51 protein-coding genes and 1 pseudogene (2 of these 52 only partly in view) are annotated in these 56,987 nt (G+C 70.7%); 15 read left to right on the top strand and 37 right to left on the bottom strand.

Annotated features, from left to right (window positions below):
* The 4 genes from AAFN86_RS05735 to AAFN86_RS05750 all read right to left on the bottom strand — a co-directional run.
* On the bottom strand, positions 1-474 hold the 5' portion of the coding sequence (locus AAFN86_RS05735) for an FkbM family methyltransferase (RefSeq protein ID WP_347542268.1). Its footprint begins 303 nt before the window's first position; the window shows 474 of its 777 coding nt (coding positions 1-474); the start codon lies at positions 472-474; the stop codon falls past the left edge of the window.
* A 121-nt stretch (positions 475-595) separates the two neighbouring features.
* Positions 596-1,480 carry a VOC family protein gene (locus tag AAFN86_RS05740; protein WP_347542269.1) on the bottom strand — a complete coding sequence of 295 codons (885 nt, stop codon included), beginning with the start codon at positions 1,478-1,480 and terminating at the stop codon, positions 596-598.
* The gene (locus AAFN86_RS05745) at positions 1,477-2,133 is read right to left on the bottom strand and encodes a glutathione S-transferase family protein (RefSeq protein ID WP_347542270.1); all 657 of its coding nucleotides are present in this window, start codon (positions 2,131-2,133) and stop codon (positions 1,477-1,479) included. Before AAFN86_RS05745 ends, AAFN86_RS05740 begins: the two co-directional genes overlap by 4 nt.
* A gap of 158 nt (positions 2,134-2,291) precedes the next feature.
* The gene (locus tag AAFN86_RS05750; RefSeq protein WP_347542271.1) at positions 2,292-3,491 is read right to left on the bottom strand and encodes a cation:proton antiporter; all 1,200 of its coding nucleotides are present in this window, start codon (positions 3,489-3,491) and stop codon (positions 2,292-2,294) included.
* A 96-nt stretch (positions 3,492-3,587) separates the two neighbouring features.
* Between AAFN86_RS05750 and AAFN86_RS05755 the strand changes: the two genes are divergently transcribed.
* The 8 genes from AAFN86_RS05755 to AAFN86_RS05790 all read left to right on the top strand — a co-directional run bounded on the left by AAFN86_RS05755 (position 3,588) and on the right by AAFN86_RS05790 (position 10,131).
* Entirely contained in the window at positions 3,588-4,922 is a 1,335-nt protein-coding gene (locus tag AAFN86_RS05755) for an aspartate aminotransferase family protein (protein WP_347542272.1), read from the top strand.
* 8 nt (positions 4,923-4,930) lie between these two features.
* A complete protein-coding gene (locus tag AAFN86_RS05760) occupies positions 4,931-5,707 on the top strand; it encodes a hypothetical protein (RefSeq protein WP_347542273.1) in 777 nt (258 codons plus the stop codon).
* On the top strand, positions 5,668-6,738 hold the full coding sequence (locus AAFN86_RS05765) for a CobW family GTP-binding protein (RefSeq protein ID WP_408906581.1): 1,071 nt from the start codon (positions 5,668-5,670) through the stop codon (positions 6,736-6,738). The genes AAFN86_RS05760 and AAFN86_RS05765 overlap by 40 nt, the downstream gene beginning before the upstream one ends.
* Positions 6,739-6,868: 130 nt before the next feature.
* Positions 6,869-7,873 carry a WD40 repeat domain-containing protein gene (locus AAFN86_RS05770; protein WP_347542276.1) on the top strand — a complete coding sequence of 335 codons (1,005 nt, stop codon included), beginning with the start codon at positions 6,869-6,871 and terminating at the stop codon, positions 7,871-7,873.
* Between the two features lie 6 nt (positions 7,874-7,879).
* Positions 7,880-8,704, top strand: a complete 825-nt coding sequence (locus tag AAFN86_RS05775; protein WP_347542277.1) for an aldo/keto reductase — start codon at positions 7,880-7,882, stop codon at positions 8,702-8,704.
* Between the two features lie 402 nt (positions 8,705-9,106).
* A complete protein-coding gene (locus AAFN86_RS05780) occupies positions 9,107-9,517 on the top strand; it encodes a DUF3775 domain-containing protein (protein ID WP_347542278.1) in 411 nt (136 codons plus the stop codon).
* A 21-nt stretch (positions 9,518-9,538) separates the two neighbouring features.
* Positions 9,539-9,712, top strand: a complete 174-nt coding sequence (locus AAFN86_RS05785) for a hypothetical protein (protein ID WP_347542280.1) — start codon at positions 9,539-9,541, stop codon at positions 9,710-9,712.
* On the top strand, positions 9,709-10,131 hold the full coding sequence (locus AAFN86_RS05790) for a hypothetical protein (protein WP_347542281.1): 423 nt from the start codon (positions 9,709-9,711) through the stop codon (positions 10,129-10,131). Before AAFN86_RS05785 ends, AAFN86_RS05790 begins: the two co-directional genes overlap by 4 nt.
* On the opposite strand, the gene AAFN86_RS05795 is transcribed toward AAFN86_RS05790, so the two are convergent.
* Together AAFN86_RS05795 and AAFN86_RS05800 are read right to left on the bottom strand one after the other, a co-directional pair.
* A complete protein-coding gene (locus AAFN86_RS05795) occupies positions 10,118-10,840 on the bottom strand; it encodes a DUF1194 domain-containing protein (protein ID WP_347542283.1) in 723 nt (240 codons plus the stop codon). The genes AAFN86_RS05790 and AAFN86_RS05795 overlap by 14 nt on opposite strands.
* Before the next feature lie 497 nt (positions 10,841-11,337).
* Positions 11,338-12,486, bottom strand: coding sequence for a DegT/DnrJ/EryC1/StrS family aminotransferase (locus tag AAFN86_RS05800; protein ID WP_347542284.1), 1,149 nt, complete (start codon positions 12,484-12,486; stop codon positions 11,338-11,340).
* A gap of 290 nt (positions 12,487-12,776) precedes the next feature.
* Between AAFN86_RS05800 and ppk2 the strand changes: the two genes are divergently transcribed.
* Positions 12,777-13,697 carry a polyphosphate kinase 2 gene (ppk2, locus tag AAFN86_RS05805; RefSeq protein ID WP_347542285.1) on the top strand — a complete coding sequence of 307 codons (921 nt, stop codon included), beginning with the start codon at positions 12,777-12,779 and terminating at the stop codon, positions 13,695-13,697.
* A gap of 412 nt (positions 13,698-14,109) precedes the next feature.
* Here ppk2 and AAFN86_RS05810 read toward each other — a convergent pair whose 3' ends face one another.
* Complete coding sequence (locus AAFN86_RS05810) at positions 14,110-16,101, bottom strand: nucleoside-diphosphate sugar epimerase/dehydratase (protein WP_347542286.1); 1,992 nt, start codon at positions 16,099-16,101, stop codon at positions 14,110-14,112.
* 295 nt (positions 16,102-16,396) lie between these two features.
* Here AAFN86_RS05810 and AAFN86_RS05815 point away from each other — a divergent pair, with 295 nt between their 5' ends.
* On the top strand, positions 16,397-17,347 hold the full coding sequence (locus AAFN86_RS05815) for a calcium-binding protein (RefSeq protein WP_347542287.1): 951 nt from the start codon (positions 16,397-16,399) through the stop codon (positions 17,345-17,347).
* Between the two features lie 53 nt (positions 17,348-17,400).
* On the opposite strand, the pseudogene AAFN86_RS05820 reads toward AAFN86_RS05815, so the two are convergent.
* From AAFN86_RS05820 to AAFN86_RS05855, 8 genes and pseudogenes are all read right to left on the bottom strand, one after another.
* Positions 17,401-18,540, bottom strand: a pseudogene (locus tag AAFN86_RS05820) (glycosyltransferase); the annotation flags it as partial.
* Positions 18,537-19,610, bottom strand: coding sequence for a non-hydrolyzing UDP-N-acetylglucosamine 2-epimerase (gene wecB, locus AAFN86_RS05825; protein ID WP_347542288.1), 1,074 nt, complete (start codon positions 19,608-19,610; stop codon positions 18,537-18,539). The pseudogene AAFN86_RS05820 and the gene wecB, both read right to left, overlap by 4 nt.
* A complete protein-coding gene (locus tag AAFN86_RS05830) occupies positions 19,607-20,875 on the bottom strand; it encodes a glycosyltransferase family 4 protein (RefSeq protein WP_347542400.1) in 1,269 nt (422 codons plus the stop codon). The genes wecB and AAFN86_RS05830 overlap by 4 nt, the downstream gene beginning before the upstream one ends.
* Positions 20,875-22,068: a DegT/DnrJ/EryC1/StrS family aminotransferase gene (locus tag AAFN86_RS05835; protein WP_347542290.1), complete on the bottom strand. Its 1,194-nt coding sequence runs from the start codon at positions 22,066-22,068 to the stop codon at positions 20,875-20,877. Before AAFN86_RS05835 ends, AAFN86_RS05830 begins: the two co-directional genes overlap by 1 nt.
* 39 nt (positions 22,069-22,107) lie before the next feature.
* Positions 22,108-22,704, bottom strand: coding sequence for a sugar transferase (locus AAFN86_RS05840; protein ID WP_347542291.1), 597 nt, complete (start codon positions 22,702-22,704; stop codon positions 22,108-22,110).
* Positions 22,673-23,899: an O-antigen ligase family protein gene (locus tag AAFN86_RS05845; protein ID WP_347542292.1), complete on the bottom strand. Its 1,227-nt coding sequence runs from the start codon at positions 23,897-23,899 to the stop codon at positions 22,673-22,675. Before AAFN86_RS05845 ends, AAFN86_RS05840 begins: the two co-directional genes overlap by 32 nt.
* 141 nt (positions 23,900-24,040) lie before the next feature.
* Positions 24,041-24,982, bottom strand: coding sequence for a hypothetical protein (locus AAFN86_RS05850; protein ID WP_347542293.1), 942 nt, complete (start codon positions 24,980-24,982; stop codon positions 24,041-24,043).
* Positions 24,982-26,937, bottom strand: a complete 1,956-nt coding sequence (locus AAFN86_RS05855) for a heparinase II/III family protein (RefSeq protein WP_347542294.1) — start codon at positions 26,935-26,937, stop codon at positions 24,982-24,984. Before AAFN86_RS05855 ends, AAFN86_RS05850 begins: the two co-directional genes overlap by 1 nt.
* 241 nt (positions 26,938-27,178) lie before the next feature.
* On the opposite strand from AAFN86_RS05855, the gene AAFN86_RS05860 reads away from it, so the two are divergent.
* The 3 genes from AAFN86_RS05860 (at position 27,179) to AAFN86_RS05870 (ending at position 33,672) form a co-directional block, all read left to right on the top strand.
* Positions 27,179-29,869: an SLBB domain-containing protein gene (locus AAFN86_RS05860; RefSeq protein WP_347542295.1), complete on the top strand. Its 2,691-nt coding sequence runs from the start codon at positions 27,179-27,181 to the stop codon at positions 29,867-29,869.
* A 404-nt stretch (positions 29,870-30,273) separates the two neighbouring features.
* The gene (locus tag AAFN86_RS05865; RefSeq protein WP_347542296.1) at positions 30,274-32,367 is read left to right on the top strand and encodes a YjbH domain-containing protein; all 2,094 of its coding nucleotides are present in this window, start codon (positions 30,274-30,276) and stop codon (positions 32,365-32,367) included.
* Between the two features lie 246 nt (positions 32,368-32,613).
* Positions 32,614-33,672 (top strand): undecaprenyl/decaprenyl-phosphate alpha-N-acetylglucosaminyl 1-phosphate transferase, encoded by a 1,059-nt coding sequence (locus AAFN86_RS05870; protein WP_347542297.1) that lies wholly within the window; start codon positions 32,614-32,616, stop codon positions 33,670-33,672.
* Here the strand turns inward: AAFN86_RS05870 and AAFN86_RS05875 are convergent.
* From AAFN86_RS05875 to AAFN86_RS05885, 3 genes are all read right to left on the bottom strand, one after another.
* Positions 33,653-34,336: a YjbF family lipoprotein gene (locus tag AAFN86_RS05875; protein WP_347542298.1), complete on the bottom strand. Its 684-nt coding sequence runs from the start codon at positions 34,334-34,336 to the stop codon at positions 33,653-33,655. The two genes, AAFN86_RS05870 and AAFN86_RS05875, sit on opposite strands and share 20 nt — an antisense overlap.
* Positions 34,337-34,393: 57 nt before the next feature.
* A complete protein-coding gene (locus AAFN86_RS05880; RefSeq protein ID WP_347542299.1) occupies positions 34,394-36,400 on the bottom strand; it encodes a TRAP transporter fused permease subunit in 2,007 nt (668 codons plus the stop codon).
* Positions 36,401-36,645: 245 nt separating this feature from the next.
* On the bottom strand, positions 36,646-37,620 hold the full coding sequence (locus AAFN86_RS05885; protein WP_347542300.1) for a TAXI family TRAP transporter solute-binding subunit: 975 nt from the start codon (positions 37,618-37,620) through the stop codon (positions 36,646-36,648).
* 145 nt (positions 37,621-37,765) lie between these two features.
* Here AAFN86_RS05885 and AAFN86_RS05890 point away from each other — a divergent pair, with 145 nt between their 5' ends.
* Complete coding sequence (locus tag AAFN86_RS05890) at positions 37,766-38,464, top strand: CBS domain-containing protein (RefSeq protein ID WP_347542301.1); 699 nt, start codon at positions 37,766-37,768, stop codon at positions 38,462-38,464.
* A gap of 105 nt (positions 38,465-38,569) precedes the next feature.
* Positions 38,570-39,517, top strand: coding sequence for a transglutaminase family protein (locus tag AAFN86_RS05895; protein ID WP_347542302.1), 948 nt, complete (start codon positions 38,570-38,572; stop codon positions 39,515-39,517).
* On the opposite strand, the gene AAFN86_RS05900 is transcribed toward AAFN86_RS05895, so the two are convergent.
* The 19 genes from AAFN86_RS05900 to AAFN86_RS05990 form a co-directional block, all read right to left on the bottom strand.
* A complete protein-coding gene (locus AAFN86_RS05900) occupies positions 39,518-40,102 on the bottom strand; it encodes a nitrile hydratase subunit alpha (RefSeq protein ID WP_347542303.1) in 585 nt (194 codons plus the stop codon). It abuts the gene before it with no gap.
* Positions 40,103-40,104: 2 nt separating this feature from the next.
* Entirely contained in the window at positions 40,105-40,398 is a 294-nt protein-coding gene (locus AAFN86_RS05905; protein ID WP_347542304.1) for an SH3-like domain-containing protein, read from the bottom strand.
* Positions 40,395-40,688 carry a nitrile hydratase gene (locus AAFN86_RS05910; RefSeq protein ID WP_347542306.1) on the bottom strand — a complete coding sequence of 98 codons (294 nt, stop codon included), beginning with the start codon at positions 40,686-40,688 and terminating at the stop codon, positions 40,395-40,397. Before AAFN86_RS05910 ends, AAFN86_RS05905 begins: the two co-directional genes overlap by 4 nt.
* 105 nt (positions 40,689-40,793) lie before the next feature.
* Positions 40,794-41,663 (bottom strand): SH3 domain-containing protein, encoded by an 870-nt coding sequence (locus tag AAFN86_RS05915; RefSeq protein WP_347542307.1) that lies wholly within the window; start codon positions 41,661-41,663, stop codon positions 40,794-40,796.
* Between the two features lie 45 nt (positions 41,664-41,708).
* Entirely contained in the window at positions 41,709-42,083 is a 375-nt protein-coding gene (locus tag AAFN86_RS05920) for a hypothetical protein (RefSeq protein ID WP_347542308.1), read from the bottom strand.
* Between the two features lie 345 nt (positions 42,084-42,428).
* Positions 42,429-42,857 (bottom strand): phosphotransferase, encoded by a 429-nt coding sequence (locus AAFN86_RS05925; protein ID WP_347542309.1) that lies wholly within the window; start codon positions 42,855-42,857, stop codon positions 42,429-42,431.
* Positions 42,854-43,645: a beta-ketoacyl synthase chain length factor gene (locus AAFN86_RS05930; RefSeq protein ID WP_347542310.1), complete on the bottom strand. Its 792-nt coding sequence runs from the start codon at positions 43,643-43,645 to the stop codon at positions 42,854-42,856. The genes AAFN86_RS05925 and AAFN86_RS05930 overlap by 4 nt, the downstream gene beginning before the upstream one ends.
* Entirely contained in the window at positions 43,642-44,826 is a 1,185-nt protein-coding gene (locus AAFN86_RS05935; protein WP_347542311.1) for a beta-ketoacyl-[acyl-carrier-protein] synthase family protein, read from the bottom strand. Before AAFN86_RS05935 ends, AAFN86_RS05930 begins: the two co-directional genes overlap by 4 nt.
* Complete coding sequence (locus AAFN86_RS05940; RefSeq protein WP_347542312.1) at positions 44,823-47,129, bottom strand: MMPL family transporter; 2,307 nt, start codon at positions 47,127-47,129, stop codon at positions 44,823-44,825. Before AAFN86_RS05940 ends, AAFN86_RS05935 begins: the two co-directional genes overlap by 4 nt.
* Complete coding sequence (locus AAFN86_RS05945) at positions 47,126-47,689, bottom strand: LolA-related protein (RefSeq protein WP_347542313.1); 564 nt, start codon at positions 47,687-47,689, stop codon at positions 47,126-47,128. The genes AAFN86_RS05940 and AAFN86_RS05945 overlap by 4 nt, the downstream gene beginning before the upstream one ends.
* Positions 47,686-48,591: a hypothetical protein gene (locus AAFN86_RS05950; protein WP_347542314.1), complete on the bottom strand. Its 906-nt coding sequence runs from the start codon at positions 48,589-48,591 to the stop codon at positions 47,686-47,688. Before AAFN86_RS05950 ends, AAFN86_RS05945 begins: the two co-directional genes overlap by 4 nt.
* Positions 48,588-48,890, bottom strand: a complete 303-nt coding sequence (locus AAFN86_RS05955; RefSeq protein ID WP_347542316.1) for a hypothetical protein — start codon at positions 48,888-48,890, stop codon at positions 48,588-48,590. Before AAFN86_RS05955 ends, AAFN86_RS05950 begins: the two co-directional genes overlap by 4 nt.
* A 40-nt stretch (positions 48,891-48,930) precedes the next feature.
* Entirely contained in the window at positions 48,931-49,953 is a 1,023-nt protein-coding gene (locus tag AAFN86_RS05960) for a succinylglutamate desuccinylase/aspartoacylase family protein (RefSeq protein WP_347542317.1), read from the bottom strand.
* 8 nt (positions 49,954-49,961) lie between these two features.
* A complete protein-coding gene (locus AAFN86_RS05965) occupies positions 49,962-50,945 on the bottom strand; it encodes a dipeptide ABC transporter ATP-binding protein (protein ID WP_347542318.1) in 984 nt (327 codons plus the stop codon).
* Positions 50,942-51,874: an ABC transporter ATP-binding protein gene (locus AAFN86_RS05970; RefSeq protein WP_408906588.1), complete on the bottom strand. Its 933-nt coding sequence runs from the start codon at positions 51,872-51,874 to the stop codon at positions 50,942-50,944. Before AAFN86_RS05970 ends, AAFN86_RS05965 begins: the two co-directional genes overlap by 4 nt.
* Positions 51,875-51,909: 35 nt before the next feature.
* A complete protein-coding gene (locus tag AAFN86_RS05975; protein ID WP_347542320.1) occupies positions 51,910-52,794 on the bottom strand; it encodes an ABC transporter permease in 885 nt (294 codons plus the stop codon).
* Positions 52,787-53,731, bottom strand: coding sequence for an ABC transporter permease (locus AAFN86_RS05980; RefSeq protein ID WP_347542322.1), 945 nt, complete (start codon positions 53,729-53,731; stop codon positions 52,787-52,789). Before AAFN86_RS05980 ends, AAFN86_RS05975 begins: the two co-directional genes overlap by 8 nt.
* Positions 53,732-53,735: 4 nt before the next feature.
* Complete coding sequence (locus AAFN86_RS05985) at positions 53,736-55,307, bottom strand: ABC transporter substrate-binding protein (protein WP_347542324.1); 1,572 nt, start codon at positions 55,305-55,307, stop codon at positions 53,736-53,738.
* An 85-nt stretch (positions 55,308-55,392) separates the two neighbouring features.
* On the bottom strand, positions 55,393-56,987 hold the 3' portion of the coding sequence (locus AAFN86_RS05990) for a N,N-dimethylformamidase beta subunit family domain-containing protein (protein WP_347542325.1). 601 nt of this gene lie beyond the right edge of the window; 1,595 of the gene's 2,196 nt are visible here — the last part of the coding sequence; its start codon lies off the right edge, out of view; the stop codon is at positions 55,393-55,395.

A 56,987-nucleotide genomic window follows, 5' to 3' on the forward strand; every position in this document is an offset into this window, starting at 1 on the left:
CAGGCCATGGCGCGTCGCCAGCGCGTCGAGCGTGGTGACCGGTTGCGTGATCTGCGCATCCCACCGCTGGCCTTCCCAGCCCTGCGCGCCATCCGCCGCCGCGATGAACGCCGTGCTGGCCGTGGCGACGGTCGGGTTGGCGGTGTTGAGCCGCAGCACCGCTTCCCCCGGTTCGGCACCGACCAGCGCCTGCACCAGTGTGATGCCGGGATCGCCGCGGAAGATCAGCCGCAGCGCGCGGGCCAGGCGCGGCTGCGGTTCCACCGCCACCACCCGCGCGCCCAGCCGGCGGAAAGACGCCGTTCGGTCGCCGACATGGGTGCCGATGTCGAAGGCGAGGTCGCCCGCCCCGAGGAAGCGCGCATGGAAGGTATCGAGCAGCGCGGCGCGACCGGGCGCGTAGTAGGTGCGCAGCGACGCACCGATCGCCCTGGCGAAGGGCGTCATGAGGAAGACAGAGCGGGGGAGGAACACCTCCCCCGAATCCCCCTCCGCTTTTTGACACCTGGGAACTGACTTCCGCGGTCAGTCTCCAACCGACAGAAAAAGGAGGGGGTTCGGGGGAGTTCTCTCCCCCGACCTTTCTGCCTTCCTGTCACGCGAAGACCACCGCCGCCCCGGCGGCGTATTCCGGCGGCACCATCACCCCGGCCGGTGCCTCGGTGGTGGGCATGCCCGCGAGCACGCGCCGCGCCGCCGTACCCGCGTCCGAGGTGCGGATCACCATCCCCGCCATGAAGGGCGAGGCCGGCGGAATGACGCCAGGCAGGACGGTGGACAGGGCGGCTTCGGTCAGGATGCGGACGCGGGTTTCCATCACCGGGGCGAAGGGGCCAGCCGCGGCCGCCGCGCCGGGCAGGCGCAGCAGGAAGCCGCCGGCCGGGTCGGGTTCCACCGGCAGGCCGCACAGGCGCGACAGCCGTGTCGCGGTCTCTGCCGGTTCCACGGCGGACAGGATCACCTCCTCCAGCGCGATCGCGTTGTTGGCGTGGTCCATCCATTTGGGGTTCCACACGAGTTCGGGCGTCAGGTGGCGGATCAGCTGGACGCGGCCCTCGGGTGGGTCAGGGAAGGGCAGGCGGGCGAATTTCGCGATCGGGCCGCCCTTTTCCACTGGCCGTTCCAGCCAGGCGATGCCGGGGATGTCGATTCCCGCCGCGCGCATCCGGGCGAGGTTCGCTTCCTCATCCGTGACGGCCAGCGCCAGGATGTGCATGCCCGCATAGCGGTCGAGGAACCGGTTGAGCGTGTTGTCGTACAGCGACGGGTCGAGGATCGCGATCAGCTCGATATAGCCATGCTTCAGGAAGGCGCATCGATTGCCCGACCCCCACGGCTCCACCGGCAGGTCGGGCCGCCGCCTGCCCGATTGCTGCGCGATGGGTGACAGCGCGAAGCCGAGCCGTTCATAGGCGGCGGTCAGCGGGCCGAGGTCGCGCGCGGCGACGCCGACATGATCGAGGGCGACGGCGGTGTTCATGCGGGCGGGTTCTCGTGCTTGTCGATCAGCCAGGCGGCGGGTTCGGCGGCGGCCTCGGCGTACCAGCGTTCCATCAGCGGATGGGCGCGGACAGCGGCGACATAGGCGAGGGAGGTTGCGGTCAGCGCCGGCTGCCAGGTCAGGAAGCGGGTGGCGACCGGGGCATACATCGCATCCGCCGCGCCGAAGGTCGCACCGAACAGGAAAGGACCGCCATGGGCTGCCAGCGCGGCGGCCCAGATCGCCTCGATCCGGGCGATATCGGCCAGGGCTTCGGGCGTGCGGCCGCGGCCGGCAAAGGTGCGGCCGATATTCATCGGCATGGACATGCGCAGGCCACGGAAGCCGGCATGCATTTCCGACGCGATGGCGCGGGCATGGGCGCGGGTTGCGCGGTCGGCGGGCCACAGTGCCGGGGCGATCTCCGCGCAATATTCGACGATGGCGAGGCTTTCCCAAACCTTGGCGCCGTCATGTTCCAGATAGGGCACGGTGCCGGACGGGGTTGCCTGCTGCACCGCGGGCGTGGTGCCGCCGGCCAGCGGGATCACCACTTCCTCGACGTCCAGCCCGGCCAGATGCACGGCCAGCCAGCCGCGCAGCGACCAGGACGAATATCGCTTGGTGCCGATGACGAGGCGACCCTTGGCCATGCGTGCGCCCTCCTCCTGGCGCCGGCGGACCATGGCATGCGGGCGGCAGTGCGCGAAGGCCGGTCCCGCGGCGTGATCCGGAATAGTGGATCATGCCGTGGGCCCGGTTTGAGCGATTGCTGTACCGCTTCGGCGGTTCCGCCTTCGTGGGTCAGGCGCTATCGCGCCAGCCGGTGCAGGCCGAGCGTCGGATAGACCAGCATGGTCAGCACGCCGCCGCCGACCAGGCTCGCCGCCTGCCAGCCCGGCATCACGCCGCCCTGCACCGCGATGGCGGCGATGGCGACCACCAGCGGCAGCTGCGTGCCGGCATGCAGCGCCAGGGCCTGGCGGCGCGGCCCGTCCAGGTCGCCGCGTGCCAGCAGCAGGACCGGCAGCCCGCGCACCGCCAGCATCAGGGCGGCGAAGACCGGCACCATGGCCAGCGCGCGCATGTCGGTGAACAGTGCCGCGACATCCAGCCTGACGCCGGATGCGATGAAGAAGATCGGGATCAGGAAGCCGTAGCCGAGGCCGTCGAGGCGCGTCAGCAGCGCCTCATGCTGGTGGTGCGGCAGGGCGGCGCGCACCACCGCGCCGGCGACGAAGGCACCGAGCACGAGGTCGATGCTCAATTCCTCCGACAGGGCGATCAGCAGCACCATCAGCAGCATGACCAGCCGCAGCGGGAACTGGCCGGAACTGCCCATGCTGCGCGCCACAACCCCGGCCAGGTGGCCATGGGTGGTCCGCGCCGCGACCATCACCGCCACGGCGGCACCCACGGCGAAGCCGATGAGGATCAAGGCCTGGACCGGCGCGCCGGCCGCACCCGCGAGGATGAGGGAGAGCGCGATCAGCGGCGCGGCCTCCCCGATCGCACCGGTGGCCAGCACGATCGGGCCATAGGGCGGAGCGAGCCGCCCGGCGTCGCGCAGGATCGGCAGCAAGGCGCCGACGGCCGTGGTGGTCAGCGCGAGCGCGGTGAACAGCGGCGCCTCGATGAGCCCGGCCGCGGCCAGGGCGAAGCCCGCGCCGCAGGCCAGCACTGCCGACAGCGCCCAGCCGCGCCAGGCGAGGCGCAGCGGACGGCCCTTCAGCACGTCGGGATCGACCTCGAAGCCGGCAAGCAGGAACAGCACGCAAAGCCCGAGTTGGGCGAGGGTGGTGACGATCGGCCCGGCATGCACCAGGTTCAGCACCTGCGGGCCGATCAGCACGCCACCCGCGATCTCCAGAACCACGCCGGGAATGCCCAGGCGGGGAAGCAGGGCGGGCAGGGCGGCCGCCGCGGTCATGGCGGCGAAGACGGCCAGGACGCTCACCAGATCGACATTGACCATACGCGCCGTCGTGCCCCGCCTGTCCGTGGGCCGCATCGGGCTATGTTTTCCGATGGCGGGCAAGACCTCGCCGCTTGCCCCCGGGGCCCGCAAGGTGTTGTTTGCCGGCCTGCCGAGCCCCCGGAGACCCCGATGAACGAGATCAACGTGCCGCGTCCGAATTCCCTGGACGCCTATTGGATGCCGTTTTCCGACAACAAGTACTTCAAGGGCGACACGTCCCGCATGCTCGCCCGCGCCGAGGGCATGTCCTACTACACGCCCGAGGGGAAGGAGATCCTGGACGGCACCGCGGGGCTGTGGTGCTGCAACGCCGGCCATGGCCGGGTCGAGATCAAGGAAGCCATCCAGAAGCAGGCCGCGATCCTGGACTACGCGCCGACCTTCCAGCTCGGCCACCCGATCGCCTTCGAGGCCGCGGCGCGCATCGCCGAGATGACGCCCGAGGGCATGGACCGCGTCTTCTTCACCAATTCCGGGTCCGAAAGTGCCGATACCGCGCTGAAGATCGCGCTGGCCTACCACCGCGCGCGCGGGGAGGCCGGCCGGGTGCGCATGATCGGGCGCGAGCGCGGCTATCACGGCGTGGGCTTTGGTGGGATGTCGGTGGGCGGCATCGGCGGCAACCGCAAGCAGTTCGGCGCGCTGCTGCCCTATGTGGACCACCTGCCGTCCACCCATCTGCCCGCGAAGAACGCCTTCAGCCGCGGCCTGCCGCAGCACGGCGTGGAACTGGCCGATGTGCTGGAGAACCTGGTCGCCCTGCACGGCGCCGAGACCATCGCCGCGGTGATGGTGGAACCGGTCGCCGGTTCGACCGGCGTGCTGGTGCCGCCGGTCGGCTACCTGAAGCGCCTGCGCGAGATCTGCGACAAGTACGGGATCCTGCTGATCTTCGACGAGGTCATCACCGGTTTCGGCCGCATCGGCACCAATTTCGGCGCCGAGCGGCTGGAAGTGACGCCCGACATCATGACCATGGCGAAGGGCCTGACGAATGCGGCCGTGCCGATGGGTGCGGTGGCGGTGAAGAACGGCGTCTATGACGCGGTGGTCGATGGCGTCGCCGGCGGGATCGAGTTCTTCCACGGCTACACCTATTCCGGCCACCCGCTGGCCGCGGCCGCGGCGATCGCGACGATGCAGTTGCATCAGTCCGAGGACCTGCCCGGCCGGGCGCGCGCCATCGAGCCGTATTGGCAGGACGCGATGCATTCGATGCGCGACGCGCCGAACGTCATCGATATCCGCGACTTCGGCCTGATCGGCGGCATCGAGCTGGCGTCGCGCCCCGGCAAGCCCGGCGCGCGTGCCATGGACGTGTTCCGCCGCTGCTTCGATGCCGGCGTGCTGGTGCGGGTGACGGCGGACATCGTCGCACTTTCCCCGCCGCTGATCGTCGAGAAGCCGCATATCGACCGGATCGTCGGCACGCTGGCCGACGCCATCCGCGCCGAAGCGGCCTGAGGTCGCCCGTGTCCGAGCCGGAAGCGCCCCGCGCGTTGCGCGTGCTGCTGGTCGATCCCATGGCCAGTTCCCGCGTGGTGACGCTGACCATGCTGGAGGAGCTGGGTCACGAGGTGTTGCCGGTCACCGACTGGGACATCGCCGAGGACGTGCTGCTGCGCGAGGATATGGAGGCCGTCGTCATGGCCTTCATCGGCGACGACTTCGACGGCCAGGACGCCGCGCAGCGGCTGCGCGACCGCCTGCCGCCCCAGGCCGACCTGCCGCTGGTGGGCACCAGCGACGGCATGCGGCGCGGGGAGGAGGACGACGCGATGGAGGCGGGTTTCGACGTCCTGCTGGTCCGTCCCTTCACGCCGGAGGAGTTGGAAGCCGCGCTGCGCCAGGCCCAGCGCGACCGCACCCCGCCCCCGCAGCTGGACCCGGAGCGCCGGGTCGCCCTGCGCAAGGACCACGGTCCCGCGGCGCTGGAAGCGCGGGAGGATGCGGCGATGATGGTCCCGGCCTCCCTGCTGGTGCCGTTGCTGCGTGATGGTGGCAAGGCGGCGGATTTCGCCGCCGCCGGCACCGCCGTCGCGGCCGCGATGGACGATGTCGGGGCGATCGCCGCCGCCACCGCCGCCCGCCGCATGGCCGAGAATGCCGATGAGGGGCGGCGGTTCCTCTTCCCCCTCATGTCCGCCATCATCGCGGCGCGGGTTGCCTTGCGGAAGGACCGGTTCACCGCGGCGGCCGAAGACCCCATATGGGCGGCAAGCGTTACACCTTCCGGAGAATCCCCGTGAGCGAAACAACCGCCCGCGACCCCGTGCCCGTCACGGTGCTGACCGGCTACCTCGGCGCCGGCAAGACCACCCTGCTCAACCGCATCCTGACCGAGAACCATGGCAAGAAATTCGCCGTGGTGATCAACGAGTTCGGCGAGCTGGGGGTGGACAACGATCTCGTCGTCGATGCCGACGAGGAAGTGTTCGAGATGAACAACGGCTGCATCTGCTGCACTGTGCGCGGCGACCTGATCCGCATCCTCGGCGGGCTGATGAAGCGGCGCGACAGGTTCGACGGCATCATTCTTGAGACGACCGGCCTCGCCGACCCCGCGCCGGTGGCGCAGACCTTCTTCGTCGACGAGGATGTCAAGCGCGCGACCAAGCTCGATGCCATCGTCACGGTGGTGGATGCGAAGCACCTGGCCGCGCGGCTGGCGGACAGTACCGAGGCGCAGGAGCAGATCGCCTTCGCCGATATCATCGTGCTGAACAAGATGGACCTGGTGACGCCCGCCGAGGCCGACGAGGTCGAGCGCCGCATCCGCGCCATCAACCCCTATGCCGAGATCCGCCGCGCGATCAAGTCCGATGTGCCGATCGATGCCGTGATCGGCCGCGATGCCTTCAACCTGGAACGCATCCTGGAACGCGAACCTGAGTTCCTGTCGGGCGACGACCACCATGAGCATGACGGCGAGGTGAACAGCGTCTCCTTCGAGGTCGACAAGCCGATCGATGCGGAACGCTTCAATGCCTGGATCACCCAGGTGTTGGCGTCGAAGGGCCAGGACCTGCTGCGCACCAAGGGCATCCTGTACTACGCCGACGAAAGCCGCCGCTTCGCTTTCCAGGCCGTGCACATGATCGCCGATGGCGACTTCATCGGCGAGGTGAAGGACGGCGATCCAAGGAAGTCCAAGATCGTCTTCATCGGCCGCGACCTGAACCGCCCGTGGCTGCGGCGTGGCTTCGAGGCCTGCCAGGCCGGCGAGGATGAATCGAAGATCCAGGCGGAGATCGCGCGTTGGACCCCGCCGCCGGCGTGAACCGGGGGGAGAGAACTCCCCCCGCCCCCCCTCCTTTTTCTGGCTCTTGGCGCCAGGCGACGAGGGCCAGCACCAATAGACAAGAAAAGGAGGGGGTTCGGGGGAGTTCACTCCCCCGACCTTTCTGCCCATGAGCGACACTGACTTCCTGCTGGAATCCCGCGGCGACGCCCAGGATCTCGGTGCCTGGGTCATCGGCATCGCCTTCGGTCGCGATGGCGGCTGCGCCTTCGCCCTCGGCGACGGCACGGTACGCCTGGTCGAAGGCTGGCAATCCGTCCCCGCCCATGACGGTGCCTGCCTGTCGATCTGCGCCGATGCCAAGGACGGCGTGCTGACCGGCGGCGATGACGGCCGCCTGATGCGCGTCGCGCCGGATGGCACGACCACCGAGGTCGCGAAGTACGGCAGCAAATGGGTGGATCAGGTCGCCGCCCATGAGTCCGGCCTGCGCGCGGCGGCCGTCGGCAAGGCGGTGCATATCCTGGACGGCAAGGGCGCGGCGCTGAAGTCGCTCGCGCATCCATCCACCGTCACCGGCATCGCCTTCGACGCGAAGGGCAAGCGCATCGCCGCATCGCACTACAACGGCGCGTCGCTGTGGTTCGTCGCGGCCAAGGAGAGCAACCCCCGCCTGCTGGAATGGAAGGGCAGCCACACAGGCGTCGCGATCAGCCCGGACGGGACGCATGTCGTGACGGCCATGCAGGAGAACACCCTGCATGGCTGGCGGCTGGCCGACGGACAGCACATGCGCATGGCCGGGTATCCGTCCAAGACCAAGTCCTTCGGCTTCACCGCCAAGGGGCGCTGGCTGGCGACCGCCGGGGCGGATTGCGTCGTGCTGTGGCCGTTCTTCGGTGGCGGCCCGATGGGCAAGGCGCCGACCGAACTCGCCGGCGGGGATGGCGTGCTGTGCACCACCGTCGCCTGCCACCCGAGCCAGGAAGTCGTTGCCGCCGGCTTCGACGACGGGCTGGTGCTGATCGCCGAGGTCGCTTCCGGCCGCGTCGTGCCGGTTGCCGCGCCGCGCGGTTCGGCGGTGTCGGCCCTGGCCTGGAATGGCGTCGGCTCGCACCTCGCCTTCGGCACCGAGGGCGGCTTCGCCGGTCTCATCGATCTTGCGAAGCGATAGGACGCCATGACCCGTCTCCTCGAGACGAACCTGCTGACGATCCCGCGCATCGGCCTGGGCACCTGGCAGTTGCGCGGGCCAGAGGCGACGGCGGCTGTCGAAAGCGCGATCGGCCTCGGCTATCGCCACATCGATACCGCCGCGATGTACGGTAATGAGGAAGCGGTCGGCGCCGGCATCGCCGGGTCCGGCGTGAAGCGGGAGGAGATCTTCCTCACCACGAAGATCTGGTGGACGGAACTCGCCCCCGATGCGCTGCGCGCCTCGGCCGAGGCCTCCCTGAAGAAGCTGGCGACGCCCTATGCGGACCTGATCCTGATCCATTGGCCCGCCAAGGGGATGGATCTCGCCGCCTCGCTGACGGCGCTGGCGAAGCTACGGACGGATGGGTTGGCGCGGGCGATCGGGGTGTCGAACTTCCCGCCCGGCCTGCTGAAGCAGGCGCTCGACCTGCGCATCGCGCCGATCGCCGCGCTGCAGGTCGAATGCCACGTCTATCTGTGGCAGGAGAAGCTGGCCGCCCTGTGCCGCGCCCATGACCTGGCGATGACGGCCTATTCGCCGATCGCCAAGGCGCAGGTGAATGACGACCCGGTGATGCAGACCATCGCGAAGCGCCACGGCGCAACGCCGGTGCAGGTGGCGATCGCCTGGCTGATGGCGCAGCCGAACCTGGTCGCCATCCCGAAATCGGGGCGCGCGCAGGGGCAGAAGGAGAATCTTGCCGCGGCATCGCTGGCGTTGACGGCGGAAGACCTCGCGGCCATCGCCGCGCTGCCCAAGGGCCGGCGGCTGGTGAACCCGGATTTCGCGCCCGATTGGGCGGCCTGATCGGCGCGGCGTATGGCGAACCGAAGGGGGCCTTGCCCCCCTCCGGGCCACCCCAACCAAAGGCCAACGGGCCTTTGGAATGCGATCTTCCGGCGCGTGGCACGCGTGTCGCCGGGAACGCCTCAGTGTGCTCCCGTGCCCGCCCGGTCCTGCGACAGAAGCGATGCCGGCCACCGCGCGGAATGCGCGCACCGTGCTGACTGCGGCGCTTGGCGCCAGGTGACGGTTTCCAACGGCCCACCGGCCTTTGGTGGGGAGGCTTGGAGGGGCAAGGCCCCTCCAACCTTCAGCGCAACCCTGCCAAGCCCCTTCCCTGCGCAATTCTTCGCGCCAATGGCTGGAAACCCCCCGCCTGCCCATGCTTGATTGCGCCGGTTCCGAACACCCTGGAGAGCAAGACCGATGGCCGCGCAAAGCGATGATGAGGATTTCGACCTCGGCATCAGCCTCGAATCCGTCGCGGCCATCGTCGATGCCGCCCGCGCGGTGCAGGAGACCGAGGAGAGCGGCGCCGACGCGCGCGACGAGGAAGACGAGGAAGGCCTCGACTCCGACGATGATGAGAACATGGATGAGGACGCGCTGCGCGCCTTCATCGCCGACCTGAACGAGGATGAGCAGGCCTCGCTGATCGCACTCGCCTGGATCGGGCGCGGCGATTATTCGGGCGAGGAATTCGAGGAAGCCCGGACCCTTGCGCGCGAGCGCAACATCCGCGACCCGGCCGAATACCTGCTGGGCATCGAACTGCTGGGCGACATGCTCGAGGAAGGGCTGGCGGAGCTGGGCCTGTCGCTCGAGGATACCGACTGAAACCAGCCGTCACTGGCGCTCGTGGCCGATCTGGCGCTATTGGCGGACAACGGCATCCCGGCGCGCCGCAATCCTGCCGCCGGGGTCGCATGCAGTGGTCACCAGATCCGCTTCATGGGGGACGAAACGCAGCGCATTGCGCGGGCCGCTTGCCATGCCCGCGCCACAGGCCTGCCGATGGAGCTGCTGGCATGACGGTGCCGCCACGTTTTTTCCTGCTGTTGCTGCCCTTGTTGCTGACGACCTGTTCCGCCCGCGATTCCGCGACGGCCGATGATGGCCGCCAACAGCTGATCGGCCTGCGCGCCGACGATCTGCGGCTGTGTGCCGGGGTGCCGAACCTGACGGCGCGGTCGGCGGGCGGGGAGTTCTGGACCTATGACCGCACGCCGCCGGCCGCCGGCGTGTCCGCGCCAGTGCCGGTGATCGGCGGCTCGCTGAGCGTGTCGGCCGGGTCGAGTTGCCGGGTCACCTTCCAGCTGGTGGACAACAAGGTGACGCGGATCGGCTATTCGGCGTCGTCCGACCTGCCGATGTCGCAGAATTCCGCCTGCGCGCCGGTGGTGCAGGGCTGCATGCGCCTGGTCACCGAGGGCAGCGTCACGCCGGAATGATGCCCGCCGGCAGGCTGGCGATTTCCCGGATCAGCTTGCGCTTCACGGCGACGCCGAAACTCTCGAAATCCTCGGCGACGATCATGAAGTTGCCGTCGCCGCCGATCACGTTCTCCCGGTAGTAGTCATCGAGCGGAACGGGGGGCATGCGCCCGAAGGTCGGCCGGTCGTTGATGATGGGCAGGCCGTTGATGGTGATGCCCTCGGCCACCGCGGCATCGCGCTGCTGGTCGGCCGGCGGGCCGGAATTGTTCACCCCGTCGCCGGACACGTCGATCACCCGGCGCGTCGCCTCCCACGGGCATTCACCCAGCATCTGGCGGGAATAGCGGATGGCACCCGAAATCGAGGTCCAGGACAGCGAGGTGCGCGGCGCGGCCGCCAGTTCGGCGGCCCAGTCATCGGCCTGCGCCTGGGTGGCGATGCGGCGCCAGGGGATGACTGTGCGCTGGTATTCGATGCCGGCCCATTCGACATAGGCGATGGCGACCGCACCGACCATGCCGCCGCGAACCGCGGCCAGCACCACCGGGTCGGCGATGGCGGTGCGGTAGCCTTCCCGCTGCAACCTGGCCTCGTCCTCGTCGATCGAGCGCGAGACATCGACGGCCAGCACCAGGGCGATGTCGACCGCCTCCTCGGCACGGGCCTGGCCCGGGATGGGAAGTGCCGCGGCACTGGCCGCGGCGAGAAGGATCCTCCGGCGCATCGGTTCCGCCTCGTCACGATGCGCCATGGTGGCGCCGTGCGACGTCGGATTTCAACAATTCTCGCAGGGGATGGAGGCCTGATGCCAACCGCCGAATTCTTCGACCGTTGGTATGGGCTTGGGCCTGCCCTCAGACGCGTCGTGCCGAAGGCACGCCCATGGCGTGACGCGCAAAGCTCCGGTTTGCTTGGCTTTCGCCGGACGACCGGCGGGCCGCCTTCGGGCCTCGGCACGAGTCAATGGCTCGTGCCGTTGGTATGATTGCGGCAGGTCGCCGGCAAAGGCTTGGGCGGGGGCCTGTCCGGGTTGGCGAAACGGGCACCCGGCCAGGCAGGGCGGCCTTGCCACGACGCACCATCCCACCGAGCCCCGAGGATGCCGAAGGCCGGGACCCGGGGCGCCCGGCGGGCCGGCCCGCACGCCATTGGGGCGGCAGGGCGCAGGGTCCGGGAATGCGGGCCCTATACCGGGGGGGCCGGCGCCTTGAAGGATCGGCCCTACAGGGCCGCCAGCACAACGCCGGCGGCCCGCGTTGCATCGGCCTCGCTCATATACGGGTGCATCGGCAGCGACAGGACCTGGTCGCACAGTGCCTCGCTGACCGGGAGCGGCGCGGGGCCGCCGGCGATGCAGCCGGCGTGATGCGCGGCATAGGCCGGCTGGTGGTGCAGCGGCTTGGGGTAGTAGATGCCGCTGCCGATCTTCTGTTCGGTCAGCGCCGCCTGCACGCGCGACCGTGCCGCCGCGTCGGCCAGGCGGATGGTGTAGAGGCCGTAGGCGTTTTCCGCACCGGGCGGCGTAGCCTGAACCCCCACGCGTCCGGCCAGCGCCGCGTCATAGGCCGCGCCGAGGCGCTTGCGCTGCGCCAGCTCGCCGTCGAATAGCGCCAACTTGGCCAGCAGGATGGTCGCCTGGATGGTGTCGAGCCGGCCGTTCATGCCGGTGCGTTCCACCGCATAGCGGGTCTTGCCCTCGCCATGGGTGCGGAGCGACCGGTACAGTTCGGCCCGGTCCGGGTCGTTGGTCAGCAGCGCGCCGCCATCGCCATAGGCGCCCAGCGTCTTGGTCGGGTAGAAGGACAGCGCCGTGGCATGCGCCCAGCAGCCGAGGCGCCGGTTGCCGAGCGTGGCGCCGAAGGCCTGCGCGGCGTCATCCAGGGCGAACATCCCCTCCCGCGCGCAGATCGCCTCGATCGCGGTCCAGTCGGCGGGCAGGCCGAAAAGGTCTACCCCGACCACGGCGCGCGGCTTCAGCCGACCGTCCTTCTTCACCGCGGCGATGCGGCGTTCCAGGTCGGCGATGTCGATGTTGAAGGTCTCGGCCTCGACATCGACGAATACCGGGGTGGCGCCGAGCACCAGCGGCACCTCGGCGGTCGCGGTGTAGGTGAAGGCGGGCAGGAACACCGCGTCGCCGGGGCCCACGCCCTCGGCCATCATGGCGATCTGCAGCGCATCGGTGCCGGAGGAGACGCCGACGGCATGGGCGCAGCCTGCGAAGGCGGCGAGCTTCTCCTCGAGTTCTGCGACCTCGGGGCCGTTGATGAAGCGGCCTGAATCCAGCACCGCGGCGATGCGGCGGTCGAGATCCTCGCGGATCAATGCCTGTTGGGCCTTCACGTCGAACAGCGCGATGGGGGCGGACATGGTTCTTCGAAGCCTCACGCAAAACCGTGAGCGGGGTCTTAGACCCACCGGCCGCGTCGGGTGAAATCACCCTTGGTGTCGTTGTGCAACGCAGCACCCACGCGCCAATAGCGCGGCAGGCGGGAGAAGACCATTCGGATCACGAGAATGACCTTTTCACTGATGATTGGAATGATCGGGTCCGGCCGGCCGGCTGCCCGACAGCCGCGTGAAATTCGTCGCAAAACCGTCATCCGCAATCCCTTTGAAGTCGCTAGCAGTCGGCGCAGCGACGCAGGATGGAGCCGCGCATGACCGACGACCCCAAGGACCCGCATGAGAGGTCCTGGATGGCCATCGAACTCGAGGATGATTTCGACGAGGAACTCGAGACCGAGATCGATGACGGGCGCATCCCGCAGGAACTCCGCGCCCTGTTGTCGCAGCGGCGCAAGAGCACGCTCGACCGGGGCCTCTATTTCCGTGAGTTGCTGCGTCTGCAGTCCGAGCTCGTGAAACTGCAGGACTGGGTGCAGCACAAGGGCCTGAAGCTGGTGGTGCTGTTCGAGGGTCGCGATTCGGCGGGCAAGGGCGGCGTGATCAAGCGCATAACCCAGCGCGTCAATCCGCGCGCCTGCCGCGTGGTGGCCCTGCCGGCGCCGAACGACCGTGAGAAGTCGCAATGGTATTTCCAGCGCTATGTCCCGCATCTGCCGGCGGCCGGCGAGATCGTGCTGTTCGACCGGTCCTGGTACAACCGCGCCGGTGTCGAACGCGTCATGGGTTTCGCCGATGACCGCCAGGTCGAGGACTTCTTCCGTGACGTGCCGGAGTTCGAGCGCATGCTGGTGCGCTCGGGCATCATCCTCGTGAAATACTGGTTCTCCATCACCGACGAGGAACAGCAGCTGCGCTTCCTCATGCGCATCCACGACCCGATCAAGCAGTGGAAGCTCAGCCCGATGGACCTGCAATCCCGCGTGCGGTGGGAACACTACACCAAGGCCAAGGAGGAGATGTTCGCCCGCACCAACATCCCCGAGGCGCCCTGGACCATCGTCGAGGGCAACGACAAGAAGCGGGCGCGGCTGAACTGCATCGCCCATCTGCTGGGCGCCGTCGAATACGGGGACGTGCCGCACGACCCGGTGACGCTGCCGGAACGCGTATTCAACCCGGACTACGAACGCGCGACGCTGCCGGCGGCGCTGTATGTGCCGGATCGGTATTGAAGGCGGGCGAGACCGGCCGGGAGATGCGGGGGCGCCGATCCATGGGCGCGAAGATCGGAGGGGCGCCGCCCCTCCGAGCCACCCCGCCAAAGGCGAGTGGGCCTTTGGAAACCGTCACCTGGCGCCGGGCGCCGGTGCCGAGGGTTGCTCCTGTGCCCGTTACGGCGTTCGCCGACGGCCTCCGAGCATGCCGCCCGACACCAAATCGAGGTTTCCAAAGGCCTTAAGCCTTTGGTGGGGGAGGTCCGGAGGGGGCAAAGCCCTCTCCGGTTCTTCCGCCCGCGCCATCATCGCGCCGCTGCCCCTCCGGCCGCCGCCGCCCGTGGCTCATGGGCCCCGGACCCGCTGAGAGCCACGGATTTGCGAAGCCACCGTTGCGCCATGCGGTCCCGGTGCCAGCGGCCGCCCGGCCTCACCGTGTCGCCACGGTCCCTTCCGGCGCGTGTTCGAATTCCGGCACCAGCCGCCCGAGTTGCTGCAGCGCCACCCGTGGGGTCCCGCCGCGTGCGGCCGTGGCGATCTCATCGATCGCGCGTCCCACCAGCGCCGCGTCGGCCGTGCGGGGCGTTGCCACCAGCAGGCCTGGATAGGCGGTGGGGCGCGGCGCTTCCTTGCCGTGGAACAATTCCTCGAACAGCTTCTCGCCGGGGCGCAGGCCGGTGAAGCGGATTTCCACATCCTCCTCCGGGCGCAGGCCGGCCAGGCGGATCATGCGTCGGGCGAGATCGACGATCTTCACCGGCTCGCCCATGTCGAGCACGAAGATGCCGCCATCGGCCAGCTCGGGGGGCATGTTCTCGGGGTCTGTCGTGCCGACCACGGAAGCCTGGAGCACCAGGCCCACGGCCTCGCGCACCGTCATGAAATACCGGCGCATGTCGGGATGGGTCACGGTCAGCGGCCCGCCGCGTTCCAGCTGCCGGCGGAACAGCGGCACGACGGAACCGGTCGACCCCAGCACATTGCCGAAGCGCACGGTGATACAGCGCATGCCGTCGCGGCCGGTGCGGGCTTCGTCGCCGCGGGCGGCGCGGGAACCATCGCCGCGGGCGGCGCCGGATCCATCGCCGCGGGCGGCGCGCGCTTCACGGTCGAAGGCCTGGCAGTACATCTCGGCGAGCCGCTTCGATGCGCCCATCACCGAAGTCGGGTTGACCGCCTTGTCGGTCGAGATGAACACCATCGCCAGGGAGCCGACGGCGCGCGCCGCATCGGCGACGATGCGGGTGCCGAGCGCATTGGTCAGCAGCCCTTCCAGCGGGTCGTTCTCGACCATCGGGACATGTTTCAGCGCGGCGGCGTGGAACACCAGTTCCGGGCGGATCTCCTCGAACAGCCGGCGGATGCGTGCTTCGTCGCGCACATCGGCCAGCACGGCGCGACGGACGACCTCGGGATGCTTCTCGCGCAGCTCGAGGTCGATCTCGTACAGCACGTATTCGCCATGATCGAGCAACGTCAGCGAGGCCGGGCCGAGGGCCGCCACCTGGCGCGCCAGTTCCCCGCCGATGGTCCCGCCGGCACCGGTGACCAGCACGCGGCGGCCCTGCACCAGCCGCGCCATGCCTTCGCGGTCCAGCGGCACCTGCGGTCGGTCCAGCAGGTCCTCGATCGAGACGGGGCGCAGTTCCACCTGCCGCCCTTCCGTGCCGCCGGCCGGCGCCAGGGTGGTCGGCGTTGGGGCGCGGCGCACCGGCACGCCGTGGCGGTCCGCCGCATCCAGCAACGATTCCAGCACCGGACCGGACAGCGCCGACGCAAGCACGATCACCGCCGGCAGCCGCCCCTCGGCGCGCAGCATGTCGAGCACGGCCTCGGTCTCCTCGATCGTGCCGAGGATGGCGTGGCCCTGCATGCGCCGCCCCGCCTGGCGCGCCCGCAGGGACAGGATGCCGGTGACGCGATAGGGCGCGCGGCGGTCGCGCGACAGGGCGCGCAGGAACAGGTCGGTGCCTTCCGCCGCGCCGACCAGCAGCACGTTCTGCGCGTCGGGTGAGGCCTCGCTGGCGTGGCGCGCGGCCTGGAGCAGGCTGGCGACCCGCCCCCCGGCCAGCAGCAGCCCGAGCGTGGCGGCATGGATCAGCGGGAACGCATCGTTGGGCGGCCGCCAGGCGCCCAGCAGGCGCAGCCCCAGGGCGAACAGCACAGCGGCACCGAGGGCCGCCCCGGCCACCGCCATCAGGTCGCGCGGACCGGCGAAGCGCCAATATTGCTGGGGCAGGCGCAGCGGCAGCCCGGCCAGCACCAGGGCCAGCGCCGCGCCGGGCAGCGCGGCGGCCCACCAGGCGTGCGGCGGCCAGGCGCCCGGCGCCGCAGCCCAGATGGCAACCGGCAGGGCCACCAGCGCCAGCAGGCTGTCGATCGCGAGGTTCAGCAGGATTCGAAGGGACGGGCCACGGGCCATTGCGCGGCTATAGGGCGCGCCAGCCCGGACGGCCAGCCTTCAGAAGGGTCGGCGCCGCACGGAGCGGTCGGGGCAACCCTGCTCGCCGTCACGCGACATGGCCCACAGGGCGGGGTCGCGCCGGCATCAGGGACATCGGGACCCGGGCGGCCTCGAAGGCGGTGGCCGAGGCGCCACATCCGGAACGGTGCGATTGGCCAATTGTTCCGTGATCGCTGCAAACGCATGGACACACGACACAAAGTTGTGAAAAATCATTGAACGAGAATCGAAACGGCTCGGAAGGAAACACCATATGGCGATCGCTGGAAGCACGGCCGGCAACGACACGCTCTCGAACGATACGGGCATCGCCGACACGATCTTCGGCCTGGCGGGCGACGACGTGCTCGTGGCAGGCGATTCCGGCGATGCGATCTACGGCGGGATTGGCAACGATTTCATCTTCGGCGGGGTCGGCAGTGACACGCTGGGCGGCGCCGCGGGCGCCGACACGATCATCGGCGGGGCCGGCAACGACAACATCACCGCCGGCGCCGGCGACGACGTGGTCGATGGCGGCGCCGACAACGACACCATCGCCGGGGGCACCGGCACCGATTCGCTGGCGGGCGGCGACGGCAACGACGTGCTGTATGCCGGGATCGACACCTCGGCCGACACGCTCGATGCCGGGGCCGGCGACGACCGCGCCTTCGGCAGCGCCGGCGCGAACACCATCCTGCTCGGCGATGGCGCCGACTTCACCCATGCCGGCGCGGGCAACGACACGGTGCTCGGCGACCTCGGCGCCGACACGATCCTGGGCGCGGCAGGCGACGATGTGCTGGGCGGCGAGGGCGACGACGACAGCATCGTCGGCGGTGCCGGCAACGACGACATCGATGGCGGCGACGGCAACGACGTGCTGCAGGGCAATGCCGGGTCCGACACCATCAGGGGCGGCGACGGCGGCGATGCTATCGACGGCGGCAACGGCAACGACGTGCTCTCGGGTGGGGCGGGGGCCGATACCTTCTACCTGCGGCCGAATGCCGGGTCGTTCGACGTGATCTTCGATTTCAGCGGCGACGTGAAGGGCGATGGCGATGACCTGGTGGTCGGCTCGATCGCGCTGCGCGATGCGCTGATCGCCTCCGCGACGGGCGATGAGACGCAGACGCTGATGTCGGCCAACAACGTGACGGTGCTGCTGGTCGGCGTCGACGTGGCGACGGTGACGACCGACTGGTTCCTTATCGGCTGACGGCCGGCAGCGGCTGGTGCAACCAGCGACTGGTACAACTGCACCAGTCGCGCCGCCTCCCTCTCCCAGGCGAAATCCTCCCGCGCGGCGCGCCAGCCGGCGGCACCCAGCGCTGCGCGGCGGGACGGGTCGGACAATGTGACGACCGCCGCGGCGACGGCGCCGGCGTCGCCGCTGTCCACCAGCAACCCGCATCCGGCCTGGCGCACCACCGCGGCGACTTCCTCGGCAAAATCGGGCGCGATCACCGGCAGCCCGGCCGCCATCGCGTCGAACAGCTTGTGCGGCAACGCCAGGCGGTGATTCTCCTCGCCGCGCTGGAACAGCACCAGCGCCACGTCGCAATCGCGCAACCGGCGTAGCGCCTGGTCCTGCGGCAGCCAGCCGGTGACCTCGACGCGGTCGGACAGGCCCAGCGCAGCAGCCCGGGCATGGAACGCGGCCTCGCTGCCATCGGTGAAGCGGCCGACCAGCACCAGCCTTGTGTCCGCGGCGGATCGTGCCAGCACATCCAGCATGCAGGGCCAGCCGCGCGCCCGCGTGACCGCGCCCAGATGCCCCAGCACCAGCGGCCCGGATCCGTGCGGGCGCGGCGCCGCCACGGGGGACGGCGCGTAGTTGCGCACGGCGACGACCGGCACCAGGGCGAAGGCCCCGTCGAGGCCATCCTTCGCCACCACCACCGCATCCGCGCCAAGGCCCATGAGGCGGCAGGCCGCGCCGATCGCCAGCCGCGCGAGCGGCCGCAGGGGCCGCGGCAGCCGGCCATCGAGGCGCGAGGGATAGTGTTCATGCACATCGAGCACGATGCGCGCCCCGCATCGCCAGCCCGCGATCAGCGCCGCCAGCCAGGCATCGGGTTCCGACGCATGGATCACCGCCGGGCGCAGCGCCGCCGCGTCGCGCGCCAGCGCCCACAGCCCGCGCAGGCGGCGGTGCCGGTGGCACAGGATCTCCACCCCGTCGATGCGCGCCGGGCCGGCGGCCGCGTCGGGGCACAGATGCACCACCCGCCAGCCGGCGGTGGCCAGCGCCGCGCCCTCCTTGCGGACCACGCGCGTGTCGCCGGGCGGATGCGCGGCCGACAGCAGCAGCACCGGGCCCACAGCTGCGGCCCCGGCAGGGTCGCTGGCGACGTCCATGGCGTCGGCAACGCCGGCACCGTCCGGGGCGGCCTTCGCCAGCACCCTCATGCGGCCAGCACCTCCGCCAGGTGCGCGCGCATGCGCACGCCTGCATGGCCGTCCCACAGCGGGATGGACCGCGCTCGGCCGGGCGGGTCCAGCACGGCACGCGCCAGGGCCTGCGGCGTCACCAGCCGGTTGCCGCCGGCCGCGATGGTGACCGGGCGCTCGGTGGACGGGCGCAGCGTCAGGCAGGGCAGGCCCAGCGCGGCCGCTTCCTCCTGCACGCCGCCACTGTCGGTGGCGACCAGCCGCGCGCCGGCCATCAGCGCCAGGAAGTCGAGGTAGCGCAGCGGCGGCAGCATGGTGACCCCGGTCGGCGGCTGGCAGCCGAAGGCCCGCATGCGCGCGGCGGTGCGCGGATGCAGCGGCCAGGCCAGCCGCAGGTGCCGCGCCGCCGCGGACAGGCCCTCCAGCATGGTCGCCAGGGTCGCGGGGTTATCGACATTGGCCGGCCGATGCAGCGTGACGACACCGTAGCCGCCCGGCACCAGCCCCTGCGGCAGGGGGCGCCGGCGCGCCCGCGGCAGGTGGCGCAGCAGCGTGTCCACCATGGCGTTGCCCACCGCGCGCACCCTCGCCGCGCCGTAGCCGTCGGCGACCAGGCGCATCGCCACCTCGTGGTCCGGCGCCCACAGCAGGTCGCTGATCGCATCGAGGGCGCGGCGGTTGATCTCCTCGGGCATGTCGCGGTCGTCGCAGCGCAGCCCGGCCTCCAGATGCGCCAGCGGGATGCCCAGCTTGCGGGCCGCGAGCCCGGCCGCCAGCGCGCCATCGACATCGCCGGCGACCACCACCATGGTCGGGCGGCGTTGCCTCCAGGCGGCCTCGGCGGCGATCATGGTGCGTCCGGTCAGCTCGGCATGGCCGCCGCCGGACACGCCCAACGACATGGTCGGCGCCGGCAGCCCCAGATCCTCCAGCAGGTCGCCGAACATCGCCGCATCGTGGTGCTGGCCGGTATGCAGCAGAAGCGGCGTGCAGATCGGCGCAGCCTCGGCCAGGGCGTGCCACAGGGCGGCGAGCTTCGGCAGGTTCGGCCGCGCCGCGGCGACCAGGTGGATCTCGGGCAGGCTCATCGCAGGCTTGCTCCACCCATCGCCACCGCGGAACGCCGTCCGGCGCGGTGCTGCGCCGCCCCCTCCACCACCGCGCAGAACTGCGCTGCCAGCAGCCGGCGGTCCCAGCGCGCCACGGCCTGGCGCCGCGCCGCGGCACCCATGGCTTCCCGCAGCGCCGGGCGGGCCGCCAGGTGCCGCAGGGCCTCGGCAAGCGCGGGCGCGTCACCGGGCGGCACGACGATGCCCGAAGGGCCGTCCTCGACGATGCGCGCCGCGCGGCCCGGCTGGTTGGTCACCACGGGCCGACCGGCGGCCAGGCCGTCCATCAGCTTGTTGGGCGATGTCCATTCGGCGAAGGCCGGCACGTCTGCCAGCACATGCAGCGCGATCTGGCAGCCGGCATGCAGCGCGCCGACCATGGGCCGGGGCAGCGGGTCGAGGAAGGTGACGTTGGTCAGCCCCTCCGCCTGCGCGCGGGCGACCAGGGCCGGCTTTCCGGCGCCATCGCCGACCAGCAGGATGCGCAGCCGGTGCTCGCCGCCGGCGCGCAGGAAGGCCGCGGCATCAAGCAGCGTGCCGAGCCCATTGGCCCGCCCATGCGCCCCGGCATAGAGCGCGATGCATTCATGCGAGCCTGCGGCCTCCGGTCGCCAGCCGGCGACATGCGGGCCGAACAGGCCGAGGTCGCAGCCATTGGGCACCACATGCACGTCGGCCGCGACGGCGCCGCGGGCCAGTGCGGTGGCGGCCATGCCCTCGGACAGCGCGACCACGGCGGCCGCGCGCCGGCAGGCGGCATCCGCCAGCCGCCCCATCACCGCCAGGACCGGGCCGGGCACGCCACCCATCGCGTGCGGCAATTCGGGCCAGGGGTCGCGGATCTCGAAGACGAAGGGGGTGCCGCGCAGCGACCGCGCGGCGAGCGCCGGCAGCGCGACGGTCAGCGGCGTCGAGGACGCCACCACCAGGTCGAAGCGCCGGGCCACCGCCAGCCGCGTGGTCGCCGCCGCATAGCGCAGGAAGGCCGTCGCCCGCGCGGCCAGCCCCATGGCATTGCCGCAGGCGATGTCGAATTCGACGATGTCCAGCCCCGCCAGCCGGCCTTCGCGCCCGCCGCGCCGAAACGGCCCGTCGAGGCCGGTCGCGGCACCATCGTAGCGGCCGCAGGCCATCGTCACCGCATGGCCGCGGGCCACCAGGGCCCGGGCGAAGCCGTCGCTGCGCGTCGCGGTGCTGCCGACGGGCGAGGAGTAGTGCTGGTGAAGATACAGGATGCGCAGCATCACGCGCGGCAGGCCCCCCGGATGGCGGCGATGACGCGGTCCTGGTCGGCCTCGGCCATGCCGGTGCCCGAGGGCAGGCACAGGCCCCGGGCGAACAGCGCCGACGCCACCGCGCCGCCGGCGCGCGGCGCATCGCGGAACACCGGCTGGTCGGGCAGCGGCTTCCACACCGGGCGGCTTTCGATGCCGGCGGCGTCGAGCCCCTCGCGCAGCGTGTCCCGGTCGGTGCCGAAGCGGGCGGGATCGACGAGCAGGGCGGTCAGCCAGCGTGTCGTCATGCCCCAGGGCGCCTCGGGCATGAGGGTGATGCCGGGCAGGTCGGACAGCGCATCGGCATAGCGGTGGAACAGGGCGCGGCGCGCCGCCACGCGGCGGTCCAGCGCCGCCAGCTGGGCCGTGCCGACCGCGGCGAGCAGCGAGGGCATCGCATAGGCATGCCCGGTCGCCGAATGCTGGTAGTGCGGCGCGGGGTCCTTGGCCTGGTTCGCCAGGTGCCGCGCGCGCGCCACCAGCACCGGGTCGTCGGACACCAGCGCCCCGCCACCGCCGGCGGTGACGATCTTGTTGCCGTTGAAGGACAGGGCGGCGACCCTGGCGCCCCGGCCGGCATGCCGGCCGCGAATGCTTGCGCCCAGACCTTCCGCGCTGTCGCTGACCACCGGCACGCTCCAGTGGTCGCAGGCGGCCAGGATGGCGTCGATATCCGTGGCCTGCCCATAGATGTCCACCGCGACCACGACGCGCGGCAACCGGCCGCGCCGCGCCGCCGCCCGCAACTCGGCGCGCAGCAGGTCGGGGTCGAGCGTCCAGGAGGCCGGATCGACATCCAGGAAGCGCGGCACCGCGCCCATCTGCACGGCCGGCGCGACGCTGGCGATGAAGGTGAACCCTGGCGCCCAGACCTCATCCCCCGGCACGATGTCGAGCACGCGGAAGGCCAGGTGCAGCGCCGCGGTGCCCGATGCGGTGGCAAGCACGTGGGGGAAGCCTGTCGCGGCCGCGATGGCGGACTCGAACGCCGCAATCGCCGGGCCGGCCGGCGCGACCCAGCCGCTGTCAAGCACGCCCTGCAGCGCCGCCGCCTCATGACCCGTCAGATGCGGCGGCGAGAGATGGATCCGGCGCGGCGGCACTTCCGCGGCAAGACTGTCGAATGGCTGGGCGGCCTGGCGAAGGGGCGCGAGGAATGTCACAAAATAACGATATTGGAGTATTTGAAAATCAACCAGTGGTTATATTGATTTCTCATTCTTGAGCGCCGGCATGGTGGCATGGCCCGGCGCGCTGGCGCCGCGCCCGCCGGCGGCCAGGGCGGCGCAGTGCAGCAGCAGCAGCAGGTCGCGCGCCAGCCTCGGAGGTGCCTCGGCGTAGCGCGCATCGAGCTCGAGCCGGGCGTCCCACGGCACCGCGTTGCGCCCTGCCGCCTGCGCCAGCCCGGCAAGGCCCGGGCGCACCGCCAGCCGCAGCGCCTGGCGTTGGGAATAGTGCGGCAGGTAGTCGAGCGGCAGCGGGCGCGGACCGACCAGGCTCATCTCCCCGCGCAGCACATTGACCAATTGCGGCCATTCATCGAGAGCCAGCGCGCGCAGCACCCGCCCGGCCCGCGTCATGCGCGCCGCATCGTCCCCCGGCCCGTCGCGCAGGGTGCGGAATTTCAGCACTGTGAAGGCCACGCCGTGGCGGCCGGCGCGGAGCTGGCGGAACATCACCGGCCGGCCGAGCGCCACCCGCACGACCAGGGCCACAGCCACCATCGCCGGCGCCAGCGCCGCGATCAGCAGCGCCGCGGCGAGGAGGTCAAAGCCCCGCTTGCCGAAGCGCCGGTACATGCCGTGGTGCTGCCGTGATGCCGAGCCCGAGCGCGAGACCGAGCGCGAACCAGGCCATGCGGTTGCCCAGGTCGGTGGACACCATGACGGACAGCGCGACCGGCAGCGACAGCGCCGCCACCCGCGCGGCGTGCCCGGCCGCGACCCGCGCGCCGAGGACCACCGCCGCCAACGCCCCGCCACCGAAGGCCGCGAGCCACAGCACCAGCCCCGGCACCCCGCCTTCCGCCATGGCCTCGATCAGATGGTTGTGGGGATACAGGCCGCGCCGCTCGCCATGTCCGGCGGCGATGGTGAAGCCGCCGGTGCCAAGGCCCCAGGGCAGCGCCGCGCCGCCCTGTTCCGCCGCTGCGCGCCACAACGGCAGGCGACCCGAGGATTGTGCGACCTCCCCTTCCGACAGCCGTTCCAGCGTGCGCAGACCGGCGGCGAGCGGCGGGTCCGCCAGCACCACCGCCAGCACCATCACGGCACCCACGACCACCGCGCCCGGCCACAACAGCGCGATGCCGCGCCGCCGGCCGCGCCACAGGACGATCGCCGGCGCCACCGCCAGCGCCAGTGCCAGCGCCGCTAGGGCGGCCCGCCCGCCGGGCATCAGCGCCGCCGCCGCGAGCAGCCCCGCCAGCCCCAGCCAGCCGAGGCGCCGTGCCAGGCGCGGCGTCTCCGCCGCCCGGATAGCCGCCACCGCGGCGGCCGAGGCGATCGCCAGCCCGGCGATCTGGTACTGCACGCGGACCTGGTCGGGGCTGGCGCCCGGCAGGCCGCCCAGCACGATGCTGTCGGTCGCCAGGCCCCAGACGATGGTGGCGGCGACAAAGACGCCGATCGCCAGGGCGCCGTCGGCGCAGCGCGCCAGCGCCCGGCCCTGCGCGGCGATCGCCATCCCCGCCGCCAGCATGGCAGGGCCCAACAGCACGGCATCCGGCAACTTGGCGGCGAGGATGCCGCGCGAGGGACTCCAGGCGCCGGCAAGCACCATCCACAGCCACAGCGCACCACAGGCGGCGAGCGGTGGGCCCAGCAGCGGATCAGCCCGCCAGGCCGATCCGGCAACAAGCAGCGGTAGCACGGCCAGCAGGCCCGCTGCCGCCACAACCGTCAGGTCGAAAGGCAGCGCCGCGACGATCGGCGTCGATTTCAGCGCGCCGGCGAAATGCAGGATGGCGGCCAGGAGGCCGGCAAGGGCGGTCATGCGCGGCATCGGGCCGGGCCGTGGCGAAGGGACGGCCCGGCGCGGCGCGATGCGCCGGTCGGTCCAGCCGAAGGTCCCGGGCCCTGTGCAGCATGGGGTCGGCCGGCGGGCGTCGCCTCGGTGCACCACCGCGCGGGGCATTCAATCCGCATTGGCCATCCCCGGCGGAGGCCGGACCGGCCGAGTCGGGCGGTCCAGGGTCAGCGCCGGTTCCTGCCGAGGGCGCGGCGCGGCCGCGGCGATCACCGCCGCCGCCGGGTCGAAGCGCAGCAGCAGCAGGGCCGCGGTGCCCAGCAGCACCGCCATCGGCACCGTCACGCCCAGCAGCGCCAGCAGCAGCGGCCGGTTCGGCAGGGACGGGCGGATCTCGACCATCGGGGCGGAGACCAGCCGCGCGGCCACCACCTCATCCGCCGCCACCACCAGCGCGGCGCGCTGCTGCTGCGCGAGCAATTCGTACAAGCTGTTGCGCAGGAACATGTCGTTCTCCCGCGCGATGCGCCGTTCCAGCGCGGCGACGCGGCGGCCGGCCTGGTCGGCGAGATCGGCGCGGACCTTGGCCTCGGCAAACCCGTGCAGCCGGCGCAGCATGTCGAGGGCGAGCGCCGGGTTCTCCTGCGCGATCTCGAGCGTCCAGGTCACCGAGGCGAGCGACTGGGTCACCGAGAGATTGCGCGTCAGCCAGTCGAGCACGTCGTCGGCATCGGCGGCGCGATCGGCGCCGACCAGCGCGCGCAAGGCGCCACCCGCACCGCCACGGCGGCGTTGCGTCAGCGCGGCCGCGATCGCGGTGTCTTGCGCCAGCATCCCGGCCGCTTCGGGCGAGCGCAGCGCCCCGAGATAGACGGCGAAATTCCCGTTCGGCCGGGTGTCGAGCAGTCCGGCGGGTGCGAAGGGTGACGGCGAGAGCAAGGAGGAGACGGCGAAGGAGGTGGTCTCCGCCGGCGCGACCACCGCCTGCGCGACATGGGCGCGCGGCATCATCAGGACGATCGCGATGCCCACGCCCCACAGCACCGCCATGGCGATGAGCAGGCGCCCGCGCCAGCGCCACAGCCCGGCCAGCAGCAACGGCAAGGGCATCAGCTGGCCTCCACCAGCGTGGTCAGGCGGGTGACCGGCGCGGTGGCTGTCAGTTCCAGCACCGGGGCGGGTTCGACACGGCCATAGGCCGGGCTTTGCCAACCCCGCACCAGCCGGATGCGGCAGGGTGCATCGGCGGACAGGCGCAGGCGTGCGCGCGGGCCTTCGGCGCCATCGGCGGTGACGTGCCATTCCCCCGGCGCCAGGCGCCAGCGCAGCGCCAGGCGCGCAAAGGGCCCGGCGACGTGGTCCTCGACAAAGGCGCCGTCGTTCGTGACCCGGATGTGGCGTTCATGCCGCCGGCCGCATGAGTCGCGCAGCGCGGCCCCATCCGGCACAGGGCGGCAGCGTGGCCAGCGGGCGAAGAGGAAACGCCCGACCCGGGGCATCTGGTCCTCGTCGTCGAACTGCACGGTGTTGTGGCCGGCCGTGCCGGCGAGTGCCGCGGTCCACCAGGCGCAGCCGGGCGGCGGATTGTAGGCGCCCGTGCCGCCGTCGATCAGCAGCGGTGCGCCATCCAGGGTGAGGTCGAGATGGAGCAGGTCCGCCTGGGCCGGGCGGAACCGCAGCGGCGCGCCCGTGCGCAGAAGGAAGCGGAGGCGCTGGCTCCGCCCACCCATCCAGCCCTCGGTATGCCAGGTATCCGAAGCACCGGAGAGGTCGTGCCCGCGCTTACCCCCCCAGGCCCTTTCATCGCCTGGCACCCGCCGGCCAACCGGATCCAGTCCCCTTCCGGATGCGTCGCCGGCCAAAGCGTCCCTGGCCCCCCCTCGCGCCATTTGCCCCCGCAGCCAGAAATCCGCATTCCAAAGGCCCGCTGGCCTTTGGTGGGGGTGGTCCGGAGGGGGCAAGGCCCCCTCCGCGGTGCCTGGCCATCCTGCCCCGCATGCATCCGGCGCCGTCCCGAACAGCTGCATCGCGCGCCCCACGCTGCCGCGCGCGTCGTCCGCGCCATGCAGGGACAGGTCGGCGAAGGCGGAATCATCGACCGCCCCGCAGCGTGGCAGGGCGCCGGTCAGCGGATCCATCACGCGGTGCAGCCAGTGCGTCGCCGCGGCGGCGCGACCCCTGAACGGCGCCGCGAAGGCCGGTTCCCCATGGCGGCGGCGGAACCATTCCGCGACCACCAGCGTGTCGAGCAGAAGCCGATGATAGCCCGGCGAGGCCTGCGCGAAGGCGCCGTCCGGGGCGACCAGCCGCGCGACGGCGTCCGCCAGTCCCCGCGCGCCACGGCGCGCCAGCGCGGCATCGCCGAGGACCAGGCCGATGACGAACAGCGCCGCCGGCTCGCTGACTGCGTGGTTGTTGTCCTGGGCGGCGGCATAGGCGCGGGTTGCGTCAATGCGTCGGGCATGCAGCGACAGCAGGCGGCGCATGGAAGGTGTCGGGGCGCGGTCGAATTCCAGCAGGGCCAGGGCGAGGCACAGATGCATCGCGCGCAGCGCGGCTTCCTGCCCGCAGGCCCAGGCCGGCCCGCGATAGGCCGGATTGGCATCGGCCCAGCCGCGCAGCAGCGCCTCGGCCCGCGGCAGATGTCCGTCGTCGGGCGCCAGCCGCGCTGCCATCGCCAGCAGCGGCAGCGCCAGCAGCCGGTTCGCTTCCCAGACCGGGCGGATATCGCCGGGCACGAACAGGTCGAGGCCCAGCGCATGCGCTCCGGCCGGGAACGGGCCGTGCCAGCCCGGGGCCACGGCGGACTCGGCGGCGCCGGCCAGCGCGGCGGCATCGCCCGACATCCCGCCCGACGGCCCATGCGGCGGCAGGAGTTGCCCGGCGGGCAGGGCGGCGTCGGCCAGCGCCCGTGCGACGATTCCGCTGTGCAGGCGAAGCCGGTGCCAGGCCATCAGCGCGCATGCGCGCGGTCCAAGGCGCCAGGCCGCATCGGCCAGCAACAGCCGACGTGCCAGGCCGCCGCTGCCGAGCGCGGCGGGTGGGGCGGCCTCGACCGGGGTCACGCTTTCGCTCAGGGGCGGGCTATCCGATGATTCACAATCACCAATAAGTTGTATATTAGTTTTCCAAATTGTCGCTAGGCGTTCCTCATCCCGTGCCATCGCGCCCTCTGTCCGATCCGCGCATGTTACTGACGCGTCTTGCCGATGCATTTTCATCGGCAAGACGGGCAGTGCCGGTGCGCAGGGCATTGCCGTGCTGCGGCCTGGTCTGGTGCCCGGTTCAACCGGCAGCCCTGCGCGCATGAGGGCCCTGCGTCGCCTGCGCCCGTTGCTGGCGGCGGCCCTGGTCGGCCTGTCGGCGACGGCATTGGGGCAGACCGGCGGCGGATCCGCGCTGCTCGCCCCGCCCACTCTGCCGCCCATCATGCCGAGCGGCACGCCGCTTCCGAACCTGCCGCCCGGGACCCAGCAGGACCTGCTGCAAAGGCTGCTCGACGGCGGGGCGAGTCGCGGGCCGCCGCAAGGCATGCCGCGCACCGCGCCGATCCTGCCCGCGCCGGCCTACGCGGCGCAGCCTCTGCCAGCGCCCTCGGCACCCGAGGACCCGCTATCCTCCGCCGAGGCATTCTACGCCGCGCGGTTGGAAGGCCCACCGCTGCGGCAATTCGGTTACGAGACCTTCCGCGGCGGTGGTGGTGGCGCGGCGCTGGGATTTGGGGCGCTGCCGGAGGACTACGTCCTCGGGCCGGATGACGAGTTGATCGTCGCCTTCCGCGGCCGCGCCCGGCAGACGCTGACGCTGCGGGTCGGGCGCGACGGCACGCTGCTGCTGCCCGACCTCGCGCCGATTCCCGCCGCCGGGCGCAGCCTCAAGGAACTGCGCGCGCATCTGGAAGGCCTGGCGACGCGCGATCTCGGCGGGTCGGAGGTGTTCGTCTCGATCGGCCAGGTCCGGCAGATGAACATCTTCGTCGCCGGGGAGGTGCTGCGCCCTGGCTTCCAGACGCTCAATGCGCTGTCGACGCTGCTGGATGCGCTGTCGGCGTCCGGCGGCGTGCGCAAGACGGGGTCGCTCCGCGCCATCCGCATCGAGGGGCCGCGCGGGCGGCGGGTGGTCGACCTCTACAGCGTCATTGCCGATGCGCCGGGGGACTCCAATCTCGGGCTGCGCGAGGGCGACCGCATCATCGTCCCGCCGGTCGGCGGATCGGTCGCCGTGGCCGGCGATGTGGCCCGTCCGGCCATCTACGAATTGCCGGCCGGGCGCGTCGCCGCACCGCTCGCCGAGTTGCTGGCGCTTGCCGGCGGCACAATCCGTCAGGGCGGCAATCGGCTGCTGGTGCAGCAGGGCGACGGCGCCGGCCGGCGATCCTTCGCCGAGCTTGCCCCGGCATCGACCGTCCGCCGCGGCGACGCCGTGCTCGTGCAGCCCGGTGCGGATGTCGTCGCCAACACGGTGCGCCTGGCGGGGCACGTCACCATCCCCGTGACCCGTGCGGCGTCGGGCGGGCGGCAGACCCAGACGCTGCGCGGCCTGATCTCCGACCGCCGGCTGCTGCGCAACGATCCCTATGTTCGGCTCGGCGTGGTGTGGCGCGCCGATGCGCAGACCGGGCAGCGCGGCTTCCTCGCCTTCGATCTCGGCCGCGTGCTGGAAGGCCGCGCCAACCTGCCTCTGCGCGAAGGCGACGAGGTCATCGTCTTCGCGCGGTCCGACATCGTCTTCCTCACCTCCCCGGCCGTGCAGCGGGCGTTGCGCGGAGAGGCGCCGGCAGCCACGCCCAATGCGCCCCCTGCCGCGGATTGCCCAGCGCTGACGGCGCTGGCGCTGGCCTCCCGCGCCTCGCCCCAGCGCTATGCCCATGTGAAGGGCGCCGGTTTCCCCGAACTCGGCAGCGCGGCCTGCCCACAGGTCTATCTCGATTATCCGGACCTGCCGGCCTTCCTGCTCGACCAGTCGGTGGTGCTGACCGGGGAGGCGCGCGCCCCCGGCCTGTTCCCGATCACCGACGACACCGGGCTCGACCAGGTGATCGCGGCGGCTGGTGGGCTGTCGGACGCGGCCGATCTGCGCGTGGTGGAATTCGCGCGCGAGCCGCCGGATGCTGGCGGCGCCATCCCGCTCGCGCGCACGCGGTTGGACCTGACCAGCCGCAACTTCGCCGCCATCCGGCTGTCCGCGCGCGACACCATCCGCATCCCGCGCGGCTTCGGCGACCGCGACACCGGTCCAGTCATCCTGCTTGGCGAATTCCTCCGTCCCGGCACCTACGACATCCGCCGCGGCGAACGCCTGTCGGAGGTCATCGCCCGTGCCGGCGGGCTGACGCCGCACGCATACCCGTATGGTGCCGTCTTCACCCGCAGTTCGGTCCGCGAGCGCCAGCAGGAAGGCTTCGCGCGCACGGCCCGCGAGTTGGAGACCAGCCTGATCCAGGTCGCCTCCGGCCAGGCGGTGGCCGGGTCGCGCGGCGCCGGCGTGGATCTCGGCGCCGCCATCACCGCAGGGCGCGAACTCGCCAATTCGCTGCGCGAGGCGCGCGCCGCCGGGCGCATGGTGGTGGAGGCCAATCCCGTGCTGCTCGCTGCCCGCCCGGAACTCGACGTGCTGCTGGAACCCGGCGACATCATTGCCATCCCCAAGCGGCCGAACGAGGTCACCGTCGTCGGCTCGGTGCTCAATGCCGGCTCCCTGCAATTCCGTTCAGGCTGGCGGGCCAGCGACTATGTGCGCGCCTCGGGCGGCACGCAGCGTTTCGCCGACGTGTCGCGCGCCTTCATCGTGCTGCCCAACGGGCAATCCACGGCGGCCGGGCTCGGCGCCTGGCAGCAGGGCGGGCCGCCGGTGCCGCCGGGCAGCCTGGTGGTCGTGCCGCAGGACCCCAGCCCCTACGAAACCTGGGGGTTCATTCGCGACCTGACGCAGGTGCTCGGGCAGATCTCCGTCTCCGCCGCGGCACTGGCGGTGATCTCGCGTGAGGCCGGGCGGTAGGCGATGACGAGGCATCTATGCGTCAGCCGGATGGGTGGCGGGCGTGTGCGGCCGGGGGACGGGACCGGCGGGGGCCTTGCCCCCTCCGGACCTCCCCCACCAAAGGCTTAAGGCCTTTGGGAACCTCAACCTGGCGATGGGCAGGCCGGGCCGTCCGCAAGGGCATTGGACTGTGCTGTGCACGGAACACGGAATCTCATCCGGGTGCCGCGCCAGCAGCGCGCACCATCTTCGCGGCGCACCCACCATGCCCGGAACCAATTACCCGCGGTCCAGGGGGCCGTAGCCCCCTGGCGGGGAGGTTTGGAGGGGCAGCGCCCCTCCAATCGCGTCCCTGGCGCCTTGCCGCCACCGCGCGAAAAGCCCTTCCCTGGCACCGGGGCTGTGCGTGGCGCGCCCTTGCCGTGTTCCTCCTGCTCGCACCGTCCGCCCGTGCCCAGGATGCCGGGATGCCGGTGGAGGGCACCGGGTCCGATTGGGGCGGCGTCGGGCTGATCGAGATGCGCAATGCGCGGTTCCGTCCCGACGGCACGCTCGAGGCCGGCTTCGGCCTGCGGCACCAGCGCAACTTCTGGTTCCTGAATTTCCAGGCGCTGCCCTGGCTGGAGACGACCTTCCGGCTGTCCGAGCGGCTTAACGGCACGACCGGGGAGGGGATGGTCTCGGACCGGTCCTTCGACATCAAGATCCGGCTGTGGGAGGAGAATGACTGGCGGCCGGCGCTCGCGGTCGGCATCCAGGACATTGCCGGGACCGGGATCTATGGCGGGGAATACCTGGTGGCGTCGAAGCGCTTCTGGGATTTCGACGTAACCCTGGGGATCGGCTGGGGGCGGCTGGGGACCTATGCGGATACCGAGAATCCGCTGGTCGACACCTGGTCCGGCTTTGCCGACCGGCAGCGCAATGTCGGCCAGGGCGGCACGCCGCGCTGGGGGACCTATTTCCACGGGCAGGACATCGCCTTCTTCGGCGGGGTGGAATGGACGGTGCCGCCGATCGACACGCCCTGGGGCGTGCTGGACGGGTTGCGCGCCAAGATCGAGTTCAGCGGCGACCAACTGCGCGATGAGCGGGGCGGGTATCCGGCCCGGACCACCAATCTGCGTGGGCTGTCGGATTCGCGGGTGAATGCCGGGCTGCAATGGTCGAATGACTGGCTGGATGTCGGCGTGCAATACGTGAACGGCACGGATGTGCTGCTGCGCGCCTCGGTGCGCATGAATCCGGACGATCCGCCGCGCATTCCGTTGCCAGCGCCGCCGGCGATGGCCGGACGGCCCGAGGATGCTTCGCCCGAGGCGCTGCTGGTCGCGCCGCGCCTGTTCGACGCGCTGCGCGCAGCGGGGCTCAGCCCGCGCGCCGTCGCGATCGAGGGGGAGGAGGCGCGGATCGCCGTCGGCGATGGGCGATACCGCACGCTGGCGCAGGTGGTCGGGCGGGTGGTGCGGGCGGCGCAGCCGCTGCTGCCGCGGCAGGTGGAACGCGTGGTTGTCGCCTGGTCGCTTGCCGGGGTGGAGATCGCGCGGATCATGGTGCTGCGATCGGCGATGGAATCCGCCGCGCGCGGCCAGGGCAGCGCCGAGGAGGTCTTCGCCACCGCCATACTGATGGCGCCGGGCGAGGGCTTCGAGGATGCGGTGCAGGCCCCCGGGCCGTTCTTCGACTGGCGGATCGAACCGGGGCTGCGGCTGGTGCTGGGCGATCCGTCGCGCAGCGTGCTGTGGCAGGCGGCGGTGGCGGCGGGCGCGCGGGTGGAACTCGGCGCGGGCTTCTCGATCGCCGGGGGGGTGGCGCAGGTGGTGGCGCAGAACCTGTCGGGGGCTGCGTCGTCGGATTCGCTGTTGCCGCATGTGCGGTCCGACTACGCGCTGTATGCCGAGGAGGGGCGGAACTTGGCCGTCACCTCGCTGTATGCGGAACGCATCTGGTCGGTGGCGCCGGATGTCTTCGCGCGGGCGACGGCGGGGTATCTGGAACCGATGTTCGCCGGCGTGTCGGGCGAGATCCTGTGGCGGCCGCATGACCAGCCCTTCGGCATCGGACTCGACATCAACTACGTCGCGCAGCGCGACTATGACCAGCGCTTCGGGGTGCAGGACTATCGGGTGACGACGGGGCAGGTGTCGCTCTACCTCGATCTGCCGTGGTGGAACCTGACGACGACGCTGCGCGGCGGGCGGTACCTGGCGGGCGATTGGGGCGGGACGATCGAGGTCGCCCGGCGCTTCGATTCCGGGATCGAGGTCGGCGCCTTCGCGACCATGACCAGCGCGTCCTATTCCCAGTTCGGCGAAGGGTCGTTCGACAAGGGCATCTTCATCCGGGTGCCGCTCGACCTGTTCGGGGTGCAGACGCGATCGACGATGGGGGCTGTGATCCGGCCCGTGCAGCGCGACGGCGGCCAGCGCCTGGCAGTGGAGAATCCGTTGTGGGAGGTGACGCGCCAGGGCCGGGAGGAGGCGCTGCAGCGCGGGGCGGCCTGGTTCACGCGGTAGGGGTTGCCGAGGCGATGGGCGGGGCAAGGCTTCGGTAACGGCAGGGCATGCATCAGGCCCGAAACCTGGATGCCACCCCGACTCCGTCCGTCGCCCAAAGCGCAGAAATCCCGCGGTCCAGGAGCCCGTTGGCTCCTGGCGGGGTGGTATGGAGGGGCGGCGCCCCTCCAATCCTCGCGCTCATGCACCGGTGCCCTTCCCATCGCTGGACGCACCGCCCTGGCCGGGGCATAGCCGCTCCCGCCCATGCTGATCGACGCTGTCCTCCGGCATCTTGCCTTCGCGCTGTGTCTCGCTGCCCTGTCGGCCGGGGTGGTGCGGCTGATGATCGCCTATCCGATCCTGGACCATCCGAATGAACGGTCGTCCCATGCGCGGCCGACGCCGCGGGGCGGCGGGGTGGGCGTGGTGGTGGCCTTCGTCGCCGGCATGGCGGCGCTGTATGTCGGGGCGGAGTATGCCCGGCTGCCGCCACCGCAATTCCTTGGTGTGATCGGCGCGGCGGTGGCGATCGCCGCCGTGTCGCTGTGGGATGACGTGGCGGATCTGCGCTTCGCCGTGAAGCTCGCGGCGCAGGCGGTGGCGGCGCTGGTGGCGGTCGCTGCGGGGCTGGTGCTGGACCGCCTGGCGCTGCCCTGGATCGGGCAGGTGCCGATCGGCTGGCTCGGCGTGCCGCTGACGTTGTTCTGGATCGTCGGCTGCACCAATGCGGTGAATTTCATGGACGGGCTGGATGGCCTCGTCGGCGGGTCGGCGTTCCTTGCCGCGGTCATCCTGTGCGTCGTGGCGGGGGACCAGGGGGGCTGGTTCGTCTATGCGGCGTCGCTGCTGCTGGCGGCGGGGCTGGCGGGCTTCCTGCCGTTCAACCTGCACCCGGCGCGCATCTTCATGGGCGATGTCGGCAGCCAGTTCCTTGGCTTCATGATGGCGGTTCTGGCCGTGGCGGCGGCGCGGTTCGATGCCGCCTCGGTGTCGTTCCTGATCGTGCCGCTGCTGCTGTTCGGGCTGCTGTTCGACGCCGCCTTCACCCTGGCGCGGCGCGCAGCGATGGGCGAGCGCGTGGCGGCGGCGCACCGGACGCATCTGTACCAGATGGCGCAGCGGTCGGGCCTGGGCGTGCGGACCGTCGCCGCCGTGCATTGGGGCTTCGTGCTGTTCCATGGCGGGCTGATCGCGCTGTTCCTGCGCATGACGCCGGGGACCAAGCCGCTGATCGTGCTGCCGGCGCTGGCCGTGCAGGTCGCCTGGGCGCTGTATGTGGCGCGGCGGGTGCGCCGCGCGGGGCTCACCTGGGCAGCGGGATGATCTCGACGGGCGGGCGTGTCGCGATGACCTCGACCACCAAAGGCGGCAGGTCGTCGCCGACCCATTGTTCCGAGCGGAACACCGCGTAAGACCGCGCATCCGCCCAGAACTGGCTGGTGAAGGTCGCACCGCCGCGGCAGGTCTCGGTGACCAGCAATGTGTCTTCGACCGCGGCCGGGGTGACGGTCATCCGGCAATCCAGGCGCACGCCGAAACGCATGCGCGTCGGGTCGCTGGCGGATCGCATCAAATCCACCACGCGGGTGGCGCGCCACTGCCCCTCACCCAGTTCGGGCAGCCGGGCGAGCAGGTCGGTGCCGTCGAAGCGCGTCGCGGCCAGGACCTGGCGCAGCCCCGCCGTAGCGACGACGCGCGCGCCATCGGTTGCCACCGCGACGCCGCCCGGCGTGCGCCACAACCGGCGCTCCCCTTCTTCCTGCAACAGCACGGCGACGCCGCGGCGGGAGCCCAGGCTCAGCCGCAGCGCCGGTTCGCCGTCAGCCGGCTCGGCGGGGGTGCTCTCCCACTCCCCTTCGGGTTCGCCGGTTCCGAACAGCGCTTCGGTCAGGCCGGCCGGCAGCAGGTTGACCGACAGGATGTCGTCACCGGAGGACGACCCGCAGGCGACGGGCAGCAGCAGACAGAGCAGGGCGGGCCAACGCATAATGCGAGAATATCATGTCGCATTGATAAACCCATGGGTGAAATTGCGATGCTGCGTTCACGCCGGCCGCGGTCGCTGAAGCGCCAGCAGCCCGATCGCGAGCGCCACCCCGATCCAATGCGGATAGGGCAGAAGGTCGGCGGCGAAGTGCTCGATCAGTGCCGGGAAGATCATCAGCAGGCCGGCGACGGCCAGGGCGAAGCGCTCCCACACCGCCATCATGCGGCGTCCGTAGCCCTGTGCCGCCGCCGCCAGCGCAGCGAGCCCGCCGGCCGCCAACAGCGTCTGCCAGGCCACGTCGATCCAGGTCATGCTCGGCGTGAAGTTCAGCAGCAGGCCGACGCCCTCGGGGTCGGTGACGAAGACGAAGGGCAGCAGGAAAGCCGGCAGTGTGTATTTCCACGCCTGCAAGGTTGTGCGGTACGGCCCCGCGCCGGTGATCGCGGCGGCGGCGAAGGGCGACAGCGCGGTGGGTGGCGAAACCTCCGACAGCACGGCGTAGTAGAAAACGAACATATGCGCGGCGTAGTCCGGGACGCCGAGCTTCATCAGAGCCGGCGCGGCCACCACCGCGCAGATGATGTAGGAGGCGGTGACCGGCACGGCGAGCCCGATCACCCACACGATCAGCGCGGTATACAGCGCGGTGACGACGACCGACCCGCCCGCCGCCTGGATGGCGATGTCGCTGAACTTCAGCCCCAGCCCGGTCAGCGTGATGACGCCGACGATGATGCCGGCGCTGGCACAGGTCGCGGCGATGCCGACCGCCTGGATCGCACCGCTCGCCAACGTTTCGATCAGCCGCTTCGGCCACAGCGCCTGTTCGGGGCGGATGAAGGAGAGCACCACCGCGACGATCATCGCGTAGAGCACCGACAGGGTGGCGGAATACCCCCACACCATGAAAATGATGATCGCGATCAAGGAGGAGAAGTGGAAGCCGTAGCGGCGCACCAGCGCCGGGATGGGCTCGACGGTCATGCCCTCGACGATGTCGATGCCGCCGCGTTCGGCGCGGATGCGCTTCTGGTCCAGCTCGACCATGAACAGCAGGGACGCGTAGTAGAGGATGGTCGGGATAACCGCCATCTTCAGCACGTCGAGATAGCCGATCTTGAGATACTCGGCGATCAGGAAGGCCGCGGCACCCAGGACCGGCGGCGAGATGATCGCACCCAGCCCACCGGCCGCCAGCAGCCCGCCGGCATCATCGGCGCGATAGCCGACCTTCTTCATCATCGGCCAGGCGACGGTGCCCAGCGTGACGGTCGTCGCCACCCCCGAACCCGACGGCCCGCCGAGCAGGAACGATGACAGCACGACCGTGCGTCCCGCGCTCGCCGCCTTGCCGCCGGTCGCGGCGAAGGAGAAATCGACGAAGAACTTCCCCGCCCCGCTGTTCTGCAGGATGGCACCGTAGATGGTGAACAGGATGATCAGCGTCGCCGAGACATCGACCGCGGTGCCGAATATGCCTTCCAGCGTGATGGTCAAATGCGGGATCAGACGTTCGGAATCATAGCCCTGGTGCTGCCAGGGCGCGGGCAGGTGGTTGCCGAAGAAGCCGTAGAGCAGGAAGGCGATCGCCACCGCCGGCATCACCGGCCCGGTTGTGCGCCGCGCCGCTTCCAGCACCAGCGCGATCAGCATCCAGCCGACGACGATGTCCATCGGTTCGGGGAAGATGTAGCGATCCTGCAGGTCGTCGCCGCCGGCGATCAGGTAATAGATGCAGTAGACCGCGGCGGCGGCCAGTGCGACGTCCCACGGCATCAGCCGATTGCGGAAGCGTCGCAGCACCGGGAAAAGCACGAAGCCCAGCACCAGCGCGAAGCCGACATGGACGTAGCGCAGCGTCGTGGTCGGCACGATGTCCCAGGCCGCCCACAGGTGGAACAGCGACATCGCCAGCGCGAGCATGGTCGCGCCATAGCCGAGCCAGCCGGAGAAGCGGTTCTGCGCGCCCTCCTCCTCCTCGATCAGTTCCTCGATGCGCGCGGCGGTGGCGTCGTCGAGCCCTTCGGTCGCAGCTTCGGGCGGCAGGTGGTGGGTGGTGGTCACAAGGCTGCTCCGTCAGGGCATCGTCGAAAAGGGGAAGGTTGGAGGGGCGCTGCCCCTCCAAGCCACCCCGCCAAAGGCCAGCGGGCCTTTGGAATGCGAGTCCTTGGTGTTCGCGAGGGCGTTCGGCACCTGCGGCGTAAGCACGGACTGCCCGTTCCGTCCGGCACCGAAAGCCCGCATTCCAAAGGCCCGCTGGCCTTTGGTGGGGGTGGTCCGGAGGGGGCAAGGCCCCCTCCGTCTCCCGGTCAGAGCGTCGCGCCCTGCCCCTTCCAGAACGCCTCGGCCGCGGGATGCCAGGGAATGCCTGCCGCGGCGGTCTTCTGCCCATCCAGCACGAAGTCCCGCGCCGCCGAATGCACGCGTGCCCAATCCTCCCGGTTGCCCCAGGTGATCTGCAGGATCTGCGTCACCAGCGCGGCGGGCATGTCGTCCCGCACCGCCATGATGTTGCCGACCGACATCTGCTTGTTCGGCGTCGTCTGGCCCGGATAGGTGCCGGCGGGAATGACCTCGGGGAAATAGACGGGGCCGTATTTCTCGGTGATGCGCGGGATGTACTGGTCGTGGTCGATCAGCACGATCTGCACGCCAGGCGTCGCACCCAGGTCGGTGATCGCGCTGGTCGGCACGCCCGAGACGAAGAAATACGCGTCGAGCTTGCCGTCCTTGATCGCGTTGGTGCTCTCGGCGGGGGAAAGCCGTTCGCGCGCACGGAAGTCCTTCTCGCGGTCCAGGCCCGCGCCTTCGATCAGCCGGAAGGCCATCACCTCGGTCGCCGAACCCGGCGCGCCGGTGGAAATGCGCTTGCCCTTGAGATCCTGGATGGACCGGATGCCGGTGGAGGCCACGGTCACCACCTGCATGCGGTTGGTATACAGCACCGCGATGGCGCGCGCCGGCACCGGGCGGCCGCGGAAGCGGTCATTGCCGCGCAGCGCATCGACCGCCGCATCGACCTGGGTGATGGAGATGCCGACGCGGTTGGCACCCAGCAGCTGCATGTTGGCGACCGACCCGCCGGTCACCTCGACCGTGGCGCTCATCCCCGGGATGCCGCGCGACAGGTAGTTCGCCAGCGCGCCGCCAAGCGGATAATAGACGCCGCCGGTCGTGCCGGTGGCGATGGCAAGCTGCTGCGCCGCCTGCGCGCGGGCCAGCCCCGGCAGGGCGAGCGTTCCGGCTGCGGCGGCCACGATGCTCCGACGTGAAATCCCGGACATGTTTTTGTTCCTCCGAATTCTTGAACCGAACCAGCCTGATAGCGGGGAGCGGCAATTCCTTTAAGCCCCCGCCGTTGATCTGGCGCAAGGCCGGACGCCATTCTCCCCGGCATTCTGCCGTCACTGAGCCCTGGAGGAAGAAGTCATGCCTGGCCTGACCGCCCGCGATCTGATGACCCCTGATGTCGTGACCGTGCCGCCGGAGACCCCGGTGATGGCCATGGCACGCCTGCTCGCCGATCGCGGCATTTCCGCCGTTCCCGTGGTGGACCCCGCCGGCGCGGTGCTCGGCATCGTCACCGAGGCTGACCTGATCCGACGCCTGGCGGGTGAGGAAGACAAGCCGACCTCCTGGTTCGGCGCGCTGTTCGCCGACCCGGCGAGCCAGGCCGAACGCTTTGCCCGCACTCACGGCGTGACGGCAAAGGATCTGATGACGGAAAAGGTCGTGACGGTTGGCCCCGACACCACCGCCGCGCACATCGCCCACATGATGGAGGAACAGAAGATCCGCCGCGTCGTGGTGCTGGACGGCGACAAGCTGAAGGGCATCGTCAGCCGCGCCGACCTGTTGCGCGCGCTGGTGGCACCCGCGCATGAGGACGCGGAACTGTCCGACGAACGCGTCCGCCGCGCGGTGATGGCCGCGATGAAGAAGGAGCCTTGGACGGACACCTTCTACACCATGGTCGAGGTGAATGCCGGCGTCGTCACCTTCCACGGCTTCCGCCGGTCCGACGTGGTGCAGAAGGCACTGCGCGTGCTGGCCGAGAACGTGCCCGGCGTGAAGTCCGTGGTGGACGACACCCAGCCCATGCCGGTCTTCATCTACGGCGCGGCCTGAACGCTGCGCCGCGGATGGCGTGAAACCATCGGCGGCATTTCGCGCTAGGATGGCTGGCGGCCGGGGCGACCCGGCCGTACCGCTTTCCCCGGGGAATCTGCCGACATGGCCCGCGTTCGTATCCGCCACCTGACACGCTATGAGTATCGCAATCCGGTCGGGTTGACGCAGCACCGTCTGATGGTGCGCCCGCGCGACAGCCATGATCTGCGCCTGCACGACGCGACGCTCTCGGTCTCGCCGACGCCGATGGTCACGCGCTGGGCGCATGACGTTTTCGGCAATTCGGTCTGCCTGATGGATTGGGCACCGGATGCGACGACGGACCATCTCGAGATCATCTCGAAGCTCGACCTCACCCACTATCCGGCCGGACCCGAGTTACCGCTGGCGACGCTGGATCCGGCGGTCGAGGTCTTCCCCTTCTCCTACGGCGCGGAGGAAGCACCGGACGTCGCGCGCCTGCGCGAACGGCATCTGCCCGATCCGCAGCGGCGCGTGGATGCCTGGGCTCGGCGTTTCCTCGCGCAGGGGGAAGCGACCCACACCCTGCCGATGCTGGAGGCGATGACGCGCGCCATCCGCGACGAATTCACCTATGAGGGCCGCGATGCGGAGGGCACCAACACCCCCGTCGTCACGCTGGAGACCGGGCGCGGCGCCTGCCGCGATTTCACGCTGCTGATGATGGAGGCGGCGCGCAGCCTCGGCCTCGCGGCGCGCTTCGTCACCGGCTACCTCTATGAGGACAACGGCGAGGGCGCGGTCGGCGGCGGCGCCACCCATGCCTGGTGCGCGGTCTACGTGCCAGGCGCGGGCTGGGTGGAATACGATCCGACCAACGGGCTCGTTGCCGGCGAGAACCTGATCCGCGTGGGCGCGACGCGCACACCCGAACAGGCCGTGCCAGTCGGCGGCGGGTATTTCGGCGATGCCGACGATTTCCTCGGCCTGACCGTCGATGTCACGGTGCAGGTGGGCGACGATCCGCCGGCCGAACCGCCGGTGGAGGCTGCATCGCCGTCGGCCGAGGATGCCTCGGCGCCAGCCTGATCAGCCGGCGGCGGGCACCGCGACGCCGACCAGCGAATCCCGCGTGACGAGGGCGGCGAGCCGCGCCTCGTCCCAGCCCTCGGTCCCCGCCGGGCGCATCGGCAGAACCATCCAGCGGTAATCCGCGGTGCTGTCCACGACGCGGATCTCGACGCTGTCGGGCAGGTTCAGCCCCCATTCGGCCAACACCTGGCGCGGTTCGCGCACTGCGCGGGACCGGTAGGCGAAGGATTTGTACCAGTTGGGCGGATAGCCCAGCACGGCGCGCGGGTAGCAGGAGCACAGGGTGCAGACGACCAGGTGATGCCGCCCCGGCGTGTTCTCCAGCACGCCGAGCGGCGGCGCGCCGGCCATCGACACGCCCATCTGCTCGGCGGCCGCCTTGCCGTCGGACAGCAGCAGGGCGCGATAGGCCGGGTCGGTCCAGGCCTTCGCGACCATGCGCGCGCCGGTCTCCGGGCTGGCCTTGTCGGTGCTCGCCTGGCGCGCGGCGATCTCGGCCTCGGTCACGATGCCCTTGGCTTCAAGCGCCGCCACCAGCCGGTCGAGCAGGGCGATGCTGTCGGGGCGCGGGGGGGCTGCCATGGTCAGGCTTCCTCGAGCCAGTGTTCGAAGACTTCCACCATCACGGTGTCGGCGGGCTTGCCCTCGTGCCAGATCGGTTCCTGCGCGAACAGCACATGGTACAGCGTGCGCTTCGGCGCAGGCCGGGCGAAGGCGAGGTCCTCGGGGTTCGCGAAGACGCCGAGCGGGCGCACCACCGTGCCGGTGCGGCCACGGATGTAGTGCGGCGTGCGGATGTGGCAGGGGCCGCGGCGTTCGGGCCAGTCATCCTTCACGCGCACGGCGGCACCAGGGGCGAAGCGGGGGGTCTCGCTCATCGCAGCGCACCTTCCTCGACCTGCCCCTTCTCCACCATCAGAAGGGCGATCGACCGCAGCCAGCGCTCGTAATAGCCGAGGGCGAAATATTCGCCCTCCGGGATGCTCTCGATGCCACGTCGAAGTTCATCCACCGTCATCAGGCCCTTCTGCGCGAGGATCTGGCGCAGCGCATCGACCTTCTTGCCGAAGGCGTCGGGCGGGGCCTCGTCATGTTCAACTGGCGTGCAGTGGAAGCGCGCCGCGCCGCCGAGGTCATGGATCGCTGGGATGGGCGTGTCGTCGGGCATGGCGGAAAGCTAGAGCAGATTGCGTCCGGATGGAATTATCCGAACGCGTGAAGATGCTCGTCCGGCAATGCCCGAATCAGGCGGCGTGGACGCAAGGGGCGCGGCCTATTTCACTTCCTCATCCGGCAGCACGCCCCAGACCTCGGCGCGGCGGATATAGCCGCGATAATCGCCGGCCTGCGCCTCGCACCAGGGGCTGCGCGCCTCGCACAGGCGCAGCCGGACCACCACGCCGGGGCGCAGCCTGGCGACCGCCGTCGCGTCATCCTCCGCCCGGCGGCGCAACGCCACCTCGGTGCCCGGGGCGCCGCGCACGATCGCGCTGCGGCGGCCCATCAGGGTCGATTGATGAACCCAGCCCTCGGTGCCCTCCGGGTCGCGGATGCGGCGCCACAATTCGAATTCCCGGGTGATCTCCACCGGCAATTCGCGCCGTTGATAGGTCCATTCGATCGGAAAACGCGTGCCCGGGCCGGTGCGCAGGTTCACCTCATCCGACCGCAGGGCGGCGAAGCGCGGCAGCGCCAGGCCGGTCACCGAGCCGGTCGAGGGCTGTGGTTCGGGTGCGGGCTGCACCGGCTCCGCGGGGCGCGCGGCCGCGCCGGCGGCGGCCCCGGCACCCGCGGCGGCCCCTGCCGCAGCACGGCCCCGATTGGCGGCGGGCGGCCGGGTGGCCTGGGTCGCGGGGGCGGTGCGCGGGCGCGCATCGGGCCGGTTCGGCGGGCGCACCACGGGGGCAGCCTGCGGCGTCGTCAGGCGTGGCGCCGGCGGCGTGGCCGCGCGGGGTGCGCTGGCCACCGGCGGACGGGCCGGCGTTGCCGGCGACGTCGGCGCTGTCGGTGCGGCAGGCGCGCTGCCGCCGGGGCGCTGTGGTGGCGGCAGGCTGCCTGCCCCGCCGAGGGAGCTTTGCGCGGCGGCAGGCAGCGCGCCGAGCAAGGCGAGCGCCACGAGACCGGGGCGGAGGAGTTCCGTCATGGCTTCTTCTGTCCACCCCGCGCCGTTGTCGGGTCAAGCGCCGCGCTACAGGGTAATGACCTGTCCGTCCCCGACTGCATCCAGAAACGTTGCAATCCCTGCCACCTCGACCCCCGGGGCAAGGACGAGGCTGCCCAGGTCCTCCGCCTTCAGCCCTGCCTCGCAGGCGATGCGCCGGACGCCCAGTTCGGCGCAGGCTTCGAGCAGCGTGGCGATGCCCGCGACCCCGCGCGCGATGATCGCCACCTCCCGCGGGTCGTCCAGCAGGGGGCAGGATTCGGCCAGCAGCAGGCAACCGCGGTTGGTGGCGAAAAGCGTCACGGCGCGCCCCAGGGCCGCGGCCCCGGCAGCAACGACCAGGGCGTAGTGGCCGCGGGCATGGCCGCCGGATTCGAGGAGGATGCCGAGGCGGCGCGTCATCGGGCGGGCAGCGCGGAACCGGAGGGGCCTTGCCCCTCCGGACCACCCCACCAAAGGCCAGGGGGCCTTTGGAATGCCGATCCCTGGCGCCGCGGGCGGCGGACGGAGCTGATATGGTGGCGCGACCGATGGGCCACCGTGCCCGGTATGGGTTTCCAAAGACCCACCGGCCTTTGGCGGGGAGAGGTCCGGAGCGGGGCAGAGCCCCTCTCCGCGAGCAACCGCTGTGTCATCGCCACCCTCTGGGGCCGATCGCGCCTGACGGGAATCCGCCGGTCGCGGGAAGATACGCGCTCGAACACAATATCCGAGCGGCTTGCGCGAGCGCCGTCGACCGCAGGCGCGCTATGCCAGCACGATCGTTGCGCGGCCCGACAGCAGCATCTGGCCGTCGCCGCTGATGTCGAACCCGTAGATGAAGCCACGACTTTCCCGCGCCAGCGCCGTGGCGGTGATGTGGAGGTCGCCGGCCACCGCGTCCAGCCGCTCGGCGTTCATGACCACGCCCGACAGGGCCGCGACGAAGCCGGGCCCCTGTGGCTCGCCATCGGACAAGGCGCCGTGTAGCGCCATCGCCTGCAGCGCATATTCCAGCCCGCAGACGGCCGGCAGCATGTCGCCGCGGCGCAGCGGGTGATGCGGGTCGCGATGGGTCGCGGCGGTGCAGGCGATGCGCGCAGCGTCGCAGACCTCGACGCGGTCGAGCAGGCACATTGCCCCCTGGTGCGGCACCAGCCGGGCAATCGCGGCGCGGCTGTCGGGCAGGCCGGTCACGGCGCGATCAGGATGTCGAGCGCGGCCGCCTCGGGCAGCATGAGGCGCAACGTCGCGGGTTGCCGCGCGGCCAGCGCCGTCAGCAGCGGTAGCGCGCGGGCGGCCGGATTGCTCGCGCGGATGGCGTCGAATGCGGGCCGCAAGGGCGGGTCGGCGGCCGGGCCCTCCGCCGCGTGCCCGATCCGCAGCGTGCCATGCCCGGCGTCGCCGGGCACCAGCACGAAGGCGGCGGCGAAGGACCCGTCGCCGGGCCGCAATGCCCGCAGCGGCGGCGGCAACGGCACGTCATGGGCGACGAACAGCACCGGCGCGCGCTGCGTCACCACCTGCGCGGCGGCCTGCATCAGCCCGGTCGCGAAGACGAAGTCGTGCCCGCCCAGGCTGACCGAGGGGCGCGCAGACCCGACCGCGATCCCCCAATACCCCGCCGCCGCGTTGTGCACTGAATTGTGGAACTGGGTCGGCGAGATCGCCCCATCCGGTGCGTGCAGCGCCTCGAGGATGGAGACGATCACCTGGGCTTCGCCGTTCGAGCTGGCGAAGACGGTGTCGAGCTCCTCCGGCGGCAGGCCGCTCGCCTGCACCGCCTCGGCCGCGACGGCGAGCGCCAGGCGCACCGACGGGCCGGTGCGGCGGCGTTCCGTGGCCGGCAGCAGGCCGGGCACCGGTGGCGTCACCGGCGCGGGATTGAACGGCGCGAGGCCTGCCAGCACCGGCTGCGCCGCCGCCCAGCCGTCCAGCCCCGGACCGAGCAGGCCGATGCCGGCGATGCCGATGGCGGGCGTCACGGGATGCGCCCGATCACCAGCGCGCAGTTGCTGCCGCCGAAGCCGAAGGAATTGGACAGCACGCGATCGACCCGCGCCTGCCGGTTGTTCACCAGGACGCCGGCGCCGAAAGCCGGATCGACGCGACCGACACCCAGGCACCCCGGCACCAGCCCATCCTCGACGCAGATCGCGGCGATCCCCGCTTCCAGCGCGCCGGAGGCGCCGAGCGTGTGGCCGGTCCAGCCCTTGGTGGACGAACACGGCACCGTGTCGCCGAAGATGCGCGCGATGGCGCGGTCTTCCATGGCGTCATTCGCGCGCGTTCCGGTGCCGTGCATGTTCACGTAGTCGACGGCGTCCGGCGCCAGCCCCGCGCTGTCGAGTGCGGCGCGCATCGCCGTCACCGCGCCATGCCCTTCCGGATGCGGGGAGGACATGTGATGCCCATCCGACGACGCGCCGGCGCCAAGCAGGCCGATGCGGCCAGCATCATCCGGCCTGGCGCGTTCGATCAGTGCGAAGGCGGCGGCCTCGCCGATGCTGATGCCGTCGCGATCCTCGGCGCATGGGCGCGTGGGCCCCTGTGCCAGCAGTTCCAGCGAGCCGAAGCCGTGCAGCGTCAGCCGGCACAGCGTATCCGCGCCGCCGACTACCGCGGCATCGGCGAAACCGGCCTCGACCAATGCCACCGCATCAAGGAAGGATCGCGCGCCCGAGGTACAGGCCGTGGAGATCGAAACGCAGGGACCAGCGAGCCCGAGGCGCGCGCGCAGGTAGCGCGGCAATGCGTGCAGGTCGTGGGTGCGCGCGAAGTCGTAGGGCGGCAGCGCGCCATCGGCGCGGCGCCGCAGCCAGGCGCGCTCCGTCTCCTCGATGCCGGAGGTGGAGGTGCCGAGCACCACCGCGACGCGTGCCGCGCCGTGGCGGGCCTTGGCGGTTTCAACCGCCGCCATGAAATCATCCTGGCGCAGGGCCAGTTCCGCCAGGCGGTTGTTGCGGCAGGCGAAGGCGGCGAACGGCGCGGGCAGGTCGATCGCCTCGGCATCCGTCACGCGGCCGATCCAGATGCCGTCGGGCATGGCCGGCAGGTCGCAGGGGCGCAGCCCGCCGCGGCGCGCCCGCAGCGCGTCCCGCGTTGCCGCCATGCCGGTGCCCATCGCGCTGGCGACGGTGATGGCGGTGATGCGGTAGGGGGTCATGGGTCGGCGCGCCGTGGTGCCAGCGCACAGGCGAGCAGGAAGGCCGACGCGACGCCGATGCAGACGGTCAGGCCCGTCGCGTGCAGCACCGGCGTGCGGCACAGCGCGAGAAGACCGAAGGTGAGCAATGTCGTGACCATGCAGGTGATGACGGCGCCAAGCGCGCGGGCGGCGTCCTCGGGTTCTTCCTCGCCCGTGCGCGAGATGAACAGGGCATAGTCCATGCCGACGCCGGCCAGCAAGAGTGCCGCTGTCAGATGGAAGACGGTGATCTGTTCGCCGAGCGCATCGAGCGCGGCAAAGGTCAACAGCAGGGCGCCGCACAGCGCCAGGGCGATGCGCAGCCCCCCAGCCAGGCCACGCCCGGCACCGAGCAGCAAAAGCACCAGCACGCCGCCGACCGCCCCCCAGCGCAACGCGATGCCGATGCCCTGGTCGAGCAGCGCCTCCGTCTCCGCCTTGATGTCCACCAGCAGCAGGCCGGGGATCGTCGCGGCGGCGGCGCGCAGCGCGGCGATGTCGCGAATGCCCTCGGGCAGCAGGATGGCGCGCCAGCCGTCGCTGTCCTGGCGCAGCAGCGGCGACAGGCGCGCGGCGAGCAACGGGGCGCCGCGCAGGTCGGCCGGTGTCAACGGCGGCAGGCGGCGCGCCTCGGCCATGCTGTCCAGGAAGGGGGCGAAGGCGCTGGCGCGGAACGGCAGGCCGGCACGCGCGGCCTCGACACGCGCGGCGAGCGTCGCGTCGTCGGGCAGGGCAGCGAGGCGCGCGCGCTGCGTCGCGGCACTCGGCAGGTAGCGCGCGGGGTGGTCGATCCCATCCACGGCGCCGGAGGCGAGCAGCGTGGCCGCGGTGGCCTCCGAGGCGCGCAGTACCGCCTCCGCATCCGCGCCGGCGACGGACAGCAGCACGCGCACATCCGGCGCGGCGATCTGGCGGCGCAGTTCGCCGTCGAGGTTTCGCACCGCTTCCGGTACGGGCGAGAGATCGGCGATGTCGCGGGCCAGGCGCGGCCCGCCAGCCAGGGCCAGGGCGGCGGCGACCAGCGCCAGCCCCGCCAGGACCACCCCGCGCCCGGCCGGCAGCCGCAGCAGCAGATGCGCGGCGCGTTCGGGCAGCGGTCGCACCGGTAGTCCTTCGGGCGGCAGCAGCGTAGGCAGGAGAAAGCGCGTGGACAGTGCCGCGCCCGCCAGCCCCGAGGCCGCGAACAGCCCGAGCTGGGCGAGGCCCGGAAACCCCGAGGCCAGCATCGGCACCAGCCCCGCCACCGCGGCGACGGTCGCGAGGCGCAAGGTCGGCCAAATCCGCCGCGCCGTCCGGCGCAGGGTCTCGCCCGGCGCGCGATTGGTCACCAGCAGGATCGGATAATCGTCGCAGACGCCCAGCATCGTCATGCCGAAGCCGAGGGCCGCGCCATGCACATGCCCGAACACCGCATCCACCACGACGAGCCCGGCCAGCGTGCCGACGGCGAGCGGCACGGCCACCACCGCCAGCATGATCGGTGACCGGTAGCGCCAGAACAGGAAGGCGGCGACCAGCAGGAAGGACAGCGTCGAGACGAGCTTCACATCGGCGCGCACCGCCGCCGCCGCTTCCGCTGCGAAAACGCCGGGGCCGGACAGCAGCAACCGCGCGCCGTGCGGCGCGTCGGCGGCGGCGAAGGCGGTGCGGAAGGCCTCGGCGGCGTGCTGCTGCGCGACGACGTCGAGGCCGGCCGCACGCGTCTGCGCCAGGATCAGCGCGCGCGGTCCGGGCGCCATCCAGACGCCGTTCTCGGTCGCGATGCGCGCATCGGCCGACCAGCCGCGCAGCATCGCGATGAAGGCGCCGGTCGGGTCGGCGAAACCGAAGCGGCGCAGCAGCGGCTCGGCCGAGGAGCGCAGGCCGTCGAGCAGGGTTTCGAAAGACCCGTGCAGGGCGGCCTGGGTGAAGGCATCGGGCGTCGCGGCCGGCGACAGCGCGTAGCGATGGGCAAACAGCAGCGTGGCTTCGCCATCCTCGAGACGCGGCGCGCCAATGGCGACGACCGCGAATTGCCCGCTGGCGTCCAGCGCCGTCGCGATGGCCCGGGAGATGCGCGCGAGATCGGGCGCCGGGGCGCCCTCGATGCCGGCTATCAGCAGGCGCGTTGCCGCACCCTCGCGCAATTCGCGCAGCAGGAAGGCGGCTTCGGGGGAGCGCGAATCGGGTAGGAAATCCGCGATGTCGCTGCGCAGCGTCACCGTGCGCAGCGCCAGCGGGAAGGCGGCGCTGAGCACCGCCAGCGCCAGCAGCAGCGGCAGGAAGCGCAGCAAGCGGGTCATCGGGCCGGCGTCACCGTCATGCGGCTGCGGCCCTCGCGGCCTTGCGTTTCCACCATCAGCACGGCGCCGCCCTCGCCTTCGATCGTGATACGCTGCACGGCGGCGAGCACGCGTACCGACAGCGGCGTCAGCACCATGCGCCAGCGCTCAGGGTCGCCCGAGAAATCGATCCGGAAATAGGTGCGCAGCGTGGCGGCGTCGCCGGCATGGGTGGCGCGGATGGCTTCAACCAGCGGGCGGATCTCGGGCGCGGTGTCGAGCGCCAGTTCCTGCCGGACGCCGCGATCGGGGCGTTCCAGCAGCATGCGGTCGCCCTCGACCAGCAGGCGTTCCTCGAAGGGTTCGGTGGTGCGCTTCTCCAGCCGGTCCGGCGCATGCCAGGCGAGGGTTCCGCGCGCGGTGAGCGGGCGGTCGAGTTCGGGAAGTTCCTTTTCCTCGACGAAGGTCGCGCGGCTGTCGCGGTTGGCGGCGAGGGCCGCCATGACCTGCGGCATCGCATCCTGCGCCCGCGCGGCGGTGGGCAACAGCAGAAGGGCGATCAATGCAGCGCGGCGGATCACGGGTCTTCCTGCCAGAAATCGTAGAAATTGAACCAGTTGTAGGGATGCGCGCGGCAGATCTCGCCGAGCCTGGCCGCGTAGCGATCGAGCCAGGAACGCAGCGCCGCTTCCCGCGTTGCACGCGGCAGGTCGATCGCCTCGGCGAAGGATTCGAAGCGCAGCCTGTAGTGGCGTGGACCGAGCCACAGCCCGAACCCGAGCACCACCGGCGCGTGCAGGATGGCGGCCAGCGTCATCGGCCCGCCGGGGAAGGGCGCATCGGTGCCCAGGAAGGGGGTGGCGAGCATGCGTTCGCCGCGCGGCGCACGATCGGCCAGCAGGCCGATGACGCCGCCACGGTCCAGGGCCTCCCGCGCTTCCAGCATCGCCTGCGGCTGGCCGAGGCGGATGACCGACGCGGCGCGGGTTGGGTCCAGGCTGTCGAACAGCGCATCGGCGGCGCCGCCGGGTGATGCGTGCATCAGCATGCGCACTTCGACCGGCGCGCCGGCGCCACCGACTGCGCGCAGCGCCTCGAAGGAACCCATATGGGCGCCGAGCAGCACGACGCCCTGGCGTGCCTCCGCCGACACCTTCAACAGGTCCAGGCCTTCGATTTCGACCCGGAACCCGGCGGTGCGCCCGGTGAGCAGGAAGACGCGGTCGAGCAGGGCCGCGGCGAAACAGAAATACAGCCGCCAGAGGTCCCGCCAGGCGGCATCCCGGCCGAGCGCGCGAGCCAGGTACCGCCGCACCGCCCGCTTCTGTGCCGCCGGCGAGGTTGCGAGGTAGAACAGCGTGATCGGATGCAGCAGCGCATAGCCGACATGCCAGCCCAGGCCGAGCGCGATGGACGCGATCAGCCGCAGCAGCGCGCCACCACCGCGTTCGGGCACGCGTGTCCAGGCGGCGGGCGCGGTCATGGGGCGATGCGCAGTTCGCCGGTCGCGACGGCACGACCGTCGACGGAGCAGGTGAAGGTGATGCGGCCGGGATCGAGCCGGTCCAGGGCAATGTCGACACGCTGGCCCGGCAGGACGGGCGCGGCGAACTTCACGCGCGGCAGGGCGATGGCCGGGCCCAGCCCGAAGCCGTCACGCGCCGCGGCGATCGCCTGGTCCAGCAGGACCACGCCGGGCACGATCGGGCGGCCCGGGAAATGGCCCGGGAGCGCAGGATGGTCGGGCGCGATGGTGAAGGCGGCGTGGTGGCGTGCGGTCACCACGGGGCTTGAACACGCCCCACGGTCCCGCCGCAAGGGGTCAGACGGCGAGGTCGTTTGCGAGGTGGAACAGGCAATCGCCCCGCTTTGTGCGCGCGGGGATGCGCTTGCACATGACGATGCCGGCCGCCTTGAAGGCGATCTCGACCGGCGGCAGCCAAGGCGTTTCGGGAACATGGATGCGCGCGGCCGGGGTGCCGATGGCCACCGTGTCGCCCAGTTCGACCAATGGTTCGAAGACGCCGTTTTCCGGCGCATAGACATACATTTCGGGGCCGCGCACATCGAGAAAGCGCGTCGCCACGGGCGGTTCGACCCAGTGTTCCCGGCCGAGGATGCCCAGATGAACCAGGAGGTTGCGCAAACCACGCTCGGCTATCGCGAGGCCCGAGGCATTCACCGCACCCGCGCCGCCGAGTTCGGTGCCGAGCGCGATGCTGCCGCGCCGGTCCGCCCCGGCGCCGAGCGTCTGGTCGCCGCCCTGCCCCTGCGCGCCGCCCTGGATATAGGTGTAGGGCGCGCCGAAGGCCCGCAGCGCGGCCAATTGCTTCTGGTATAGCGCCGGATCGGCGGACTGCTTGGCGAGCGCGGTCGGGATGTAGTTCAGCGAGGAGCCGCCCGAATGCAGGTCGATCACCAGGTCGGCGAGCGGGATGATCTCGCTGTCGATGAAATGCGCGATCTGCCGCGTCACCGTGCCGTCCACATCCCCGGGGAAGACGCGGTTCATGTTCACGTCGTCGATCGGCGAGACGCGCCGCCCGACCAGGGCGGCGGGGTAGTTCGCCATCGGCAGCAGGATGACGCGGCCGCGGATCATCTCCGGCTGCAGCCACTTGATGAGGTTGGTGACGGCGATCTGGCCTTCGTATTCATCGCCATGGTTGCCGGCGGAGAAAAAGGCTGTCGGCCCTTCTCCGTTCTTCACCACCACGATCGGGATGGGCAGGAAGCCGTAGGCGCTGTCATGCGTGGAATGGAACAGGCGGATGAAGCCGGTCTGCTTGCCGTCCTTCGCGAAGTCCACTTCCGGGACCAGGCGGGACTTTCGTGGTTCTGGCATGGCGTTCCTCAGAGTTCGGTCAGATGACAGGCGACCTGGTGGCCGGGTGCTGTTTCGCGCAGCGGCGGGGCCGTTTCGCGGCAGACCAGCATGACGTGCGGGCAGCGCGTGTGGAAACGGCAGCCGGAGGGCGGGTTCAGCGCGGAGGGAATGTCACCGACGATGCGCTGCCGCTTGCCGCGCGAACGCTGCGCCGGGTGCTGCGCCGGCACCGCGGCGATCAGCGCCTGGGTATAGGGATGCCGTGGCGCGGCGTAGATCGTCGCCTTGTCCGCGACCTCGACCATTTTGCCGAGATACATCACCGCGACGCGGTCGGAGATGTGGCGCACCACGGACAGGTCATGCGCGATGAACAGGTAGGTCAGCCCCATTTCCCGCTGCAGGTCCTGCAGCAGGTTGACGATCTGCGCCTGGACCGAGACATCGAGCGCGGAGACGGCTTCGTCGCACACGATCAACCGTGGATGCAGCACCAGCGCGCGGGCGATGCCGATGCGTTGGCGCTGGCCGCCGGAGAATTCATGCGGGAAGCGGTCCAGCGCGCGCGCCGGCAGGCCAACCTTGTCGAGCATCTGCGCCACCTTGGTGCGCGTCTCGGCATTCATGCGCGCGCCGTGGATCAGCAGTGGCTCGGCGATGATGTCCTCGACCGACATGCGTGGGTTCAGCGCGCCATAGGGATCCTGGAAGATGATCTGCATGGACCGGCGGTAGCCGCGCATCTCCGCCCGGCCGATGCCGGTGATCTCGTTGCCATCGAAGGCGACGCGGCCGGAGGACGGTTCGATCAGCCGCAGCAGCAGCCGGCCGAGCGTCGATTTGCCGCAGCCGGATTCACCGACCAGGCCGAGCGTCTCGCCGGCCGTGATGGTGAAGGAGACATCGTCGACCGCGCGCAGCAAGGCGGGCTTTCGCAGCCCGAACAGCCCGCCGCCGCCGACCTCGAAATGCTTGGAAAGCGCGGTCGCCTCGATCAGCGGGGCGCTCATGCCAGTTCCTTCGCGCGGAAGCAGGCGGCGGCGTGGGCGGGTTCGAGGGACTCGAGCAGTGGAATCGCCGCCGAGCAGGATGGCAGCGCATGGGCACAGCGCGGGCCGAAGCGGCAACCGGGCGGGCGGCGTGCCGGTTCGGGCAAGGTGCCGGGAATGGCGACCAGGCGGGGCTTGTCCTCGGTCAGCGAGGGCACGCATTCCAGCAGGCCGCGGGTGTAGGGGTGCAGCGGACGGTCGAAGATCTGCGCCACGGGCGCTTCCTCGATGACGCGGCCGGCATACATGACCAGTACGCGGTCGGCCGTCTCGGCAATCACGCCCATGTTGTGGGTGATGATGATGACACCCATGCCGAACTCGTCGCGCAGGTCCATCAGCAGGTCGAGGATCTGCGCCTGGATAGTCACGTCGAGCGCGGTGGTCGGTTCATCGGCGATCAGCAGCTTCGGATTGCAGGCGAGAGCCATGGCGATCATCACGCGCTGGCGCTGGCCGCCGGACATCTGGTGCGGGTAGTCGTCCAGCCGGCGCGATGCGGAGGGGATGCCGACCTTGTCCAGCATGGTGACGGCGCGTTTTCGCAGATCGGCTTGCGACAGCCGTTCATGGGCGGCGATGGTCTCCATGATCTGGTCGCCGATCGAGAAGACCGGGTTCAGCGAGGTCATCGGCTCCTGGAAGATCATCGAGATCCCGGGACCGCGGATCGACTGCATCTGGCGGTCGGACAGGCCGGTCAGGCGCTGGCCGCTGAAGTGGACCTCACCGGACGCGACACGGGCCGGTGGCTTGGGCAGCAGGTCCATGATGGTCAGCGCGGTGACCGACTTGCCGGAACCGGATTCACCGACGATGCCGAGGATCTCGCCTTCCTTCAGTGCGAAGGAAACATCCTCGATGGCGTTCACCTCGCCCCGGCCGGTCATGAAGGCGGTGGTGAGGCCGCGGACTTCGAGAAGATTCACTGCTGGATCCGCAGGCGCGGGTCGAGCACGTCGCGCAGCCCGTCGCCGAGAAGGTTGAGCCCCATCACCGTGATCATCAGCATCACGCCGGGGATGGTGATGATCCAGGGCGCCTCGCGCATGAAGTCGCGCCCCTCGGCCATGATGTTGCCCCAGGTCGGCGTGGGCGGCACCGCACCGACGCCAAGGAAGGACAGCGTCGCTTCCGACAACACCGCATAGGCGAACAGGAAGGACAGTTGCACGATCATCGGCGCCATGGCGTTGGGCAGGATATGGTGGCGCAGGATGCGCCAATGCCCCGCGCCGGCGGCGACCGCCGCCTGCACGTATTCCATCTCCCGCAGCACGATCACCGATGACCGCACGATGCGCGCCGTGCGGGGGATGTAGACGATGGACAAGGCGAGGATGACGTTCAGCGTGGACGGGCCGAGCACGGATGTCACCGCGATCGCCAGCAGGATCGCCGGGAAGGCCATCAGCGCGTCGTTCACCCGCATCAGCGCATTGTCGAGCCTGCGGAAATACCCCGCCGCCGCGCCGATCAGCGTGCCGAACACCGCGTTCAGTGCCACGACCGAGGCGCCGATGATCATCGACAGCTGCGCCCCCCACACCACGCGCGACCACAAGGACCGGCCGAAATTGTCGGTGCCGAAGATCCAGGTCTCGCTGGGCGAGAGGAACTTGTTGCGCATCGACAGCCGCTGCGGGTCGATGTCGGTGATCCAGGGTGCGGCGGCCGCGATGCCGGCGACGATGCTGAACAGGAACAGGCCGGTGACGAAAAGCCGATGATGGAACAGCCGCCGCAGCGCGGCGCGCGCGGGGTGCTCGCGCTTCAGCGCGATGCCTTCGGCGTCTGGAAGCTCACTCATAGCGCACCCGCGGGTCGAGCACGGCGTAGAGAACATCGACGGTGATGTTCACCATCACCAGGAAGGTCGTCACCAGCAGCAAGCCCCCCTGCACCATCGGGTAGTCGCGCGACAGCACCGCCTGCGTCAGCAACTGCCCCATGCCGGGGATGGAGAACAGCGCCTCCGTCACCACGGCACCGGACAGCAGCAGGGAGACGATGATGCCGACGACCGTGACGATGGGGATCAGCGCGTTGGACAGCGCATGCTTCAACACCACCTTGCGCTGCGACAGGCCCTTGGCGCGCGCGGTGCGGATGTAGTCCTGGCGCAGCACCTCCAGCATCGACGACCGCGTGATGCGCGCCAGCAGCCCCGCCTGCAGCAGCGCTAGCGAGAAGGCCGGCATCGTCATGCTGCGCAGCCACCCGACCGGGTCATCGCCGAAGGCGACATAGCCACCCGATGGCAGCCAGCCCAGATGCACCGCGAATAGGATGATCATCAGCAGGCCGAGGAAGAAGTTCGGCACGCTGATCCCGATCATGGCGAACATCATCGCCGCCTGGTCGATCCAGGAATTCTGCCGCAGCGCCGCGACGATACCGCTGGCGATGCCGATCAGCAGGGTGAAGACCAGCGCGAACAGGGACAGCCCGATGGTGACCGGCAGTCGTTCCATCGTCGCGGCGAAGACGCCCTTGCCGAGCAGCAGCGACCGCCCGAGATCGCCCCGCATCAGGCCCTGATAGTAGTCGAGCAATTGCATATGCAGAGGCTGGTCGAGACCGAGGTCGCGGCGCAGCTGTTCGATTTGCGCCGGGGTGGCGGCCACGCCGGCGATCGCCGCCGCCGGATCGCCCGGGATCAGGCGCATCAGCCCGAAGGTGATCAGGCTGACGATGAGGAGAACCGGGATCGCGCTCAGCAGGCGGCGGAAAGCGACCCCGATCATGATGTTATCGCTGCACCCACACGTTGGAGAAGCGCGGGATGCGGAAGGGCACGAAGCCCTGCACGTTGGACCGCACCGCCTGCACCTTGGTCAGCGATCCGAAGGGCAGGGCATAGGCGCGTTCGAGGACCATCCGCTGCATATTCGCGTAGGCCGCCTGGCGCGCTTCCGCGGAGCGCTCGTTGTTCATCGCGTTCCACAGCGCCAGCACCTCCGGGTCGTCGCGCTCGTCGCGCGGGCGATAGGCGGCATTGGGCGACACCAGGAACTGCATCGTCGCCAGCGCGCCAAGGGCTGGCTGCGTTCCCCAACCGGTATGGAAGAAATGCCATTCGTCGCTGTTCACGCGCTGCGACATCTGCACCGAGGTCGGCCAGTCCACCACCCGCAGGTTGGCGTTGATGCCGACCGCGCGCAGCTGCTGTTGCATGACCAGTGCCGCGTTGTACATCGGCGGATAGTCGCGGTTGGTCAGCAGGATGATCGGCTCGTTGCGATACCCGGATTCACGCAAAAGGGCGCGCGCGCGCGCCTGATCGTTGATGTTGTACGTCTCCTTGCCCGCATCGGTGTAGGATGGCCGGCCCGGAAACTGGAAGCCGACATTCAGCCGGTAATTCCCGTCCGTCGCCGCATCCATGATGTCTTCCATGCCGAGCGCGGCCTGCACCGCGCGGCGGAAGGCGAGGTTGTTGGTCGGCGGGATGGACGTATTGGGCAGCGCGATCTGGATCCACCAGTTCTGCAGCGGCAGGATGGTGATGGCGCTGTTGCGGCGCAGCGTGTCGAGCGAGCGCGTCGGCACGTCCTCGACGGCCTGCAAGGCGCCGGTTTCCAGCCCCGCGACGCGGGCCGAGGCTTCCGTCACGATGCGGAAGGTGACGGTGTCCACGCAGGCCACGCGATACCCGCCGAAGCCGGTGCGCTGCTCGAAGGCGGTGTTGGGCTGGTATCCGTCGAAGCGGCCGAGCCGCGCATGGCTGCCCGGGACGAACTCCAGCAGGCGGAACGGCCCGGTGCCGACGGCGCGCAACTGCTGCCGCTCGTCATTCTCGTGCTCGGAGGGAATGATGACGATGGGAACCGAGAAGGAGGATAGAGCCTCGATGAAGGTCGGCTGCACCTGCTTCATGCGGATGATGAAGGTGCGCGGATCCGGCGTATCCCAGCCCGCCACGTTGTCGAGCGTGCTGCGCTGGATCCCGATGCGGTTGTAGCGGTTGAAGGAGGCCGCGACATCGGCCGAGGTCAGGGGTTTGCCGTTGTGGAAGGTGACGCCCTGGCGCAGCCGGAAGGTGTAGGTCAGGCCGTCGCCCGATTCCTCCATGCTCTCCGCGAGTTCGAGGATGGGTTGGTTGTCCTCGCTGCGCGTCATCAGCGATTCGTACATGTTCATCGCGATGTTGCGGGTCGAGATCGTCGTGGACGTCATCTGGTCCAGCGAATTCACATTCGCTTCCTGCCCGAAGACGATGTCGCCGCCGCGCGAGGGACATTCGAACGGGGCTGCGATGGCCGCCGCCGGCAGGGCGAGACCCACCGCCAGGAACGAGGACGCAAGACGAGAGCGCTTCATAGCCCAATCCCCCGGAATACTGCGTGACAGCCCTGTTGCAGGGAAGCGTCCGACGCGCGAGGCGACGTGTCAACGGGGTTGATCGTCATGGGATGGAGAAGCGCGCCACCACATTCTCCATGATGCGGCTGACCGGGCCCCGGAATGCGCCATCCTGCCACAGGCTGCCGCACCAGGTGATCGAACCGGTGGCGAAGACGGCGCCGCCGCCCGGCGTGTCGAAATACACGATCTCGGCGCGCTTCAGCGCTTCCGTCGTTTCACCGCTGATGGTCGCGATGTGGGACAGCAGTTCTTCCGGCACGGTGACGAATGAGGATGGCGGGTCCTCAGATCGCGCGAGGATCGCCGTGCCCGCCGGCGTGCCGAGCGTGAAATCGGCACGATCCAGCTCGAAACCCGCTGCGCCGCCGCCGGACAGGCCGTAGTCGCCGAAGGTCTCGCCAGTCACGCCGTCGAAGATCCACGCATGCTGCGGGTCGCGCGCTTCGGGCCGCAGGCGGTAATGCGTGCCCTCGAAAAGCCCCTGGCCGGAGAAGCCGACGCCGGCCAGCATCTGCGGCGGCCGACGGTTGCGCCGCCATAGCCCGCCATAGGCGCCATCGGTCTGGTGCCAATACTCGCCGGGTTCCGCCGCCCAGGCGCGGATGCCGCCTTCGGACCGACGCAGTTCCATCATGCCCGGCAGGGTCTGCGTCACCGCGATGCGCCAGTAGAAGCCATTGCCGCCGAGATACATCAACCGCCCGCCGTCGCGCGTGTAGGCCGCCAGCGCATCGAGCGTCTGCAAGGTATGGTATTCGGGATGCGAGCCGGTCAGCACCACCTGGTATGGCTTCAGCAGTGCGGCACCTTCCTCGTGCAGGTCCTCGTCGGTGACGACGTCGAAGGCGATGCCCTTCGCCTCCATCCAGGCGAGCAGGTGCGTGTCCGCCGGATAGTGCCGCAGCCCCGATCCGCGCGCATCGTTGAAGGTCAGGAAGCCCGGCCGCATCGTCAGGATCGGCCGCAGCCGTGACGAGAAGGCGATGCCGCTGCCATCCGGATGCTTGTTGTAGGTCGACCGCCCATAGACCGGATAATCATCTGGGTTGTGCGGATAGGCGCCCCAGGCGGCAACCCGCGCGCGATACGCCGCATCGGCATTGCCGCGCGCATGGTTGGCATAGGCCTGGTAGGTGAAGGTGGAGGCCAGGAACACCACCGGCGCCCGTGCTACGCCGCGCGGCGGCAGGACATACAGCGGCAGCCAGTCCTCGCCACCGATGCAGGTCAGGTGCAGCGCGTAAGCGCCGCTCGGCAGGTCATCCGGTACCGTGAAGGTGACGCTGGTCTGCCACCCGCAATCGCCGAGGTCATCGGCATGGAAGTGGATCGCCCCATAGTCGCGCGGCGCGTGGCGCCAACACATCTCCGCCCCTGACCACCGCGCGCCGACCACCGCGCGGGTCGGCACATTCACCAGGTATCCGTCGCAGGATTGCTCCCCGACATCGAGGATGCGCTGGGTCGGGATGTCGCGGGAAAAATCCCAGCCGGCAATCAGCTCGGCGCCGAGATCCGCCAGTGTCGCCGCCGGCCGTGGCCAGGTGTCGCGGTAGCCTGCCAGTAGCGCCGGGTCCTCGATCTTGCCGGTCAGGTGCGCGCCTGCGGTCGCATCGGCGGCGATGGTCAGCCGCC

Origin of the sequence: Roseomonas sp. CAU 1739 (assembly GCF_039839775.1) — a bacterium.
Lineage (GTDB): Bacteria > Pseudomonadota > Alphaproteobacteria > Acetobacterales > Acetobacteraceae > Neoroseomonas.

Coding starts and splice junctions, on each gene's coding strand:
- AAFN86_RS05875 (WP_347542298.1), bottom strand. CDS start 34,336: ATGCGTTGGCCCGCCCTGCTCTGTCTGCTGCTGCCCGTCGCCTGCGGG.
- AAFN86_RS05890 (WP_347542301.1), top strand. CDS start 37,766: ATGCCTGGCCTGACCGCCCGCGATCTGATGACCCCTGATGTCGTGACC.
- AAFN86_RS05750 (WP_347542271.1), bottom strand. CDS start 3,491: ATGCGGCCCACGGACAGGCGGGGCACGACGGCGCGTATGGTCAATGTC.
- AAFN86_RS05985 (WP_347542324.1), bottom strand. CDS start 55,307: ATGAAGCGCTCTCGTCTTGCGTCCTCGTTCCTGGCGGTGGGTCTCGCC.
- AAFN86_RS05830 (WP_347542400.1), bottom strand. CDS start 20,875: ATGCTGCGCATCCTGTATCTTCACCAGCACTACTCCTCGCCCGTCGGC.
- ppk2 (WP_347542285.1), top strand. CDS start 12,777: ATGACCGACGACCCCAAGGACCCGCATGAGAGGTCCTGGATGGCCATC.
- AAFN86_RS05795 (WP_347542283.1), bottom strand. CDS start 10,840: ATGCGCCGGAGGATCCTTCTCGCCGCGGCCAGTGCCGCGGCACTTCCC.
- AAFN86_RS05815 (WP_347542287.1), top strand. CDS start 16,397: ATGGCGATCGCTGGAAGCACGGCCGGCAACGACACGCTCTCGAACGAT.
- AAFN86_RS05780 (WP_347542278.1), top strand. CDS start 9,107: ATGGCCGCGCAAAGCGATGATGAGGATTTCGACCTCGGCATCAGCCTC.
- AAFN86_RS05980 (WP_347542322.1), bottom strand. CDS start 53,731: ATGATCGGGGTCGCTTTCCGCCGCCTGCTGAGCGCGATCCCGGTTCTC.
- AAFN86_RS05885 (WP_347542300.1), bottom strand. CDS start 37,620: ATGTCCGGGATTTCACGTCGGAGCATCGTGGCCGCCGCAGCCGGAACG.
- AAFN86_RS05770 (WP_347542276.1), top strand. CDS start 6,869: ATGAGCGACACTGACTTCCTGCTGGAATCCCGCGGCGACGCCCAGGAT.
- AAFN86_RS05850 (WP_347542293.1), bottom strand. CDS start 24,982: ATGCCCTTGCCGTTGCTGCTGGCCGGGCTGTGGCGCTGGCGCGGGCGC.
- AAFN86_RS05975 (WP_347542320.1), bottom strand. CDS start 52,794: ATGAGTGAGCTTCCAGACGCCGAAGGCATCGCGCTGAAGCGCGAGCAC.
- AAFN86_RS05840 (WP_347542291.1), bottom strand. CDS start 22,704: ATGTACCGGCGCTTCGGCAAGCGGGGCTTTGACCTCCTCGCCGCGGCG.
- AAFN86_RS05845 (WP_347542292.1), bottom strand. CDS start 23,899: ATGACCGCCCTTGCCGGCCTCCTGGCCGCCATCCTGCATTTCGCCGGC.
- AAFN86_RS05910 (WP_347542306.1), bottom strand. CDS start 40,688: ATGCCCGACGACACGCCCATCCCAGCGATCCATGACCTCGGCGGCGCG.
- AAFN86_RS05810 (WP_347542286.1), bottom strand. CDS start 16,101: ATGGCCCGTGGCCCGTCCCTTCGAATCCTGCTGAACCTCGCGATCGAC.
- wecB (WP_347542288.1), bottom strand. CDS start 19,610: ATGAGCCTGCCCGAGATCCACCTGGTCGCCGCGGCGCGGCCGAACCTG.
- AAFN86_RS05800 (WP_347542284.1), bottom strand. CDS start 12,486: ATGTCCGCCCCCATCGCGCTGTTCGACGTGAAGGCCCAACAGGCATTG.
- AAFN86_RS05935 (WP_347542311.1), bottom strand. CDS start 44,826: ATGACCCCCTACCGCATCACCGCCATCACCGTCGCCAGCGCGATGGGC.
- AAFN86_RS05895 (WP_347542302.1), top strand. CDS start 38,570: ATGGCCCGCGTTCGTATCCGCCACCTGACACGCTATGAGTATCGCAAT.
- AAFN86_RS05970 (WP_408906588.1), bottom strand. CDS start 51,874: ATGACCGGCCGGGGCGAGGTGAACGCCATCGAGGATGTTTCCTTCGCA.
- AAFN86_RS05870 (WP_347542297.1), top strand. CDS start 32,614: ATGCTGATCGACGCTGTCCTCCGGCATCTTGCCTTCGCGCTGTGTCTC.
- AAFN86_RS05965 (WP_347542318.1), bottom strand. CDS start 50,945: ATGAGCGCCCCGCTGATCGAGGCGACCGCGCTTTCCAAGCATTTCGAG.
- AAFN86_RS05920 (WP_347542308.1), bottom strand. CDS start 42,083: ATGACGCGCCGCCTCGGCATCCTCCTCGAATCCGGCGGCCATGCCCGC.
- AAFN86_RS05905 (WP_347542304.1), bottom strand. CDS start 40,398: ATGAGCGAGACCCCCCGCTTCGCCCCTGGTGCCGCCGTGCGCGTGAAG.
- AAFN86_RS05775 (WP_347542277.1), top strand. CDS start 7,880: ATGACCCGTCTCCTCGAGACGAACCTGCTGACGATCCCGCGCATCGGC.
- AAFN86_RS05915 (WP_347542307.1), bottom strand. CDS start 41,663: ATGACGGAACTCCTCCGCCCCGGTCTCGTGGCGCTCGCCTTGCTCGGC.
- AAFN86_RS05740 (WP_347542269.1), bottom strand. CDS start 1,480: ATGAACACCGCCGTCGCCCTCGATCATGTCGGCGTCGCCGCGCGCGAC.
- AAFN86_RS05960 (WP_347542317.1), bottom strand. CDS start 49,953: ATGCCAGAACCACGAAAGTCCCGCCTGGTCCCGGAAGTGGACTTCGCG.
- AAFN86_RS05860 (WP_347542295.1), top strand. CDS start 27,179: ATGAGGGCCCTGCGTCGCCTGCGCCCGTTGCTGGCGGCGGCCCTGGTC.
- AAFN86_RS05755 (WP_347542272.1), top strand. CDS start 3,588: ATGAACGAGATCAACGTGCCGCGTCCGAATTCCCTGGACGCCTATTGG.
- AAFN86_RS05765 (WP_408906581.1), top strand. CDS start 5,668: ATGGGCGGCAAGCGTTACACCTTCCGGAGAATCCCCGTGAGCGAAACA.
- AAFN86_RS05950 (WP_347542314.1), bottom strand. CDS start 48,591: ATGACCGCGCCCGCCGCCTGGACACGCGTGCCCGAACGCGGTGGTGGC.
- AAFN86_RS05745 (WP_347542270.1), bottom strand. CDS start 2,133: ATGGCCAAGGGTCGCCTCGTCATCGGCACCAAGCGATATTCGTCCTGG.
- AAFN86_RS05790 (WP_347542281.1), top strand. CDS start 9,709: ATGACGGTGCCGCCACGTTTTTTCCTGCTGTTGCTGCCCTTGTTGCTG.
- AAFN86_RS05900 (WP_347542303.1), bottom strand. CDS start 40,102: ATGGCAGCCCCCCCGCGCCCCGACAGCATCGCCCTGCTCGACCGGCTG.
- AAFN86_RS05940 (WP_347542312.1), bottom strand. CDS start 47,129: ATGACCCGCTTGCTGCGCTTCCTGCCGCTGCTGCTGGCGCTGGCGGTG.